Origin of the sequence: Streptomyces hundungensis, from assembly GCF_003627815.1 — a bacterium.
In the GTDB taxonomy this organism is placed as follows: Bacteria; Actinomycetota; Actinomycetes; order Streptomycetales; family Streptomycetaceae; genus Streptomyces; species Streptomyces hundungensis_A.
The window spans coordinates 5,087,636-5,144,623 of sequence record NZ_CP032698.1 but is presented as its reverse complement, the minus strand read 5'-3'; the positions used below and the strand labels follow the sequence as shown (position 1 = coordinate 5,144,623).

At 72.2% G+C, this 56,988-nt stretch carries 47 protein-coding genes, 1 tRNA gene and 1 riboswitch (2 of these 49 only partly in view); of the genes, 21 read left to right on the top strand and 27 right to left on the bottom strand.

Annotated features, from left to right (window positions below):
• Positions 1–291, bottom strand: the 5' portion of a protein-coding gene (locus DWB77_RS22850) for an STAS domain-containing protein (protein ID WP_120728122.1). The gene continues 78 nt to the left of window position 1, outside the view; only the first 291 of its 369 coding nucleotides appear in the window; the start codon lies at positions 289–291; the stop codon falls past the left edge of the window.
• Between the two features lie 247 nt (positions 292–538).
• On the opposite strand from DWB77_RS22850, the gene DWB77_RS22845 reads away from it, so the two are divergent.
• Complete coding sequence (locus tag DWB77_RS22845) at positions 539–1,441, top strand: RNA polymerase sigma factor SigF (RefSeq protein ID WP_246033612.1); 903 nt, start codon at positions 539–541, stop codon at positions 1,439–1,441.
• Positions 1,442–1,630: 189 nt separating this feature from the next.
• The gene (locus DWB77_RS22840) at positions 1,631–1,942 is read left to right on the top strand and encodes a hypothetical protein (RefSeq protein WP_162952593.1); all 312 of its coding nucleotides are present in this window, start codon (positions 1,631–1,633) and stop codon (positions 1,940–1,942) included.
• Between the two features lie 569 nt (positions 1,943–2,511).
• Here DWB77_RS22840 and hutI read toward each other — a convergent pair.
• The 4 genes from hutI to hutU form a co-directional block, all read right to left on the bottom strand.
• Positions 2,512–3,678: an imidazolonepropionase gene (gene hutI / locus DWB77_RS22835; RefSeq protein ID WP_120723023.1), complete on the bottom strand. Its 1,167-nt coding sequence runs from the start codon at positions 3,676–3,678 to the stop codon at positions 2,512–2,514.
• A 216-nt stretch (positions 3,679–3,894) separates the two neighbouring features.
• Positions 3,895–5,235, bottom strand: a complete 1,341-nt coding sequence (locus DWB77_RS22830; RefSeq protein ID WP_120723022.1) for a formimidoylglutamate deiminase — start codon at positions 5,233–5,235, stop codon at positions 3,895–3,897.
• Positions 5,226–6,416, bottom strand: a complete 1,191-nt coding sequence (locus tag DWB77_RS22825; RefSeq protein ID WP_120723021.1) for an allantoate amidohydrolase — start codon at positions 6,414–6,416, stop codon at positions 5,226–5,228. The genes DWB77_RS22830 and DWB77_RS22825 overlap by 10 nt, the downstream gene beginning before the upstream one ends.
• Before the next feature lie 449 nt (positions 6,417–6,865).
• A complete protein-coding gene (gene hutU / locus DWB77_RS22820) occupies positions 6,866–8,524 on the bottom strand; it encodes a urocanate hydratase (protein WP_120723020.1) in 1,659 nt (552 codons plus the stop codon).
• A gap of 115 nt (positions 8,525–8,639) precedes the next feature.
• Between hutU and DWB77_RS22815 the strand changes: the two genes are divergently transcribed.
• The 5 genes from DWB77_RS22815 to DWB77_RS22795 all read left to right on the top strand — a co-directional run bounded on the left by DWB77_RS22815 (position 8,640) and on the right by DWB77_RS22795 (position 12,288).
• Positions 8,640–9,986: a diaminopimelate decarboxylase gene (locus DWB77_RS22815; RefSeq protein ID WP_120723019.1), complete on the top strand. Its 1,347-nt coding sequence runs from the start codon at positions 8,640–8,642 to the stop codon at positions 9,984–9,986.
• A gap of 223 nt (positions 9,987–10,209) precedes the next feature.
• On the top strand, positions 10,210–10,614 hold the full coding sequence (locus tag DWB77_RS22810) for a hypothetical protein (protein WP_120723018.1): 405 nt from the start codon (positions 10,210–10,212) through the stop codon (positions 10,612–10,614).
• A gap of 5 nt (positions 10,615–10,619) precedes the next feature.
• Positions 10,620–11,417, top strand: a complete 798-nt coding sequence (locus DWB77_RS22805) for a transcriptional regulator (protein ID WP_120723017.1) — start codon at positions 10,620–10,622, stop codon at positions 11,415–11,417.
• A gap of 38 nt (positions 11,418–11,455) precedes the next feature.
• Complete coding sequence (locus DWB77_RS22800) at positions 11,456–11,857, top strand: roadblock/LC7 domain-containing protein (protein ID WP_246033611.1); 402 nt, start codon at positions 11,456–11,458, stop codon at positions 11,855–11,857.
• 56 nt (positions 11,858–11,913) lie between these two features.
• On the top strand, positions 11,914–12,288 hold the full coding sequence (locus DWB77_RS22795) for a hypothetical protein (RefSeq protein ID WP_120723015.1): 375 nt from the start codon (positions 11,914–11,916) through the stop codon (positions 12,286–12,288).
• A gap of 30 nt (positions 12,289–12,318) precedes the next feature.
• Here DWB77_RS22795 and DWB77_RS22790 read toward each other — a convergent pair whose 3' ends face one another.
• Positions 12,319–13,158 carry a MurR/RpiR family transcriptional regulator gene (locus DWB77_RS22790; RefSeq protein ID WP_120728118.1) on the bottom strand — a complete coding sequence of 280 codons (840 nt, stop codon included), beginning with the start codon at positions 13,156–13,158 and terminating at the stop codon, positions 12,319–12,321.
• A 340-nt stretch (positions 13,159–13,498) separates the two neighbouring features.
• Here DWB77_RS22790 and DWB77_RS22785 point away from each other — a divergent pair, with 340 nt between their 5' ends.
• Positions 13,499–13,942, top strand: a complete 444-nt coding sequence (locus tag DWB77_RS22785) for a hypothetical protein (RefSeq protein WP_120723014.1) — start codon at positions 13,499–13,501, stop codon at positions 13,940–13,942.
• Positions 13,943–14,359: 417 nt separating this feature from the next.
• Here DWB77_RS22785 and DWB77_RS22780 read toward each other — a convergent pair whose 3' ends face one another.
• Positions 14,360–15,757, bottom strand: a complete 1,398-nt coding sequence (locus tag DWB77_RS22780) for a cystathionine beta-synthase (RefSeq protein ID WP_120723013.1) — start codon at positions 15,755–15,757, stop codon at positions 14,360–14,362.
• A 138-nt stretch (positions 15,758–15,895) separates the two neighbouring features.
• Between DWB77_RS22780 and DWB77_RS22775 the strand changes: the two genes are divergently transcribed.
• The 3 genes from DWB77_RS22775 (at position 15,896) to DWB77_RS22765 (ending at position 19,489) form a co-directional block, all read left to right on the top strand.
• Positions 15,896–16,909 (top strand): SGNH/GDSL hydrolase family protein, encoded by a 1,014-nt coding sequence (locus DWB77_RS22775; RefSeq protein WP_120723012.1) that lies wholly within the window; start codon positions 15,896–15,898, stop codon positions 16,907–16,909.
• Between the two features lie 198 nt (positions 16,910–17,107).
• Positions 17,108–18,328 carry an acetyl-CoA C-acetyltransferase gene (locus tag DWB77_RS22770; protein WP_120723011.1) on the top strand — a complete coding sequence of 407 codons (1,221 nt, stop codon included), beginning with the start codon at positions 17,108–17,110 and terminating at the stop codon, positions 18,326–18,328.
• Between the two features lie 360 nt (positions 18,329–18,688).
• The gene (locus DWB77_RS22765) at positions 18,689–19,489 is read left to right on the top strand and encodes a hypothetical protein (protein ID WP_174248608.1); all 801 of its coding nucleotides are present in this window, start codon (positions 18,689–18,691) and stop codon (positions 19,487–19,489) included.
• Between the two features lie 73 nt (positions 19,490–19,562).
• On the opposite strand, the gene DWB77_RS22760 is transcribed toward DWB77_RS22765, so the two are convergent.
• Complete coding sequence (locus DWB77_RS22760; protein ID WP_120723010.1) at positions 19,563–19,889, bottom strand: hypothetical protein; 327 nt, start codon at positions 19,887–19,889, stop codon at positions 19,563–19,565.
• A gap of 101 nt (positions 19,890–19,990) precedes the next feature.
• Here DWB77_RS22760 and DWB77_RS22755 point away from each other — a divergent pair, with 101 nt between their 5' ends.
• The 3 genes from DWB77_RS22755 (at position 19,991) to DWB77_RS22745 (ending at position 23,098) form a co-directional block, all read left to right on the top strand.
• On the top strand, positions 19,991–20,221 hold the full coding sequence (locus tag DWB77_RS22755) for a DUF4287 domain-containing protein (RefSeq protein ID WP_120723009.1): 231 nt from the start codon (positions 19,991–19,993) through the stop codon (positions 20,219–20,221).
• A gap of 268 nt (positions 20,222–20,489) precedes the next feature.
• Entirely contained in the window at positions 20,490–21,884 is a 1,395-nt protein-coding gene (locus DWB77_RS22750; RefSeq protein ID WP_120723008.1) for a glycoside hydrolase family 16 protein, read from the top strand.
• A gap of 17 nt (positions 21,885–21,901) precedes the next feature.
• The gene (locus DWB77_RS22745) at positions 21,902–23,098 is read left to right on the top strand and encodes a glycoside hydrolase family 64 protein (protein WP_162952592.1); all 1,197 of its coding nucleotides are present in this window, start codon (positions 21,902–21,904) and stop codon (positions 23,096–23,098) included.
• 76 nt (positions 23,099–23,174) lie between these two features.
• Here DWB77_RS22745 and DWB77_RS22740 read toward each other — a convergent pair whose 3' ends face one another.
• Together DWB77_RS22740 and DWB77_RS22735 are read right to left on the bottom strand one after the other, a co-directional pair.
• Positions 23,175–24,050 carry a Bax inhibitor-1/YccA family protein gene (locus tag DWB77_RS22740; RefSeq protein WP_120723006.1) on the bottom strand — a complete coding sequence of 292 codons (876 nt, stop codon included), beginning with the start codon at positions 24,048–24,050 and terminating at the stop codon, positions 23,175–23,177.
• A 155-nt stretch (positions 24,051–24,205) separates the two neighbouring features.
• A tRNA-Leu gene (locus DWB77_RS22735) sits at positions 24,206–24,287 on the bottom strand.
• Between the two features lie 445 nt (positions 24,288–24,732).
• On the opposite strand from DWB77_RS22735, the gene DWB77_RS22730 reads away from it, so the two are divergent.
• Positions 24,733–25,503, top strand: coding sequence for an ABC transporter ATP-binding protein (locus DWB77_RS22730; protein ID WP_120723005.1), 771 nt, complete (start codon positions 24,733–24,735; stop codon positions 25,501–25,503).
• A 362-nt stretch (positions 25,504–25,865) separates the two neighbouring features.
• The gene (locus DWB77_RS22725; RefSeq protein WP_120723004.1) at positions 25,866–28,394 is read left to right on the top strand and encodes an ABC transporter permease; all 2,529 of its coding nucleotides are present in this window, start codon (positions 25,866–25,868) and stop codon (positions 28,392–28,394) included.
• 93 nt (positions 28,395–28,487) lie between these two features.
• Here DWB77_RS22725 and DWB77_RS22720 read toward each other — a convergent pair whose 3' ends face one another.
• The 11 genes from DWB77_RS22720 to DWB77_RS22670 form a co-directional block, all read right to left on the bottom strand.
• Positions 28,488–29,780, bottom strand: coding sequence for a class I SAM-dependent methyltransferase (locus DWB77_RS22720; protein ID WP_120723003.1), 1,293 nt, complete (start codon positions 29,778–29,780; stop codon positions 28,488–28,490).
• Positions 29,781–30,065: 285 nt separating this feature from the next.
• Positions 30,066–31,457, bottom strand: a complete 1,392-nt coding sequence (locus DWB77_RS22715) for an NAD(P)/FAD-dependent oxidoreductase (RefSeq protein WP_120723002.1) — start codon at positions 31,455–31,457, stop codon at positions 30,066–30,068.
• Positions 31,458–31,826: 369 nt separating this feature from the next.
• Positions 31,827–32,765: a Ppx/GppA phosphatase family protein gene (locus tag DWB77_RS22710; protein WP_120723001.1), complete on the bottom strand. Its 939-nt coding sequence runs from the start codon at positions 32,763–32,765 to the stop codon at positions 31,827–31,829.
• A complete protein-coding gene (locus DWB77_RS22705) occupies positions 32,762–33,295 on the bottom strand; it encodes a DUF501 domain-containing protein (RefSeq protein WP_120723000.1) in 534 nt (177 codons plus the stop codon). Before DWB77_RS22705 ends, DWB77_RS22710 begins: the two co-directional genes overlap by 4 nt.
• A gap of 30 nt (positions 33,296–33,325) precedes the next feature.
• The gene (locus tag DWB77_RS22700; RefSeq protein ID WP_120722999.1) at positions 33,326–33,814 is read right to left on the bottom strand and encodes an FtsB family cell division protein; all 489 of its coding nucleotides are present in this window, start codon (positions 33,812–33,814) and stop codon (positions 33,326–33,328) included.
• A gap of 102 nt (positions 33,815–33,916) precedes the next feature.
• On the bottom strand, positions 33,917–35,203 hold the full coding sequence (gene eno, locus DWB77_RS22695; protein WP_120722998.1) for a phosphopyruvate hydratase: 1,287 nt from the start codon (positions 35,201–35,203) through the stop codon (positions 33,917–33,919).
• 258 nt (positions 35,204–35,461) lie between these two features.
• The gene (locus DWB77_RS22690) at positions 35,462–36,139 is read right to left on the bottom strand and encodes a transglycosylase family protein (protein ID WP_120722997.1); all 678 of its coding nucleotides are present in this window, start codon (positions 36,137–36,139) and stop codon (positions 35,462–35,464) included.
• 3 nt (positions 36,140–36,142) lie between these two features.
• Positions 36,143–36,312: riboswitch (cyclic di-AMP (ydaO/yuaA leader) on the bottom strand.
• A gap of 257 nt (positions 36,313–36,569) precedes the next feature.
• Complete coding sequence (locus tag DWB77_RS22685; protein ID WP_120722996.1) at positions 36,570–37,607, bottom strand: transglycosylase family protein; 1,038 nt, start codon at positions 37,605–37,607, stop codon at positions 36,570–36,572.
• Positions 37,608–37,750: 143 nt separating this feature from the next.
• Complete coding sequence (locus DWB77_RS22680) at positions 37,751–39,007, bottom strand: cytochrome P450 family protein (protein WP_120722995.1); 1,257 nt, start codon at positions 39,005–39,007, stop codon at positions 37,751–37,753.
• 205 nt (positions 39,008–39,212) lie between these two features.
• A complete protein-coding gene (locus DWB77_RS22675; RefSeq protein ID WP_120722994.1) occupies positions 39,213–40,169 on the bottom strand; it encodes a nucleoside triphosphate pyrophosphohydrolase in 957 nt (318 codons plus the stop codon).
• A gap of 22 nt (positions 40,170–40,191) precedes the next feature.
• Positions 40,192–40,866, bottom strand: a complete 675-nt coding sequence (locus DWB77_RS22670) for a SurA N-terminal domain-containing protein (protein WP_120722993.1) — start codon at positions 40,864–40,866, stop codon at positions 40,192–40,194.
• A 248-nt stretch (positions 40,867–41,114) separates the two neighbouring features.
• On the opposite strand from DWB77_RS22670, the gene DWB77_RS22665 reads away from it, so the two are divergent.
• On the top strand, positions 41,115–43,634 hold the full coding sequence (locus DWB77_RS22665; RefSeq protein WP_120722992.1) for a YfhO family protein: 2,520 nt from the start codon (positions 41,115–41,117) through the stop codon (positions 43,632–43,634).
• On the opposite strand, the gene DWB77_RS22660 is transcribed toward DWB77_RS22665, so the two are convergent.
• From DWB77_RS22660 to DWB77_RS22650, 3 genes are all read right to left on the bottom strand, one after another.
• Complete coding sequence (locus tag DWB77_RS22660) at positions 43,577–45,127, bottom strand: protein kinase domain-containing protein (RefSeq protein ID WP_428985139.1); 1,551 nt, start codon at positions 45,125–45,127, stop codon at positions 43,577–43,579. The genes DWB77_RS22665 and DWB77_RS22660 overlap by 58 nt on opposite strands.
• On the bottom strand, positions 45,124–45,717 hold the full coding sequence (locus DWB77_RS22655; protein ID WP_120722991.1) for a hypothetical protein: 594 nt from the start codon (positions 45,715–45,717) through the stop codon (positions 45,124–45,126). Before DWB77_RS22655 ends, DWB77_RS22660 begins: the two co-directional genes overlap by 4 nt.
• A gap of 149 nt (positions 45,718–45,866) precedes the next feature.
• Positions 45,867–47,984: an N-6 DNA methylase gene (locus DWB77_RS22650; RefSeq protein ID WP_174248607.1), complete on the bottom strand. Its 2,118-nt coding sequence runs from the start codon at positions 47,982–47,984 to the stop codon at positions 45,867–45,869.
• A 198-nt stretch (positions 47,985–48,182) separates the two neighbouring features.
• Between DWB77_RS22650 and DWB77_RS22645 the strand changes: the two genes are divergently transcribed.
• Positions 48,183–48,890, top strand: a complete 708-nt coding sequence (locus tag DWB77_RS22645; protein WP_120722989.1) for a hypothetical protein — start codon at positions 48,183–48,185, stop codon at positions 48,888–48,890.
• Between the two features lie 28 nt (positions 48,891–48,918).
• On the opposite strand, the gene DWB77_RS22640 is transcribed toward DWB77_RS22645, so the two are convergent.
• Both DWB77_RS22640 and mfd read right to left on the bottom strand, forming a co-directional pair.
• Positions 48,919–49,596, bottom strand: a complete 678-nt coding sequence (locus DWB77_RS22640) for an HNH endonuclease family protein (protein ID WP_120722988.1) — start codon at positions 49,594–49,596, stop codon at positions 48,919–48,921.
• 103 nt (positions 49,597–49,699) lie between these two features.
• On the bottom strand, positions 49,700–53,233 hold the full coding sequence (gene mfd, locus DWB77_RS22635; protein WP_120722987.1) for a transcription-repair coupling factor: 3,534 nt from the start codon (positions 53,231–53,233) through the stop codon (positions 49,700–49,702).
• A gap of 944 nt (positions 53,234–54,177) precedes the next feature.
• On the opposite strand from mfd, the gene DWB77_RS22630 reads away from it, so the two are divergent.
• Genes DWB77_RS22630 through DWB77_RS22620 form a run of 3 tightly spaced genes read left to right on the top strand, consistent with a single transcriptional unit; the run spans position 54,178 to position 56,643 of the window.
• Positions 54,178–54,669, top strand: a complete 492-nt coding sequence (locus tag DWB77_RS22630) for a SigE family RNA polymerase sigma factor (RefSeq protein WP_120722986.1) — start codon at positions 54,178–54,180, stop codon at positions 54,667–54,669.
• Positions 54,662–55,171 carry a hypothetical protein gene (locus DWB77_RS22625; protein ID WP_120722985.1) on the top strand — a complete coding sequence of 170 codons (510 nt, stop codon included), beginning with the start codon at positions 54,662–54,664 and terminating at the stop codon, positions 55,169–55,171. The genes DWB77_RS22630 and DWB77_RS22625 overlap by 8 nt, the downstream gene beginning before the upstream one ends.
• Positions 55,172–55,188: 17 nt before the next feature.
• Positions 55,189–56,643: a DUF2079 domain-containing protein gene (locus DWB77_RS22620; RefSeq protein ID WP_428985138.1), complete on the top strand. Its 1,455-nt coding sequence runs from the start codon at positions 55,189–55,191 to the stop codon at positions 56,641–56,643.
• 240 nt (positions 56,644–56,883) lie between these two features.
• On the opposite strand, the gene DWB77_RS22615 is transcribed toward DWB77_RS22620, so the two are convergent.
• A protein-coding gene (locus tag DWB77_RS22615) for an ABC transporter permease (protein WP_120722984.1) crosses the window boundary here: on the bottom strand, positions 56,884–56,988 show its 3' end. The gene runs 2,472 nt beyond the window's last position; only the last 105 of its 2,577 coding nucleotides appear in the window; the start codon falls outside the window, past its right edge; the stop codon is at positions 56,884–56,886.

Here is a 56,988-nt window from a genome sequence, read left to right as displayed (position 1 = left end):
CACTACGGGCTGCATCGCCACCAGATGGACCGTGCCGCCGACCTCTTCCGCCTTGAGGCGGGCGCCGAGCAGCACGTTGAGTCCGGTGGAGTCGCAGAATTCGAGCTCCGAGCAGTCCACGACCAGTCGGGTACGCCCCTGAGCGATGGCCTCTTCCAGCGGTTCCCTGAGCAGGTCCGCGGTGTGGTGATCGAGCTCACCCGCGGGTGTCAGAACCTCACTGTGGCCAACGGTCCGGACTCCGACCCGGAGCCGGCCCCGATTCGTGCTGCCGACCGTGCCGCGGTCCATGCCGTCCCTCTTCGCCGATTCGTCGTAACTTCCCAAGAACACTACGCCTTCCCTACGTCATCCGGAAGCCGAACATCACACCAAAGCGGACATATACCAACAAAAAAGCCTTGCGGGAGCCTACTTGAAGCGGGTAGGGGTAGTAGTGACAGCTATTTCAACACGACCGGCCATGGAGGCGCCGCACACCGCGGACTACATGTATGGGCATCGGCAGCCATATGCCGAGAACGATGGAGGAGACCCCATGTCACCCCGGCTCGACGAATCGTACGCGGATACGTCGATCAAGCAGGACCCGCAGGACATCCGCCCCCCACACGCACGATCGCACGAAACAGAGGGACTTGAGGGCCTTCCCGAGATCCCGCCCTTCACCGAGGTCGGCCCCGTCGACGCGCGGGCGCTGTCGAAGACGCTGTTCGCCCGTCTCGACACCCTCGAAGAGGGCACCCACGAGCACGCTTACGTGCGCAACACCCTGGTCGAACTGAACCTCGCCCTGGTCAAGTTCGCCGCGTCGCGCTTCCGCTCCCGCAGCGAGCCGATGGAGGACATCATCCAGGTCGGCACCATCGGCCTGATCAAGGCGATCGACCGGTTCGAGTTCGACCGCGGTGTGGAATTCCCCACCTTCGCGATGCCGACCATCGTCGGCGAGATCAAGCGCTTCTTCCGCGACACCTCCTGGTCGGTGCGGGTTCCGCGCAGACTCCAGGAGCTCCGCCTCGACCTCGCCAAGGCGGGCGACGAACTCGCCCAGCAGCTGGATCGCTCGGCCACGGTGGGCGAGCTCGCCGAACGCCTCGGCATCACCAAGGAAGAAGTCGTCGAAGGCATGGCGGCGAGCAACGCGTACACCGCGAGCTCGCTGGACGCGCAGCCCGAGGAGGACGACTCCGAAGGCTCGCTCAACAACCGCATCGGCTACGAGGACCACGACCTCGAAGGCGTCGAGTACATCGAGTCGCTGAAGCCGCTGATCGCGGAACTGCCCGCGCGGGACAAGAAGATCCTGTCGCTGCGCTTCGTCGCCAACATGACGCAGTCCGAGATCGGCGAGGAGCTCGGCATCTCCCAGATGCACGTCTCCCGGCTGCTCTCGCGCACCCTGGGCAAGCTCCGCAAGGGGCTGACGCTCGACGAATGAGCACACGCGTTTGAAGGGTCCGTACCGTCACGGTGCGGACCCTTTCGCGTGGGTGACGCGGCGCGAACGGCTGGGCGCGAGTGCCTCTGCGCACCGTCCGGCCCGGCCGGACGAGTCGGACGGGCCCGGCGTACCGGCGGGTGGGCGCCCGGCGTGAGCTCAGGAGCTCCCCGTGAGCTAATGCAGGGCATGAGCTACTTCATGACCGATCTGTCGGGCACGTCCGTCGAGGAACCCGACGAGGCGACGATGCGCACGATCCTCGACGGCCTCGCCGACGCCGACGACGAGCACCCCGATGTCTCCCTCACCCACGAGAACGGCTGGTCCCTCAGCGCCTTCCCCAGCGGCGAGCTGCTCTGGCTCCTGTGGGAGAACCTCGACGACCCGGACGCGCCCCCGCGCCAGCTCTCGGGTGTGTCCAAGGACGAGGCGCTGCGCCTCTTCGGCCTGCTGGCGAAGGGGGAGACGGAGGAGATCGAGCGCCGCGCCGCCTCGTGAGGGCCCGGTCCCGAGGGGCGCGGGGCGCATATCCGCGGGGCAATCGCGCTCCCGTACGCCTCCCCTCCCCCGCAACCGGCCCCCCGTGCCCCCGGCGTCTCCCAGCAGGTAACCGGAAAGGCGCAGCGGCCCGGGGAGGGCCGTGCGGGCCAAGGGGGGTGCGGCCTGCGGAGAAGAGGCCGTACCGAGTGGAGTTTGTGCGTGACGGTGGGTACGGGGGCAGTGCTGCTCGCCATCGTCGGGGGGCCGGATCCGGCGGTGCCCGAGCGCAGGGTGACCCGGCGGTGGGGGCCGCCGCGGTCGGCTCCGCGCCCCCTGGGTCCACGCCGGGGCCCGGCCCTTCCACGCCACTGGCCGGGCCCCATCACTCCACCTTGGGCCTAGGGCCTGTCCGGCGGATCTTGTCTGGGACGCGGGGGGCCGGCACGCCCATCTGCGGCGTTGTCGTCGGTTGCCGACGCTCCGCGTCGCCGCCCTCCTCCGCCTTGCAGCTGGACGCACCAGCCCCCCGCTCACCAGCACCACAAAGCCAAGGCACCCCGACGGCGACCAGATCCGCCGGACAGGCCCTAGACCCTGCGGCCCGCCCTCCAGACCTCGCTGACTAGCGGGACGCCGGGCCGGTAGGCGAGGTGGACGGGCGAGGGCGCGTCCAGGAACGCCAGGTCGGCGCGGGCCCCCGGGGTGAGGCGGCCGATGTCGGAGCGGCGCAGGGCGGCGGCCCCGCCGGCGGTGGCCGACCAGATCGCCTCGTCGGGGGTCATCTTCATGTCGCGTACGGCGAGCGCGACACAGAACGGCATCGAGGACGTGAAGGACGAGCCCGGATTGCAGTCGGTGGACAGCGCGACGGTGACGCCCGCGTCCAACAGCCGCCTGGCATCCGGCCATTGAGCCCGGGTGGAGAACTCGGCGCCGGGCAGCAGCGTCGCCACCGTGGCACTGTTGGCGAGCGCGTCCACGTCCGCGTCCGTGAGGTGGGTGCAGTGGTCGGCGGACGCGGCCTCCAGCTCCACGGCGAGCTGCACACCGGGCCCGTAGGTGAGCTGGTTGGCGTGGACACGCGGCAGCAGCCCCTTGGCCTTGCCCGCGGTGAGGACGGCCCGCGCCTGGTCCCCGTCGAAGGCGCCCTTCTCGCAGAACACGTCGATCCAACGGGCGTACGGGGCGCAGGCGTCCAGCATCGCGCCGGTCACCAGGTCCACATAGCCGGCCGGGTCGTCGGCGTACTCGGGCGCCACGATGTGCGCGCCGAGGTAGGTGACCTCGTCCGTGTGCTCGGCCGCGACGCGCAGCGCGCGGGCCTCGTCGGCGACGGTCAGGCCGTAGCCGGACTTGGTCTCCAGGGTGGTGGTGCCCTGCCGCAGCGCCTCGGCGAGATAGCGCGCCACATTGGCGCCCAGCGCCTCGTCGCTCGCGGCGCGGGTGGCGGCGACGGTGGTGCGGATGCCGCCGGCCTTGTACGCCTGGCCGCTCATGCGGGCGTTGAACTCCTGCGTTCGGTCGCCCGCGAAGACGAGGTGGGAGTGGGAGTCGACGAAGCCGGGCAGGACGGTTCGGCCCTGCGCGTCGACGGCGTCGTCGGTGGCAGGGGCGTCGGCGGTGCGGCCGGTCCAGGCGATGCGGTCGCCCTCGATGACGAGGGCGGCGTCCTGGATGAGGCCGAGGGGGCTGGGGCCGTGGTCGGGGTCGTTGGTTACGAGGGTGGTGATGTTCCGTACGAGGGTGGTGCGCATGGTGTCCTTTCTATCCCCCACCCCGCCCCTTCCCGAGACCCTCCGGGGGTGGGGCGACGCGGGCCAACTCTCGCCTGCGAGCGTGATCCTTTTCGCGCAGTTCCCCGCGCCCCTTAACTACTCGGTGCCGGCCCGCATCGGCCACCTCAGCCCGTCCGGCGATTGAGGACGAGCGCCGTTCAGGCGCGAGCGGGGTCTGGGGCGGAGCCCCGGGGGTTACGGGTGGTGGAGGGAGGCGATCGCTGAGGCGAGGGACGCGGGGACGTCCGGGAGGAGGACGTGCGCACCGTCGCGGACGATCTGCCGCCCGCCCACCACCACATGCCGCACATCCCCCGCCCCCGCCGCGAACACCACCGTCTCCACCGCCAGCCGCGCCACCGCCCCCGCCGTACGGACGGAGTCGAGCGCCACCGTGGCGAGGTCGGCGAGCGCGCCGGGCTCGATGCGGCCCGCCCCGTCCCAGCCGATCGCGGCGTGCCCGTCGACGGTCGCCGCGCGAAGCAGCGCCGCCGCCGTCCAGTGGCCGCGCGTACGCGTACGGAGCCGCTCGTCGAGCTCCATCGCCCGGGCCTCTTCGAGGAGGTCGATCACCGCGTGGCTGTCGCTGCCCAGCGAGAGCGGCGAGCCGGCCCGCTGGAGGGCGAGCGCGGGGCCGATGCCGTCGGCGAGGTCGCGTTCGGTGGTGGGGCACATGCAGGTGCCGGTGCCGGTGGCGCCGAGCAGCGCGATGTCGTCGTCGGTGAGGTGCGTGTTGTGGACGCCGGTGGTGCGCGGCCCCAGCACCCCGTGCTCGGACAGGAGCCGCGTGGGCGTCATCCCGTACGCGTCGAGGCAGGCGTCGTTCTCGGCGGTCTGCTCGGAGAGGTGGACGTGGAGCGGGGCCCGCCGCTCCTCGGCCCAGCGGGCCACCGTGCCCAACTCCCGCGCGGGGACGGCCCGTACGGAGTGGATGGCCGCCCCGATCTTGGCGTGGTCCCGCTCCTTGAGGGCGGAGCAGCGGTGCGCCCAGGCCTCGGCGGTGCCGTCGGAGAACCGCGTCTGGTGGTGGTTGGGGGCGGCGCCGAAACCGGAGGACAGGTACGCCGTGTCGAGCAGCGTGATGCGGATCCCCGCCTCGGCGGCCGCGGCGATCAGGGCCTCGCCCATCGCGTTGGGGTCGTCGTAGGGGGTGCCGCCCGGCGCGTGGTGCAGATAGTGGAACTCGCCGACGGCGGTGATCCCGGCGAGCGCCATCTCCGCGTACACCGCGCGGGCGAGCGCGTGGTAGGAGTCCGGGGTGAGCCGGGAGGCGACCTGGTACATGGTCTCGCGCCAGGTCCAGAACGTGCCCGAGCCGACCTGGACGGTGGAGCGCAGGGCGCGGTGGAAGGCGTGCGAGTGGGCGTTGGCGAGGCCGGGAATGGTGAACCCGCGCAGCACGACGGCGCCGGGGGGCGGCGCCTCGACTCCCTTGCGGACGGCCGCGATCCGCCCGTCGTCGCCGACCTCCACGGCCACGCCCGGCTCGACGTCGGGGTCGAGCCAGGCGTGTTCCAGCCAGTACGTCACCTGCACGCCAGGCCCTCCAGTACATCGGCGAGTGCGAGGACTCCGGCGACGCAGTCGTCCTCGCCGGCGAACTCGGCCGGCGAGTGCGAGACGCCGGTGGGGTTGCGCACGAACAGCATGGCGGTCGGGATCGAACCCGACAGGATCCCGGCGTCGTGTCCGGCGCCGGTGCCCAGGACGGGGATGCCGCCGCCGAGGATCTTGGCGATCTCGTCCCGCAGGGCGTGCTCGAACTCCACGACGGGCGTGAACGACTCGCGTACGACGCTCAGGTCCACGCCGTCGCGCTCGGCGCGCTCGCGGGCGGCCCGCTCGATCGCGGTGACGACGGTGTCCAGGGTGGACTGGTCGGCGGCGCGCGAGTCCAGCCAGCCGCGCACCATCGACGGGATGGCGTTGACGCCGTTGGGCTCGCACGAGATCTTCCCGAACGTGGCTACGGCGCCCGCGAGTTCGGCCTCGCGGCGGGCGGCGAGGACGGTCTCGGCGTACGTCAGCATCGGGTCGCGCCGGTCGACGAGGCGGGTGGTGCCGGCGTGGTTGGCCTCGCCCGCGAAGTCGAACCGCCAGCGGCCGTGCGGCCAGATCGCCGAGGCGATGCCTACGGCGTCGCCGCTCAGGTCGAGCGCCCTGCCCTGTTCGACGTGCAGCTCGACGAACGCGCCGATGCGGGCGAGGCGTTCGGGGTCGGGGCCGATGGCGTCCGGGTCGTACCCGGCCCGCTCCATGGCCTGCGGCAGGCTCACGCCGTCCGCGTCGCGCAGCCGGTGCGCGGCCTCCACGGTGAGCTGTCCGGCGGTGAGCCGGGAGCCGACGCAGGCGAGGCCGAACCGGGCGCCCTCCTCGTCGCCGAAGTTGGTGATGGCGAGCGGGCGGGTCAACTCGGCGCCCCGGCGCCGGAGTTCGTCGAGTGCGGCGAAGGACGACACGACGCCCAGGGGGCCGTCGAAGGCGCCGCCGTCCGGTACGGAGTCGAGGTGCGAGCCGGTGACGACGGCGTCGCCGGCCTCGGGGTCGCCGGCCCAGGCCCACTGGTTCCCGTTCCGGTCCACCTCGTAGCCGAGTCCGCGGGATTCGGCCTGTGCCCGGAACCAGGCGCGGCAGTCGGCGTCGGCGGGGGTCCAGGCGTGGCGGCGGTAGCCGTGGGTGTCGGCGTCGCGGCCGATGGGGGCCAGCTCACGCCACATCTCCTGGAAGGAGCTCCCCCCACCCCGCCCCTCCCCGAAACCCTCTGGGGGAATCGCCCCGGCCGCGGACCGTGCGTGGTTGCTCGCGCAGTTCCCCGCGCCCCTGGCAGGGTTCGGGGCGGGCGCGTCCGCGGGCCTGGCCGCATCGGTGCTGGGCTCCGCGGGCATACCCAGCCCGTCCGGCGATTGAGGACGAGCGCCCTCAAGGCGCGAACGGGGGTCCGGGGGCAGAGCCCCCGGGGCCTGGACCCGGTCGCCCGCGGACCGTGCGTGGTTGCTCGCGCAGTTCCCCGCGCCCCTGGCAGGGTTCGGGGCGGGCGCGTCCGCGGGCCTGGCCGCATCGGTGCTGGGCTCCGCAGGCATACCCAGCCCGTCCGGCGATTGAGGACGAGCGCCCTCAAGGCGCGAACGGGGGTCCGGGGGCAGAGCCCCCGGGGAGGGGTGGGTGGTCACTCGCCCTCCCGCATGGGGACGCGTACGCCCTTCTCGTCCGCCACCCGCTCCGCGATGTCGTATCCCGCATCGACATGCCGAATGACACCCATCCCGGGGTCATTGGTGAGGACCCGGCGGATCTTCTCGCCCGCCAGCTTCGTGCCGTCCGCCACCGACACCTGCCCCGCGTGGATGGACCGGCCCATGCCGACACCCCCACCGTGGTGGATCGAGACCCAGGACGCCCCGGAGGCGACGTTGACCATCGCGTTCAGGAGCGGCCAGTCGGCGATCGCGTCGGAGCCGTCGAGCATCGCCTCGGTCTCGCGGTACGGGGAGGCCACCGAGCCACAGTCGAGGTGGTCGCGACCGATCGCCAGCGGCGCCGCGAGCGTGCCGTCCGCGACCATGTCGTTGAACATGGAGCCCGCCTTGTCCCGCTCGCCCTGGCCGAGCCAGCAGATGCGCGCGGGCAGACCCTGGAAGTGGACGCGCTCGCCGGCCATCTTGATCCAGCGGTGCAGGGACTCGTTCTCGGGGAAGAGGTCGAGCAGCGCCTTGTCGGTCTTGTGGATGTCGGACGCCTCGCCCGACAGGGCCGCCCAGCGGAAGGGGCCCTTGCCCTCGCAGAACAGCGGCCGGATGTAGGCGGGGACGAAGCCGGGGAAGGCGAACGCCCGCTCGTAGCCCGCCAGTTGAGCCTCGCCGCGGATGGAGTTGCCGTAGTCGAAGACCTCGGCCCCGGCGTCCATGAAGCCGACCATCGCCTCGACGTGCCGGGCCATGGACTCCCGCGCGCGGGTGGTGAAGCCCGCCGGGTCCTTCGCCGCGTACGCCGCCATGTCGTCGAAGGCGACCCCGACGGGGAGGTAGGCGAGCGGGTCGTGGGCCGAGGTCTGGTCGGTCACGATGTCGATCGGGGCGCCCTCGGCGAGCATCCGCGGCAGGAGCTCCGCCGCGTTGCCGAGCAAGCCGATGGAGAGCGGACGGCGGGCGTCGCGCGCCTCGACGGCCAGCTGGAGCGCGTGCTCCAACGAGTCGGCCCGCACGTCCAGGTAGCGGTGTTCGATGCGGCGCTCGATGGCGCGCGGGTCGACGTCGATACAGATCGCGACGCCGTCGTTCATCGTCACGGCGAGCGGCTGGGCGCCGCCCATGCCGCCGAGGCCGGCGGTGAGCGTGATCGTTCCGGCGAGCGTGCCGTTGAACTTCTTGGCGGCGACCGCGGCGAACGTCTCGTACGTGCCCTGGAGGATGCCCTGGGTGCCGATGTAGATCCAGGAGCCGGCCGTCATCTGGCCGTACATGGTCAGACCCAGCGCCTCCAGGCGGCGGAACTCCTCCCAGTTGGCCCAGTCGCCGACCAGGTTGGAGTTGGCGATCAGGACGCGCGGCGCCCACTCGTGGGTCTGCATGACGCCGACGGGGCGCCCGGACTGGACGAGCATCGTCTCGTCCTGCTTGAGGGTCCGCAGCGTACGCACCATGGCGTCGAAGGAGCGCCAGTCGCGGGCGGCCTTGCCGGTGCCGCCGTAGACGACGAGCTGGTCGGGGTGTTCGGCGACCTCGGGGTCGAGGTTGTTCTGGAGCATGCGCAGCGCGGCTTCCTGCTGCCATCCCAGGGCGCTCAGTTCCGTACCGCGCGGTGCCCGTACGGGGCGGGGTCCTGACATGGCGCTGCCTCCTCGTGACCTGATCCAGATATTCACATCCTGGGTCACTGAATAGAACTAGTCAATACCGCCCGAGGGTCTGCGCCCGGGCCCGCCCGGTGATTGGCTTGATCGCATGACCACCCAGGCAACGTCCCCCTCGGTCGGGACCGCTGCGGCGCGGCGCCGCGAACAGGCCGTGCGGGCCGCGGTGGAGCAGGGCCTGGCCGGGCCCGACGCCCCCATCGTCGCCCTCCTCGACACCACCGGCATCCGCGCGGCCGCCGCCGCCCTGCGCGCCGCCTTCGCCGCCGTCACCGACGCCCCCGTCCTGCACGCCTTCGCCGTGAAGGCCTGCCCCCTGGTGCCGGTCCTGCGCCTCCTGCGCGCCGAGGGCCTGGGCGCCGAAGTGGCGAGTCCGGGCGAGCTCGCGCTCGCCAGGGCCGCGGGCGTCGGCCCCGCCGACACCGTGCTCGACTCGCCCGCCAAAACCCCCGCCGACCTGCGCGAAGCGCTCGACCTCGGCATCGCCGTCAACGCGGACAACCCCCAGGAGCTGGCCCGCCTGGACGCGCTGATCGAGGCGTCCCCGATCGCCTCGCCGATCGGCCTGCGGGTCAATCCGCAGCTCGGCGCGGGCTCCATCGACGCGCTGTCCACGGCGACGGCCACCTCCAAGTTCGGGGTGGCCCTGCTCGACGACGGCGCCCGGGAGTGGGTGGTGCGGGCGTACGCGGAGCGCCCCTGGCTGACCCGGCTGCACACCCACTCCGGCTCCCAGGGCGTGGCGCTCTCCCTGATGGCGCGGGGCGTCCGGGTGGCCTACGAGCTCGCCGAGGAGATCAACGCGGCGGTCGGACACCGTCAGGTCGACACCCTCGACATCGGCGGCGGGCTCCCGGTCAACTTCGGCTCCGACGAGGAGACGCCGACGTACGCCGCCTACGCCCATCTGCTGAAGGAGGAGGTGCCGGGTCTGTTCGACGGGAGGTACGGCCTGGTGACGGAATTCGGCCGCTCACTGCTGGCGAAGCACGGGCTGGTCGTCGCCCGGGTGGAGTACGCGAAGCGTTCGGGCGGCCGCCCCATCGCGGTCACCCACGCCGGGGTGCAGATCGCCGCCCGGACCGTGTACGCGCCCGCCTCCTGGCCGCTGCGGATCGAGGCGTACGACGCGAAGGGCCGGCTCAAGCAGGGCCCGGCCGTCGCCCAGGACATCGCGGGGCCCGCCTGCTTCGCGGGCGACCTGCTCGCCGAGAACCGCCCGCTGCCCCTGCTCGAACAGGGCGACTACACGGCGGTCCTGGACACCGGGGCGTACTACTTCGCGCATCACTACTCCTACAACTCCCTTGCCAGGCCCGGTATTTACGGCTTCGCCGAGACCCCGGAAGGCATCCGGTTCGCGCCCGTGCGTACCCCGCAGCCGATCGAGGACCTGGTCGTGGAGGCGGGCGGCGCGCACGCCGAGGCCCTGCTGTGACCACCCGCATGTAATCGGCCATCGCCTCGAACTCCCGCCCCGGCACCCGGAGTTCGGCTCTGCCCAAAGGGCCGCGCACCCTAGCCAAGCCGGGCATGCGCCGCTGGAAAATGCCAGAACTCCCACCAGCACATGCAACCGTGCGTAACGTCTTCGTCGCTGCCGCACGTCCGTTCGGCAGCGCCGAAGACCATCCATGCGCCGCGCCGGGAGGGAGTTCCGCGTGCCCGGAATCGACGAGTGCCTGCTCGAGGCGATGCTGCTGCCGGGAGCGCTCGGGGCGGGCGTGGCCGACTGGACCAGCGGGCTCGCCCTCGGCGCCATCGGGCAGGCCCCCGGCGGCGACCACGAGGCCACCGCCGCCGAGACCGCGGAGCTTGCCCGGATGGCCGCCGAGCACCCGGGCTTCGGCGTGGCCCCCTCCCTCGGCACACCGGACCTGTCGGCCACCGGCCCACCCGTCGAGGACCTGATCATCACCACCCGTACCGCCTACCACCTGCTCTGTTTCGTCGAGACGGCCTTCGACAGCAGCGTCTTTCTGCACCTGTGGCTCGACCGCGGCGAAGGCAATCTCGCCCTCGCCCGGCTGCGCCTGCGCGATCTGGCCGAACGGCTGGTGCTGTGAGAGCCATGGCGATGGAGAGACCCGCCCCCGAGACGCGCACGGCCGTCTCGCCCATGCTCGTTCGTCTCGTCGCCGAGCGGGCGACCGGCGCCCTGCTGCGCGACCGGGGCACCCTCTACCTCTGCGAAGGCCAGGTGGTGCACGCGGAGAGCCCCGCGGCGCCCGGCATCGACGTGCTGCTCACCGCGGCCGGGCGGCTGCGGCCCGAGGGCTGGCGCGAGGCCGTCGACCGGGCGGGCCCGCGCGGCCGGGTCGGCCGCTACCTGGTGGAGAGCGGCCAGGTCGGCGACGGCGAACTGGAGCTCTGCCATCTGGGCGCCCTGCACGACGCGGCGTTCTTCGCCCTCGCCCCCAGCAGCGGGCCCACCCGGTTCCGGTACGGGGTGGGCCACTGGATGGGTCCCATACGCCCCGTACCCGCCGAGACGGTGGAGCGGGAAGCGGCCCGCCGCAGGGAGCTCCTCGACCGGATCTGGCCCTGCCCGGACCTTGACACCGCCCCCCTGGTGCGCGGCCGGCGCCCACCGGACACCCCGCTCACCGTGGGCCAGCGGGCGGTGTTGAGCCGAATCGACGGGACGCGCACCCCCCAGGACATCGCTCGGGAGATCGGCCGGCCCGCCTTCCACACCCTGATCGACGTGCGCAGGCTGGCGGCCCTCGGGGCCGTCGAGACCCCGCGCACCACCCCGCCGGAGCCGCCGGAAGGCCTCGCCTGGGCCGCCCGGCTGGCCGCGGAGACGACCGCCCCCGATGTCGCGCTGCTGCAACGGCTGCGCGACGCGCTGGAGGCCACGCTGTGATACGCGCACTGCGGCAGCGCGCCGAGAGGAGACAGCTGATGGCGGCGGAGGCGGAAGTCGCTGAAGTCCTGGAAGAACTACGGAGGTTGAGGGCGCGGCTGCCTCAGCTCACCGGTGTGCTCGCGGCGAGCTCGGACGGTTTCGTGCTCGCCCAGGACGGCGCCGCACAGGCCGTCGAGAGCGTCGCAGCCCTCACCGCCGCGGCGCTCGGCGTCGCCCAGCGGCTGGCCGAGTCCACCGGACAGGGCGCCTTCCGCGAGCTGTTGGTGCGCGGCGAGTCGGGTTACGTCGCCACCTACGCGGCGGGCTCCACCGCCGTGCTGACCCTCCTCGCCGAGCCGCGCGTCAACGTCGGCCGGCTCCATCTCGAAGCGCGCCGCTCCAGCACGCGCGTCGGCGAGCTGATCGACGGCGCCCTCGACCGGCAGGAGACCCCATGAACGGCCCCGGCACACCGAGCCGGAACAGCCCCCGAAGGAAAGGGAGTACGACCCCGATGAGCAACACCGAAACCACGCTCAAGGAAGCGATGACCTCGATCGAGGGCGCCCTGGGCGCGGCCCTCGTCGACTACAGCAGCGGCATGGCCCTGGGCACCCTGGGCGGCGGCAAGGACCTCGACCTGACGGTGGCCGCCGCCGGGAACACCGATGTGGTGCGCGCCAAGCTGCGGACCATGGAGATGCTCGGCCTCAAGGAGGAGATCGAGGACATCCTGATCACGCTCGACGGCCAGTACCACCTGATCCGGCTGCTCAAGGGCCGGGGCAACACCGGTCTGTTCCTCTATCTCGCGCTGGACAAGAAGCGCGCCAATCTCGCGATGGCCCGCCACCAGCTGAAGAAGATCGAGAACGAACTGGAAGTGTGAACCGGGGCCGGGTGCTCCGCGCGCGGCAAGCTACTCCACGAAGAGGCCGCGCGCGGCGGCTCCCGCGTCGAACTCCTCCAGGCGCGCCTGCGCGTCCGGCAGGTCGTCGCACATGGCTTCCAGGAGCACCCGGCCGAGCAGCATCGGCGCGCACGCCGTGTCGAACGCGAGCCCGGTGCCCACGGCCGCCGGGATCAGCAGGTCGCTGTGTTTGGCGACCGGCGCGAACGCGGAGTCGGCGACGGTGACCACGGTCAGCCCGGCGGAGCGCGCGTGGGCGAGCGCCTCCACGACCTCCCTGGGGTGGCGCGGCAGCGCGAAGCACAGCAGCGCCGAGGCCCCGGCCCGCACGGCCGCGTCGATGCGGTCGGCCAGCATGGTGCCGCCCTCGTCGAGCAGCCGCACATCGGGGTGGACCTTGGCCGCGAAGTAGGCGAAGCCGCGGGCCTGCGAGGACGCCGCGCGCAGACCGAGCACGGGCAGCGGCCGGGACGCGGCGAGCAGCCGGCCCGCGTTCTCGACGGGTCCGGGGTCCGCGAGCAGCCCGGCGAGGTGCTGGAGGTTCTCGATCTCGGCCCGGACGGCCTGCTGGTACTCGTTGTACGAGGTCTCGGCGGGTTCGTCGGCCGCGACCGGCGCCACCTCGCGCAGATGGCGGCGGAGCGCCGGGTAGCCGTCGAAGCCGAGGGCGACCGCGAACCGGGTCACCGAGGGCTGGCTGACCCCGGCGAGTTCGGCGAGCTCGACGCTGGACAGGAACGGCACGTCGGCGGCCTGGCGCACCATGCAGTGCGCGATGCGCCGCTGGGTCGGGGTCAGCCGGTGCCCCTCGAAGAGCTGTTGCAGCCGTGCGGCCGGGCCCTCGCTCATGCCGTCCCCCTTCATGCGCATCGCCCCAACTCCCTTGCCGAGACGCCCGGTTCGTACCCCATCACGGACCGCCGGGGCGCGGCGCCGGCGGGGCCGCGCGCGGGGCGGAACGGGCCGGAGCCCGGACGCCCCGAGAGAGTACAGCGCGGCCGGGCGGCCATCGGCGCTTTATTCAGTCACCCAGAACTCTGCATGACGATATACAGCCGGGCAAGCCCGGGCGCCTCCAGGCCTGGAACGAGCACACCCGCGCCGCCGCTTTCCGCTCGTGCCGTCACGAGTACGGATACGGGGGTTAGCCCCCCTGTGGAACGGGCCGCCGCTGCGTACCGTGACAACCATGGACGCCCGTGACACCGAGCCCCGGCCCAGCCTCGTGAAGGACGCCGAGCTCAAGAAGGAACTCGACGCCACCCTGCACGCCCGCAGGGAGCTCGGCCCCGAGTACGAGCCCGCCCTCGTCGACTCCTTTCTGGAGAAGGTCGAGCAGCGGGTCGACGCCTCGGTGGACCGGCGCGTGCGGCGGCAGCTGGCGGAGCAGCAGATAGTCGTGGCCCGGGGCGGGCAGCCCGCGCGGAGCGGCACGGAGAGCCATTTCGGCGAGCGGTTCGGCTTCGCCATGGTCTCGCTGATCCTCGCGGTGCCGCTCTCCGCGATCGGCGGGGTCAACGCCGGCTTCAAGGGCCTCCTGGTGACCTGGTTCGGCATCGTCGCCGTCAACGCCGTCCACGCGGCGCACCGCTGGCCCTGGCCGCGCCCCGGGCGCTTCGACCGGGACGACTGAGCCCCAACTCGCTTGAGCCAACGCCTGGTTGATCCGCGCCACAGCGGAAGGTGATCGCGGGGACCGCCGCACCCCCGGTTGCCCGAGGGGCGGGACGACGGCGGTCCCCGCGAGGGACACGGGCCGGGTCAGGCCGGGCCTCCGCGTCCTGGGCGCCGAAGTCCGGGAGCCGCTCCGGAGGTTTCTGACGCCGCTGGTGGCGCCGGCCCGGTCCCCCTGCCAGGGTCCCTCGGCCGACATCCACCACTGTGCACGAGCCGTGTTAAGCCGGTGCTGCGCGCACATGTCACGCGCGTACCGGTTGTGCGACGGGCGCGGCGCCGCGACTGTGTCCGCCGCGCCTCCCGCCCCACCCGCCACGGGCCCCGACTCCCTTCCCCCGCAAGGGAGTTGGGGGAGCCGGGGCGGGCGTGGACGCTACGGAACCTGCTGCGGGGTGCGGGCCAGGAAGGCCAGCAGGTCCTGGCGGCTGACCACACCGGTCGGCTTGCCCTCGACCAGCACGATCGCCGCGTCCGCCTTGCCGAGCACGGACATCAGGTCGCCGACCGGCTCGCCCGAGCCGACCTGCGGCAGCGGCGAGCTCATGTGCTTCTCCAGCGGGTCGTCGAGCAGGGCGCGCTGGGTGAACAGGGCGTCGAGCAGCTCGCGTTCGACGACCGAGCCGATGACCTCGGCGGCCATCACATCGGGGTGTCCCGCGCCCGGCTTGACGATGGGCATCTGCGAGACGCCGTACTCGCGCAGCACCTCGATGGCCTGGCCGACCGTCTCCTCGGGGTGCATGTGCACCAGCGAGGGCAGGTGTCCGTGCTCCTTGAAGCCGAGCACGTCGGAGACGCGCGCCGAGGGGCCGGCCTCCTCAAGGAAGCCGTAGTCCGCCATCCACTCGTCGTTGAAGATCTTCGAGAGGTAGCCGCGGCCGGAGTCCGGCAGGAGCACCACGACCACGTCGTCGGGGCCGAGCCCCTCGGCGACCCTGAGCGCGGCCACCACGGCCATGCCGCAGGAGCCGCCGACCAGAAGGCCCTCCTCCTTGGCCAGACGACGGGTCATCTGGAAGGAGTCCTTGTCGGACACGGCGACGATCTCGTCGGTCACGCTCTGGTCGTAGGCGGTCGGCCAGAAGTCCTCGCCGACGCCCTCGACCAGGTACGGCCGGCCGGAGCCGCCGCTGTAGACGGAGCCCTCCGGGTCCGCGCCGACGATCCGCACCTTCCCGTCGCTGGCCTCCTTGAGGTAGCGGCCGGTGCCGGTGATGGTGCCGCCGGTGCCGACGCCCGCGACGAAGTGGGTGATCTTCCCCTCGGTCTGCTCCCACAGTTCGGGACCGGTGGTCTCGTAGTGCGAACGGGGGTTGTTCGGGTTGCTGTACTGGTCCGGCTTCCAGGCGCCGGGCGTCTCGCGCACCAGGCGGTCGGAGACGTTGTAGTACGAGTCCGGGTGCTCCGGGTCGACGGCGGTCGGGCAGACCACGACCTCGGCACCGTACGCGCGCAGCACGTTGATCTTGTCCGTCGACACCTTGTCAGGGCAGACGAAGATGCACTTGTAGCCCTTCTGCTGGGCCACGATGGCCAGGCCGACACCCGTGTTGCCGCTGGTCGGCTCGACGATGGTGCCGCCGGGCTTGAGCGCGCCGGACTGCTCGGCCGCCTCGATCATGCGGACGGCGATCCGGTCCTTCACCGAGCCGCCCGGGTTGAAGTACTCGACCTTGGCCAGGACTGTCGCCTGAATGCCCTGGGTCACACTGTTGAGCCTCACCAGCGGGGTGTTGCCTACGAGGCTGATCATCGAGTCGTGGAATCGCACCGTTGTCTCCGGGTCTCCGATTAGGTACCGCCAGCGTATGCGGACCCCGACGGGGTGTTCACCTTTGCACGGGATTGAGCGACACCCGCTACCGGGCAGTTAGCTCTTGTACGACTGCACGTTCCATGGAGGTGGCGGGTGGCGGGGACCGGTTCGAGGGCGAGGGCGGCACGGCGGATCGCGACGGGCGCGGCGTTCGGCGGCGGTGGCATCGGGCTGATCGCGGGGGCCGCGGTCGGCGTCGTCCTGGCCGAGGTGGCGCTCGCGAAGCGCTCGGTGGGGAGCGGGTCCCCGCAGGCGCCGAACGCGGACGGGCTGTACGGGACGGCCTTCGCGGACGGCACGCCGCCCCTCAGGCTCGGCATGCTGGGCGACTCGACGGCGGCCGGCCAGGGGGTACGCAGAGCCGGTCAGACCCCGGCGGCGCTGCTGGCCTCCGGTCTCGCGGCGGTCGCCGAGCGCATGGTGACGCTGCGGAACGTGGCGCTGCCCGGCGCCCGCTCGGACGACCTCGAACGCCAGGTGTCCCTGCTGCTCGCGGACCCCGACCGCCTCCCCGACGTCTGCGTGATCATGATCGGCGCGAACGACGTCACCACCCGGATGGCACCCACCACCTCGGTGCGCTACCTCTCCACCGCGGTCCGCAGACTGCGCACCGCGGGGGCCGAGGTGGTCGTCGGCACCTGTCCGGACCTCGGCACCATCGAACCCGTCTACCAGCCGCTGCGCTGGCTGGCCCGCCGGGTCTCGCGCCAGCTCGCGGCCGCGCAGACGATCGTGGTGGTCGAGCAGGGCGGCCGTACGGTCTCGCTCGGCCATCTGCTCGGACCCGAGTTCGCGGCGAACCCCCGGGAGCTGTTCGGGCCGGACAACTACCACCCCTCGGCCGAGGGGTATGCGACGGCGGCGATGGCGGTGCTGCCCACGCTCTGTGCGGCGCTCGGCCTGTGGCCGGAGTCCGACCACCCCGACGCCTCGCGCAACGAGGACATCCTGCCGGTGGCGAAGGCGGCCTCGGCCGCGGCGGCCCAGGCGGGCACCGAGGTCACGGGCGTGCGTGCGCCCTGGGCGCTGCTCAAGTACCGCCGCAGGCGGCGCCTTCCGGCCCCGGTGGAGCCCACCCCCAACGGCTCGCGCACGGGGCCCTGAGGGAGGTGGTCCGGCCGGGAGGGCCGCGGACGGCCCGGCACGGCAGGGGCGGGTCGCGCACGACCGACCCGCCGACCGGGCCGCTCCTGAGCAACCGCTTAGAAAAGAGTCCGGCATCACACGCCACCCCGGATGACCAATCCAGTACGTACGGGTAACTTCCCAGAGAGTCCTGCCTTCCCATCCCTTGGAGCCGTGATGCCCGAAGCCGTGATCGTCTCTGCCGCCCGTTCCCCCATCGGCCGCGCCTTCAAGGGTTCCCTCAAGGACCTGCGCCCGGACGACCTGACCGCCACGATCATCGAGGCCGCCCTCGCCAAGGTGCCCGGCCTCGACCCGCGCGACATCGACGACCTGATGCTCGGCTGCGGCCTGCCCGGCGGCGAGCAGGGCCACAACCTCGGCCGCATCGTGGCCGTACAGATGGGCATGGACCACCTGCCGGGCTGCACCATCACCCGGTACTGCTCGTCCTCGCTCCAGACCTCGCGCATGGCGCTGCACGCCATCAAGGCGGGCGAGGGCGACGTGTTCATCTCGGCCGGCGTCGAGATGGTGTCCCGCTCCGTCAAGGGCTCCTCCGACGGCCTGCCCGACACCCACAACCCGTTCTTCGCGGACGCCGAGGCGCGCACCGCCGCCGTCGCGCAGTCCGAGGGCTCCGACTGGCACGACCCGCGCGAGGACGGCCTGGTGCCGGACGCGTACATCGCGATGGGCCAGACCGCCGAGAACCTCGCCCGCCTCAAGGGGATCTCGCGGCGCGAGATGGACGAGTTCGGCGTGCGGTCGCAGAACCTCGCCGAGGAAGCCATCAAGAACGGCTTCTGGGAGCGCGAGATCACGCCCGTGACGACCCCGGACGGCACCGTGGTCAGCAAGGACGACGGCCCCCGCGCGGGCGTCACCCTGGAAGGCGTCGAGGGCCTCAAGCCCGTCTTCCGCCCGGACGGACTGGTCACCGCCGGCAACTGCTGTCCGCTGAACGACGGCGCCGCCGCCCTCGTCATCATGAGCGACACCAAGGCGCGCGAGCTGGGTCTGACCCCGCTGGCCCGCATCGTCTCCACCGGCGTGACCGGCCTGTCGCCCGAGATCATGGGCCTCGGCCCGGTCGAGGCGTCCCGCCAGGCCCTGAAGCGGGCCGGCCTGACCGTCGACGACATCGACCTCTTCGAGATCAACGAGGCGTTCGCCGCCCAGGTGATCCCGTCCTACCAGGACCTCGGCATCCCGCTGGACAAGCTGAACGTCAACGGCGGCGCCATCGCGGTCGGCCACCCCTTCGGCATGACCGGCGCCCGCCTCACCGGCACGCTGATCAACAGCCTCCAGTTCCACGACAAGCAGTTCGGTCTGGAGACCATGTGCGTCGGCGGTGGCCAGGGCATGGCGATGGTCATCGAGCGTCTCAGCTGACGCCAACGAGGCGGCCGGAGCGCTGCGTTGACCCCTGGTCGACGCAGCGTTGACGCCCGGTCCGCCCCCGTCGCCTCCCGGAACGCCACGCCTGGCCCCCTGACCAGGCCACTCGCCTCCCACGGGGTACCCAGGGCCAACCCTTCCGCGTCCTAACCGTGACCGAATCTCCCCCAGGATGTGACGTATCTCCTGCGGAAACAGAGTTTCCGCAGGTCAGATGCGGTGCAGGGGTAAACGCGAGGCCGAAAGACCTGTCCATTTCGTGACGTAATGCACTGACAGCACGAGCGGGCTCACGACAAGCTGATGTAGGAAGTCGGGGAATCGTTTGAATCCGGGAGTACGTCAGTGAGCGCCATGCCTCTTGCCCTACTGCTGACCACGGCCGCTGCCACGGCCGTGGGCGCCGCTGCCCTGCACGCTGCCCACGGGCTGCGCAGGCAGGTCGTGGCCCTGCGCGAAGACCTGGCAGCCGCCCGTGCCGAACACCGCGCCGACACCGCCGTGACCCTGCCCCAGCAGGCCCGCTCCGCCGCGACCCCGGCCGCCGAAATACGCGCCGCCGTCGCCGAGGCCCTCGCCGAGGAGCGGGAGCGCGAGCTGGCCGAGGCGCGCGCCTTCTGGGCCGCCCAGGAGGCCAGGGACGCCGCCGACGCGCCCTCCCCGATGCTGGGCGGGCTCGCGGGGCTCGGTGAGGACGCCGCGTTCTTCCTGCCCCGCCAGGCGGACTTCGTGGGCCTGGAGGCCGAGGCCCTGGAGCTGGCCGAGGAGTTCCCCGAGGACTCCCCCGAGCTCGCCGCGGCCCGCCGCCGCCACCCCTCGCACCCCGACTTCGTGCCGGTCCAGACGCCCGTCGTCGCCGACCACGAGGCCACCGTCTCGCGCCTGGAGGAGCTCGCCGAGTCCCGCACCGCGCTCGCGGACGTGCGCCCGGGGCCGCTCGGCACGCTCGACGTGTACGTCTTCGCCGACGGCACCACGCTCTGCATGACCCCGGGCCACCGCGAGACCGCGGAGCGCCTCTCGGACGCCCTGCGCGACGGCGAGGCGCCGGTGCTGCTCGGCGGCTCCGGGGTCTCCGGGGCATACGCGCTGACCTTCTCCTGCGGCGAGGAGAGCGTCTACATCCTCGCGGACCGGGTCATCGCCTCGCTCTGAATCCTCGCGCCTCGCGGGCCGGGTCATCGCCCCGCTCCGAGGCAGTGCCCGACGCCCGCCAGGGGCGCCGCCGCTAACCGAAGGCCCGTTCCTCCGCGGCTTCCACCCGCTTCACGGCCCCGTCCGGCTCCCCGCCGGGCGGGGTCTTCGCGTGGTGCAGGGCCTGCGCCAGATCCCGTCCGGCGACCATGACCTGATCCGCGACCGCGAAGACCCCCGCGTCCGGCATGGCCAGCGGCTCGCGCGCCGGGTCCTCGACGCGCTGCGCGAGGAGCGCCAACTCCCGTGCGAGCGCGAGCGCTTCGGCGGCGGCGCCACGGCGAAGGCGGCTCTCGGGGGCGGCCCGCAACCGGTCGGCGAAGCGGTCCACGGCCAAGATCAGGGGGTTCACATCGAGCACGCCGCGACCCTACGCGCCTCCCCCGCACTGTTGCCAATACGCGCACCCTCAGGCACGGTGCAGTGAAGGCCAGTTCGCGCGCAATGCCCCCGGAGGCGCCGATGTCCCAAGTCTTCTCCGATGAGACCCACCGCAACCTGCTCTCCCGCATCCCCCATTGCACCGGTCGTGAAGTGTCCGACTGGCTCCGCACCGTCGAGGAAGGCCCCTCCCTCTGCCGCTTCGAGGAGAAGGTGCGCTGGCTCCGGAGCGAGCACGATCTCGCCTATGGACACGCCAAGGCGATCATCCATGAGTACGACCTGAGGCGAGCCGCCCGCCGGCTGCTCTAGTTCCGGGAGGAACCTCCGGCTTCCCGCACCCCCGAGGGAAGCGCACCGCCCCTTCGCCCCGTCGACGACCCGTCGGCGGGGCGAAGCGCTGCCCCCGCCCCTCTCGCAAAAGCGTCCCGGTCCGCCTTCAGTAGGTGAACTCCCTTGCCCCGCAAGGCCTTTCACCGCTTTACCTCTTGACGCTCCCGGCGACGGGGAGCACAGTGACCGCGCAGCCCGTCGCTGAGAGCGCTCTCAGAGCGCTCTCTTTCCGAGAGAGGCCCCCCACATGCGCCCCACACCCCACAGACGCGGCCCGGCCCGACGAGCCCTGGTCGCCGTCCTGTCCACCCTCGGCCTCGCCGCCGCCTCGGCCGCGGTCGTCGCCCTGCCCGCGAGCGCCTCCGCCCCGCCGCCGCCCGCGGGCTGGTCCACCGTGTTCAGCGACGACTTCAACGGCCCCGCCGGGTCGGGAGTGGACACCGCCAACTGGCAGTACACGACCGGCACCAGCTACCCCGGCGGACCCGCCAACTTCGGCACCGGCGAGGTCGAGACGATGACCTCGTCCACCAACAACGTGGCGCTCGACGGCGCCGGAAACCTGCGCATCACCCCGCAGCGCGACGCCTCCGGCCACTGGACCTCGGGCCGCGTCGAGACCCGCCGCTCCGACTTCCAGCCCCCGGCCGGCGGCAAGCTCCGCATCGAGTCGCGCCTGCGGATGCCCGATGTGACGGGCGCCGCCGCCAAGGGCTACTGGCCGGCGTTCTGGGCGCTGGGCGCGCCCTTCCGCGGCAACTGGTGGAACTGGCCCGGCATCGGCGAGCTCGACATCATGGAGAACGTCCAGGGCCTGAACAACAACTGGTCCACGATGCACTGCGGCACCAGCCCCGGCGGCCCCTGCAACGAGACCACCGGCATCGGCGGCCAGAAGGCCTGCGACGGATCCACCTGTCAGGGCGGCTTCCACACCTACGCCGTCGAGTGGGACCGCTCGGGTTCGGTCGAGCAGATGCGCTTCTACTTGGACGGCGTCAACTTCCACACCGTGAACCAGAACCAGGTCTCCGCGGCGACCTGGACCAACGCCACCAACCACGGGTATTTCGTCATCCTGAACGTCGCCATGGGCGGCGGCTTCCCCGACGCGTTCGGCGGCGGCCCCGACGCGGGCACCCAGCCGGGCCACTCCCTGGTCGTCGACTACGTCACCGTGCTCCAGGCCGGCTCCGGCACGACGCCGCCCACCACCCCGCCCACCGGCAACCGCGACGCCTACGGCACCCTCCAGGCCGAGTCGTACGACCAGCAGTCGGGCGTGGTCAAGGAGGCCACCACCGACAGCGGCGGCGGTCAGGACATCGGCTCCCTCGCCAACGGCGACTGGGCGCTCTACAAGGGCGTCGCCTTCGGCTCGACGCCGGCCCGGCAGTTCTCCGCGAGGGTGGCGAGCGGGGCGGCCGGCGGGGTCAGCGGTCTGGTGGAGGTACGCCTGGACAGCCCGAGCAGCGCGCCCGTCGGCAGCTTCGCCCTCGCCAACACGGGCGGCTGGCAGAGCTGGCGCACCGTCCCCGCCAACATCAGCGGCGTCACCGGCACCCATGACGTGTATCTGACCTTCACCAGCGGCCAGGGCGCGGACTTCGTGAACGTCAACTGGTTCACCTTCGGCCACTGATGAGGGGAGGCACAGCCATGAAGACCGTACGGCTGCTCCTCGCGGCCGCGACCACGAGCGCCCTGCTCCTCCTCGGCGCGGGCACCACCACGGCGACGGCGTCCGACGCCCCGGGGACGGCCGCGGCCGGCTTCCCGATCGTGTTCCAGAACAACACCCATGGCGCGTACGCCGACGCACAGATCCACATCACCGTGCTCGGCCAGATCACCCCCGGCCAGTGGTCGTATCTGAAGCCCGACGGCACGACGGCCCACATCAACCACCTCGACGCGAACGCGCCCGGCCACCTCACCAAGCACGGCGTGAACTACCCGAACATGTCCTTCACCCTGGCCCAGGTGGGCGGCCGGGTGCCGTCCCCGTCCTCGATCCGCGGCGGCCGGATCTACCTCTCGCTCGGCTCGCCGCTCTACATCCCCGTATCGCCGGACGACCAGGGCTGGGGCGGCCCCGACCCCAACAACCCCTCCGACCCCAACAACGACGTCTACTACGACTGGTACGAGTACACCTTCGTCAACGGCCAGGCGGCGTACGGCGGCAACACCACCCAGGTAGACCAGTTCGGCTTCCCGATGACCGCGCGGCTGCGCCAGACCTCCAGCGGCTACGACACGACGCGGGGCATCAGCCGATCCCGCGCCGAGGTCATGTCGGCGTACGCGTCGAGCGTCGGGGCGGCGTTCCAGCCGTTGCGGTCCGCCTACCGGATCGTGGCCCCGCGCTCGGCCGCCGCCTTCCCCGCGGACTACCTGACGGCCACGGTGAACGACACCTGGAGCTACTACGCCTCGCATCCGTTCACGCTGAGCCTGCCGGGCGAGACGCTCTCCGGGCGGGTCGCGGGCGACACCCTGACCTTCACCAGGAACGGGGCCGGCCCCTACACCCTGCGCAGGCCGACCTCGCGCGAGGTCATGGCCTGCTCGGGGGCGCTCGCCTCGGGCAGCGACGTGGAGAAGCGGCTCGGCGCGGAGTTCTGCGCCGCGTTCAACCGGGGCGTGGCCCAGAACACCGCGCTGTGGCACACCCCGTCCGCGTACTACCCGGGCACGACCCCGAAGAACGACTACGCGGCCTTCTTCCACACGGTCGGCCTGGCGGGCCGGGCGTACGGGTTCCCGTACGACGACATCAATGACCAGTCCTCGGTGCAGATCCTGGGCAACGCCGCCCCGCCGACGGAGCTGACGCTCTCGATCGGCTGGTGAGGACCGGGCCCGACGACGAGGGGCCCCGCCCGGCAGTGCGCCGGGCGGGGCCCCTCGTCGTGTTCGCTCCCGCGGGTCAGTCGTTGCCCTGGAGGATGGAGATCAGCCGCAGCGCCTCCAGGTAGATCCACACCAGGGTCATGGTGAGGCCGAAGGCCGCGAGCCAGGACTCCTCACGCGGGGCGCCGTAGGTGATCCCGTCCTCGACCTGCTTGAAGTCCAGGGCGAGGAAGCACGCACCGAGGACGATGCCGATGATCCCGAAGAGGATGCCGAGGCCACCGCTGCGGAAGCCGAGGCCGTCGCCGCCGCCGATCGCCGAGAACAGCAGGTTGACCAGCATCAGCAGCATGAAGCCGATGGCCGCGGCCATGACGAAACCGGTGAAGCGGCGGTTGACCCGGATCAGCCGGGTCTTGTAGGCGATGAGCACGCCGGCGAAGACGGCCATCGTGCCGAGCACCGCCTGCGGCACCGCGCCCGCCGACACATACGTCGTGACGACCGAGCTGATCACGCCGAGGAAGACGCCCTCGAAGGCCGCGTACCCGAGGATCAGCGCCGGCGTGGGCCTGCGCTTGAAGGACTGGACCATGGCGAGGACGAACGCGATCAGCGCGGCGCCGATGGCGATGCCGTAGGACTTGTTGACGTTCGCCGCGTCGACCGGGAGCGCCAGCCAGGCGACGACCGCACCCGCGACGACCGTGCCGAGCGTGATCGCGGTGCGCGAGACCACGTCGTCGATCGTCATCGCGCCGGAACGGGCCGGCGCCTGCGGGACGCCCTGCTGCGTGTCCTGCTGGGCGTACGGATTCGTCGCGTACGGGTTCGTGGGCGCCTGCGCGTACGGGTTGCCCCCGGCCTGCGGCTGCTGCGCGGTGTTGAAACCGGCGTAGCCGTTGTCGCGGCTGAACCCCCGTCGCGAGAAGACCGGGTTGCTGCTCCTCATCTCACTCCTCCATGGCCACCGTGCGCGGCCTTGCCGTCAAGGGTAATGGGCATGCAAAGAAACCACGTACTGCCTAGGGAGGATCTTCACGCGGGGAGGAGGGGTGTGCAAGGGTCCGACACCCCGACGCGCGGGGAGACCGGAGCCTGCGTGAGTGCCCGGAGCCGGACTCGAACCGGCACGGCCCGAAGGCCAGCGAGGTTTAAGCTCGCCGTGTCTGCGTTCCACCATCCGGGCAAGGGCGCGCGGCTCCGCGTTTCGCGGGACGAGCCTAGCTGGGCGCATCCCTCGAACAGCGGAACAGTCATCCGATGTTGTCTTATTTTATTGGCGCTTGAGGGGGCGTCAGCACAGCTCGGAGCGGTGTTGGCACATGCCGGAGGCGGTTGGCGGGGCGTCCGGGCCGTCCCGGAATACGGACTGGGAATGACGGAAAGTCGATGCCCCGTCACATCTTTCCCGCAGACGGTGACAGGGCCCGCCGGAGTCCCCCTCGAGCGGCGCTCGCGGGCGCCCGGAGCCCGCGCACGTCTCGGGGACGCCGTCATACCTCAGGAGGACGGGGGCGGCTGTGCCGTCCGACTCAAGACGGCCCCCGAACGGGCACAGGGACTGACGATCCGGCGCCGGCCGACGGCAAGGATGGAGAAGTCCCCGAAAGCCGTTCGACAGGAGCACCTCCGTGACCACCATCCCCACCGCACACCGCGCGACCGCGGTGGCCGCCCGCGCCATCGAGCTGTCGAAGGTCTACGGCACGGGCGAGACCCAGGTGGTCGCCCTCGACCAGGTCACGGTCGACTTCCGGCAGGGCGAGTTCACCGCGATCATGGGCCCGTCCGGCTCCGGCAAGTCCACCCTGATGCACTGCGTCGCGGGGCTCGACTCCTTCAGCTCCGGCGCCGTCCGCATCGGCGAGACCGAGCTGGGCTCCCTCAAGGACAAGCAGCTCACCCAGTTGCGCCGGGACAAGATCGGCTTCATCTTCCAGGCGTTCAACCTGCTGCCCACGCTGACCGCCCTGGAGAACATCACGCTGCCGATGGACATCGCGGGCCGCAAGCCGAACAAGCAGTGGCTCGACCAGGTCATCTCCATGGTGGGTCTGGCCGACCGCCTCTCCCACCGGCCCACCCAGCTCTCCGGCGGCCAGCAGCAGCGCGTCGCGGTGGCCCGGGCGCTCGCCTCCCAGCCGGAGATCATCTTCGGTGACGAGCCGACCGGAAACCTGGACTCGCGCTCCGGTGCGGAGGTTCTCGGCTTCCTGCGCAACTCCGTGCGTGAGCTCGGGCAGACGGTCGTCATGGTGACGCACGACCCGGTCGCCGCGTCCTATGCGGACCGGGTCATATTCCTCGCCGACGGGCGGATCGTGGACGAGATGCTGCGGCCCAGTGCGGATGGGGTGCTGGATCGGATGAAGGCGTTCGAGGCGAAGGGCCGCACCAGCTAGCCCAAGCCGTCATGGGCTCCGCCCCCGAACCCCCTTGGGCAACCGCGGGGGCGCTGCCCCCGCACCCCCGTTCGCGCCTGAACGGCGCTCGTCCTCAATCTCCCCCAAGGCCTTAAGTAAGGGCCAGGGGGGACCCCCATGACAGGCTGAGGTGCTGGCCAGCACCGATCAGTTAGGGGCGCGGGGAACTGCGCGAGAAGCGACCACGGCCCGCACCCGAAAGCGGGTTTAGGGGCGCGAGGAACTGCGCGAGAGGCCCGGACGGCCCGCACCCATCCAGCACCCCCCTCCCCGGAGGGGCCCGCACCGCACCCTCCCCGGAGGGCCCGGCTTCAGAGAACTCACCAGGACTGAGACAACCCATGTTCAAGACCGCCCTGCGCAACGTGCTCGCGCACAAGGCCCGGCTGCTGATGACGGTGCTAGCCGTCATGCTCGGCGTCGCCTTCGTCTCCGGCACGCTCATCTTCACCGACACCCTCGGCAGCGCCTTCCGCAACCAGTCGTCCAAGAGCTACGACAAGGTGGCCGTGGCCGTCAGCTCGTACGGCAGCGCCGAGGACACCGAGCGGGAGCCCGGCGTCAGCGCGCGGACGCTTCAGAAGATGGCGGCGCTCGACGGTGTCGCCTCCGCCACCGGTCGGGTGGACGGCTTCGCCGGGGTGGCCGGCACCGACGGCAAGCTGATCGGGCAGGGCTGGGCCAACAAGGGCGGCAACTTCGCCCCCGGCAAGGACGGCAAGGACCCCTCGTACACCTTCGTCCAGGGCTCGGGCCCGGTGCGGGACGACCAGATCGCCCTGGACAAGGAGAGCGCCGACAAGGGCGAGTACGCGGTGGGCGACAGCGTCCGCGTCGCCACCAACGGCCCGGTCAGGACGTACCGGCTCGCGGGCGTCTTCACCACCGAGGACGGCCAGGTCAACGCGGGCGGCAGCCTCGTCCTCTTCGACACCGCCGTCGCCCAGCGCCTCTACCTCAAGCCGGGCTACTTCCAGAACGTGAACCTCGCCGCCACCCCCGGCGCGGACGCGCAGAAGATCCTCGACGAGGTCCGGCCGCTGCTGCCGAAGGACGCCGACGCCAAGACCGGCCAGGTGCTCGCCGACCAGGAGGCCAGGAGCATCAAGGAGGCCCTCAGCGGCCTCAACCAGATGCTGCTCGGCTTCGCCGGCATCGCCCTGTTCGTCGGCATCTTCCTGATCTCCAACACCTTCACCATGCTGGTGGCCCAGCGCACCCGTGAGCTCGCCCTGATGCGCGCCGTCGGCGCCTCGCGCGGCCAGGTCCGCCGCTCGGTGCTCGCCGAGGCGCTGGTGGTCGGCGCCCTCGCCTCCGTCATCGGCTTCGGCCTCGGCCTCGGGCTCGCGTCCGGGCTGCGGTCCGTGATCGACATGTTCGGCGCCAAGATGCCCGCGGGACCGCTGATCGTCACGGCCACCCCGGTGATCGCCTCGCTCGCGGTCGGCATCCTCGTCACCGTGGTCGCCGCCCTGCTGCCCGCCTGGCGCGCCGCGAAGATCCCGCCGGTCGCCGCCATGAACAGCGTGCACGGCGTGGCCACCACCAAGTCCCTGGTCGTGCGGAACTCCATCGGCGGCGTCATCACGCTCGCCGGCGCCGCCGCCATCGTGGCCGGTGCCGCCACGGGCAAGGACGGCAAGTACATCATCGGTGCCGGTGCCTTCTTCGCCCTGATCGGCATCATCATCCTGATCCCGCTGCTGTCCCGCCCGGTCATCGCCCTCGTACGCCCCGGCCTGAGCAAGGTCTTCGGCGTCTCGGGCAAGCTCGCCAGCCAGAACGCGGTGCGCAACCCGCGCCGCACCGGTGCCACCGCCTCCGCGCTCGCCATCGGTCTGACCCTGGTCACCGGCCTCTCGGTGCTCGGCATCACGGTCGGCACCGCCATCGACAAGATGACCACCGACAACCTCAAGGCCGACTACCTCGTCCAGATGGCGGCCGGCGGCTCCGGGCTCGACCCGGAGGTCGTCTCCTCCCTGCGCAAGGCGCCCGGCGTCTCGGCGGTCTCGCCCAAGCAGCCCTCGTACCTGAAGATCGGTGACTCCGAGCAGTCGGTGGCCGGCGTCACGCCCGACATCGACAAGCTCATCAAGGTCGAGCCGGTGTCCGGTTCGCTGGCCGCCCTCGGCCGGGGGCAGCTCGCCGTCGACGACGAGACGGCCGCCAAGCACGGCTGGAAGGCGGGCTCCAAGCTCCCCGTCGAGTTCGCGGACAAGAAGAAGGGCGAGCTGACGATCGGCGCGACGTACAAGAAGAGCGAGCTCATCGACTCGGTCCTCGTCCCGACCTCCGTGCTCGACGCGCACCAGAACAAGCCGTACATCCCCGAGGTCTACGTCAAGGTGGACGGCGGCGCCTCCAGCGCCCATGAGAAGGCCCTGGTCGACGCGTTGGGGCAGAACCCGGCGATCAAGTTCATGGACCGCCAGGACATCCGCAACGAGGCCGGCGGCATGATCAACACGATGCTCAACGTCATGTACGGCCTGCTCGCGATGGCTCTGATCATCGCGGTCCTCGGTGTGATCAACACCCTCGCGATGTCGGTGTACGAGCGCCAGCAGGAGATCGGCATGCTGCGGGCGATCGGCCTGGACCGCCGCAGGGTCAAGACCATGATCCGTCTGGAGGCCGTGGTCATCTCGCTGTTCGGCGCGGTGATCGGCATAGGCCTCGGCTCCTTCCTCGCCTGGGCCATCGGCCAGACCATCAAGGAGTCGATCCCGGGCTACGTCCTGGTCATGCCGTGGGACCGGATCGCCGTCTTCCTGCTGCTCGCCGGTCTGGTGGGCGTGCTCGCCGCGATGTGGCCGGCCCGCAGCGCCGCGAAGCTGAACATGCTCACCGCGATCAAGACCGAGTAGCCGTCAACCCCGTTGCTCCGTACGGCAGTTGAAGGGCCCCGGAAGGCAGGTCTCCCGGGGCCCTTCGGCGTCGGCGCGCGATGCCGCAGCGGGTCAGTTCCAGGTGCGGGCCCGCAACGACATCCCCGAGGCGCCGCTCACCGGGGTCTTCACCGCGAGGATCTGGTTGACGCCGATCCGGTTGCGCTCGAAGGAGAGCGCGCAGGCCGCCATGTAGAGCCGCCAGATCCTGGCCCGGCCGGGGCTGGTGTGGCGCACGGCGCGCGGCCAGTCGGACTCCAGGTTGGCCACCCACTGACGGAGCGTCAGTGCGTAGTGCTCCCGGATGGGTTCGACGTCCCGCGCCTCGAACCCGGCCTCCTCCAAGGTGGAGACCGTCCGCCCGACCGGGGCGAGCTCGCCGTCGGGGAAGACGTACGCATCGATGAACTCGTCGATGTGGTACGCCGATTCGTCCCGCTCGGGGCGCCGGGCGATCTGGTGGTTGAGCAGCCGCCCGCCGTCCCTGAGCAGCCCGTACAGGATGTCCGCGTACTCCGCGTAGCGCACCGAGCCGACGTGCTCGGCCATCCCGATGGAGGAAATCGCGTCGTACGGGCCGTCCTTGACGTCCCGGTAGTCCTGTACGCGGATCTCTATCCGGTCGGTCAGCCCCTCCTCGGCGATGCGCTTGCGGGCGTACGCCGCCTGCTCGCGCGAGAGGGTGATGCCGACGACGTGCGCGCCGTACTCGCGGGCCGCGTGGATGGCCATCGAGCCCCAGCCGCAGCCGACGTCCAGGAGCCGGTCGCCCTCCTTGAGGGCCAACTTGCGGCAGACCAGGTCGAGTTTGTCGCGCTGGGCCTCTTCGAGGGTGGACTCGGGGCTCTCCCAGTAGGCGCACGAGTAGACCATCGAGGGGCCGAGCACCAGCGCGTAGAAGTCGTTTCCGACGTCGTAGTGGTGGCTGATCGCCTCCTTGTCGCGGCGCCTGGTGTGCAGCCGTCCGGTGCGCCGGTGCACCTCCTCGGCGGGCGGGGCCGGCGGGGGCAGCGCGCCGCCCAGTTTCACCAGCTCCCTCGCGGCGGCCCGCAGGCGCGGATCGCGCACCGGGTGCACGCGCTTGCCGGGCTCCTCCTCGCGCTCCCAGATCAGCCCGGACAACCGGTCGAGCAGGGCGTACAGATCGCCCTCGACGTCGAGTTCGCCGGCCACCCAGGCGCGGGCCAGGCCGAGTTCGCCCGGCTTCCACAGCAGTCGGCGCAGCGCGCGCCGATGGCGTACGACCAGGACCGGGGCGCCGGGCGGGCCCGCCTCGCTGCCGTCCCACGCCCTGATCCGTATCGGCAGGGCCTCCCCCAGCACTTCCTCGGCAAGAGCGGTCAGCCGCAGCGCCGCGTCGGCCATCGCGCACACCTCCGTACCTCGCAGAAATGTCACAGCACCCTGCACAACACTGCCCGGGCGCGCGGCAATCCCGCTAGGCGCAGGGGGGTGACAGGGTGGCTGCATACGGCATCTTCGGTGGCCGGAAACCGGCGTCGCGCGCGAGGCCGCGGGGGTCGGCGGCACGCCGCGGGGGCGGGGTGCGCCCGAAGGGGGGCAGGGTACGCCGAAGGGGCCGCCCGCACCACGGATGGCGGGCGACCCCTTCGGGAGGGAGCGGGTGGAGCCAGGAGGCCTTGGCCCGAGCTAGGAGGCCTTGGCCTTCTGCTCCTTCTTGTCCTCGACCTTGGCCGCAGGAGCCGGAGCGGGCTTCGCCGCCTCGTAGAACTCCTCGCGCGGGGTCTCCATCGCGCCGAGGGAGACGACCTCGCGCTTGAGGAACATCGCGAGCGTCCAGTCGGCGATCACGCGGATCTTGCGGTTCCAGGTCGGCACGGCCAGACCGTGGTAGCCACGGTGCATGTACCAGGCGAGACGGCCCTTGAGCTTGATCTTCATCTTGCCCATGACGATCATCGCGACGCCCTTGTGGAGGCCGAGACCGGCCACCGCGCCCTTGTTGGCGTGCGAGTACTCCTTCTGCGGGAAGCCCCGCATACCGGAGACCACGTTGTCGCCGAGGACCTTGGCCTGGCGCAGCGCGTGCTGGGCGTTCGGCGGGCACCAGGCGTTCTCCACACCGGCCTTGCGCGAGGCGAGGTCCGGGACCTGGGCGTTGTCGCCCGCGGCCCAGATGTAGTCGGTGCCGGTGACCTGGAGGGTCGGCTGGGCGTCCACGTGACCGCGCGGGCCGAGCGGCAGGCCGAAGCGGGAGAGCGCCGGGTTGGGCTTGACGCCGGCGGTCCACACGATGGTGTTGGAGTCGACCTCGAGGCCGTTCTTCAGCACGACGTGGCCGTCGACGCAGGAGTCCATGGAGGTCGAGAGGTAGATCTCGACGCCACGGCCCTCGAGGTGCTCCTTGCCCCAGCGGCCGAGCTCCGGGCCGACCTCGGGAAGGATCTTGTCGGCGGCGTCGACCAGGATGAAGCGCATGTCCTCGCGCTTGACGTTGGTGTAGTACTTGGCCGCGTCGCGGGCCATGTCCTCCACCTCGCCGATGGTCTCCGCGCCGGCGAAGCCGCCACCCACGAAGACGAAGGTCAGCGCCTTGCGGCGGACGTCCTCGTCCGTGGTGGAGTCGGCCTTGTCGAGCTGCTCCAGGACGTGGTTGCGCAGGCCGATGGCCTCCTCCACGCCCTTCATGCCGATGCCCTGCTCGGCGAGGCCGGGGATCGGGAAGGTGCGGGAGACCGCACCCATCGCGATCACCAGGTAGTCGAAGGGCAGCTCGTAGGCCTCGCCGACGAGCGGCGCGACCGTGGCGACCTTGCGGTCCTGGTCGATGCTGGTGACCCGGCCGGTGAGCACCTCAGCTCCACGCACGACGCGTCGCAGCGGGACGACGACGTGACGCGGCGAGATGCTGCCTGCGGCGGCTTCGGGGAGGAAGGGCTGGTACGTCATGTACGAGCGCGGGTCGACGACCGTGACGGTCGCTTCCGCGTAACGCATCTTCTTGAGAATGCGTCGCGCTGCGTACAGGCCTACGTACCCGCCACCTACTACGAGGATCCTGGGACGCTCCGTGGTGCTCATGCCATCGAGTATCCACCCGCTCGTGGACCCCTGCTCGTGCGCCCCTTCACAAGGATCGCAAGGGCCTCTGCTACACTGCGCGGCCCACGTGACCGAGGTCATGGTCACGGGAGGGAACCACGGGGTGCGGGGGAACGTTGTCCACCCCTCCTGAACTGGCCTCCCCCGCCCAGGGCGTGGTGGACCACCGCTCCGGGAAACGTAGGCGCAACACGGTCGCCACCGTAGGGAATCGCCACAGAAGACGCCCTCGGGCCTCAGAAAGCGGTACTCGCACCACTTTCCTCGGCCCGAGGGCCCCAATTCCTTGTGAAGAACTTCACGAACTTTCTCGCGAAGCGCGCCCGAACGGCCCGCCAAGGACCGCGATCAGGCGATCGACCAGGCGATTCCGTCCAGAATGTCGTGCTCGCTGACCACGACCTCACGGGCCCCGGTCCGCTCCATGACGGCCAGCAGGACCAGCGCACCGGCCGCGATCACGTCGATCCGGCCCGGATGCAGCACGGGGATGGCGGTGCGCTCCTCGTGGGTGGAGGCGAGCAGGCGCCCGGTGATCGCGGCGACCTCCTCGTGAGAGATCCGTGAATGATGGATGGCCGCCGAGTCGTACCCGGTCAGACCGAGCGAGATCGCGGCGATGGTGGTGACGGAGCCCGCGAGACCCACCAGGGTGCGCGGCTCGCGCAGCGGCACGGTCGCCTCGGCGAGGTCGAGGGCCGCCTCGATGTCGGCCCGGATCGCGGCGATCTGCTCGGGCGTCGCCGGGTCGCCGGGATGGTGACGCTCCGTCATCCGCACACAGCCGATGTCGACCGAGCGGGCGGCCTCGACGCCCGAGGAGCCGACCACGAACTCGGTGGAGCCGCCGCCGATGTCGACGACGAGATAGTCCCCGTCGCCGGGCAGCTCCTTGGTGGCGCCCGTGAAGGAGAACTCGGCCTCCTGGTCGCCCGAGATCACCTCGGGTTCGACGCCCAGGATGTCCAGGACCCCGCGCGTGAACTCCTCGCGGTTCTCGGCGTCGCGCGACGCGGAGGTCGCCACGAAGCGGACGCGCTCCGCACCGAGCTCCTTGATCACGGCGGCGTACTCGCGGCACGCCGCGAACGTCCGCTCCAGTGCCTCGGGGGCCAGCCGGCCGGTGCGGTCCACGCCCTGGCCGAGCCGCACGATGGTCATGCGCCGGTCCAGGTCGGTGATGTGCCCGGTGGTCCCCGCGCCGGAGGCGCTGTCGGACACAGTGGCGTCGGCGACGAGGAGGCGGATCGAGTTGGTGCCGCAGTCGATCGCGGCGACCCGCGTCACTTCTCGTCCCCCTCGCCGCACGGCGTCACGCACGGGCCCTTGGCCCACCACTCGGGCAGCAGCGCGATGGCCTCGTCGCCGAGCGGGTTGACGCCCGGGCCGGCCGCCAGCGAGTGACCGACCAGGACGTGCAGGCACTTGACCCGGTCCGGCATGCCGCCGGCGCTCGGGAAGCCCTCCAGGACCTCGATGGCGTCACGGCGCGCGATGTAGTCCTCGTGCGCCGCCCGGTAGGCCGCGGCGAGTTCGGGGTCGCTCGCGAGGCGCTCCGTCATGTCCTTCATGACGCCGTTGGCCTCGAGGGTGCCGATCGCGGAGGCGGCACGCGGGCACGTCAGGTAGTACGTCGTCGGGAAGGGCGTGCCGTCCTCCAGGCGCGGGGCCGTCTCGACGACGTCCGGGTTGCCGCAGGGGCAGCGGTGCGCGATCGCCCGCAGACCGCGCGGGGGGCGGCCCAACTGCTGCTTGAAGGCGGCGATGTCCGCATCGGTGGGCTCGGTGCGTTCGGTCTGGGGCGGGGGCGTTTCCATGACTGGGTCGGTCTCTATCGCTAGCGGTGGTCAGTTGGCGGAACGGTCGGCCTTGTCGACGCCGTCCCAGAGGTTGGAGTGCCAGGCGCGGCCGGTGGCGCCCTTGTCCTCGCGGTGCTTGTTCGCCGCGCCCGGGTCGACGACGGTGAAGCCGCTCTCCCCGGGGAACTGCATGTGCAGGTGCTCGCGGGCCAGCTTCTCGATGTACGCGTCGTCCTGGAGCCGCGCCTTCTCGTCCCGCAGCCGCTCGACGGCCTGCTGGGCGTCGGCGGCCTTGCGCTGCTGGTCGGCGATGTCGCCGCGCTGCGACACGTACTGCCGCATGGGGTAGGCGAGCGCCACGATCAGGGAGCAGAGCACCAGGGCCAGCAGCGCCGCCCGGCCGGTGAGGCGCGAGCGGCGGGCCTGGCGTTTGTTCTGCGAGCGGTAGACGCGGGCCGCGGTCTGCTCGCCGAGCACCTTGAGCCGGGCCGCGGTGGAGAACCGGTCACGGTCCTTGACCTTGGCTTCCTTGCCCATCGCTCTCCCGCCTCCCCATCACACACGTACGTCCCCGGACACGGTACGGGACCGCGGCCGGGGACGTACGGACGACTGGCTAGGGCGTCAGCCCTTCACACGTCAGCCCTTGAAGCGGGGGAACGCGCTGCGGCCCGCGTACACCGCGGCGTCGTCGAGGATCTCCTCGATGCGCAGCAGCTGGTTGTACTTGGCGACGCGGTCCGAGCGGGCCGGGGCGCCGGTCTTGATCTGGCCGCAGTTCACCGCGACGGCGAGGTCGGCGATGGTGACGTCCTCGGTCTCGCCGGAGCGGTGGGACATCATGCACTTGAAGCCGTTGCGCTGGGCCATCTCGACGGCGTCCAGGGTCTCGGTCAGCGAGCCGATCTGGTTGACCTTGACGAGCAGGGCGTTGGCGGAGCCCTCCTCGATGCCGCGGGCGAGGCGCTCGGGGTTGGTGACGAACAGGTCGTCGCCGACGATCTGCACCTTGGAGCCGAGGCGCGAGGTGATGGTGTTCCAGCCGGCCCAGTCGTCCTCGAACAGCGGGTCCTCGATGGAGACCAGCGGGTACGCGGCGACGAGCTCCTCGTAGTACTCGGTCATCTCGGCGGCCGAGCGGGACTTGCCCTCGAACTCGTACTTGCCGTCCTTGTAGAACTCGGACGCGGCGACGTCGAGCGCCAGCGCGACGTCCTTGCCCGGGGCGTAACCGGCCTCCTTGATGGCCTCGACGATGAGGTCGAGGGCGGCGCGGTTGGACTCCAGGTTCGGCGCGAAGCCGCCCTCGTCGCCGAGGCCGGTGGAGAGGCCCTTGCGCTTCAGGACGCCCTTGAGCGTGTGGTAGACCTCGGCACCCCAGCGAAGGGCCTCGGAGAAGGACTCCGCGCCGATCGGGGCGATCATGAACTCCTGGATGTCGACGTTGGAGTCCGCGTGGGAGCCACCGTTGAGGATGTTCATCATCGGGACGGGCAGCAGGTGCGCGTTGGGTCCGCCGAGGTAGCGGAAGAGCGGCAGGTCGCTGGCCTCGGAGGCGGCGTGCGCGACGGCGAGCGAGACGCCGAGGATGGCGTTGGCGCCGAGCGAGCCCTTGTTGTCGGTGGCGTCCAGGTCGAACATGGCCTGGTCGATCAGGCGCTGCTCGGTGGCGTCGTAGCCGACGAGCTCCGGGCCGATCTGCTCGATGACGGCGAGGACGGCCTTCTCGACACCCTTGCCGCCGTAGCGGTTGGGGTCGCCGTCACGAAGCTCGATGGCCTCGAAGGCACCGGTGGAGGCGCCGGACGGAACGGCAGCACGGCCGGTGCTGCCGTCGTCGAGGCCGACCTCGACCTCGACCGTGGGGTTGCCTCGGGAGTCCAGGATTTCCCGGGCTACGACGACGTCGATGGACGGCACGAGCATCTCCTTCTGGGATGTGACGCTAGATGTGACGCAAGCAGTGCAAGGGCCGGGCGGGGTCGCTTCGCCTTGCGACAAGAGCCTAACCGGCTCCGGGGCTCCGGTCGGCCCGTGCCCGCCTCCTGGGACGAAAAAGGGCCCAAGAGCCTGCGTTCCGGGGCAAAGGACCACAACCCTACTGCCCGGTAATAGCGAAAACCCCGGCCCGGCGCGTACGGGGGAATGCGCGCCGGGCCGGGGCGACCTGGGGGTGGGCCGGACTCAGCCGAGGTGCAGCTTCTGACCCGGGAAGATCAGGTTCGCGTCCTTGACGATGTCCTTGTTCAGCTCGAACAGGTGCTGCCAGCCGCCCTTGGTGCTGTTGGCGGTCGCGATGGTGCCGAGGGTGTCGCCGGACTTGACGGTGTACTCACCGTCGCCCTGCTTCACCGGCTCGCTGCGCTGCTCGCTGCGGCTGGCCTTCGGCGCGGACTCGACGCGCTGCGACTTCTGCTGCGGGGCGGCCTTCGGCTTCGAGGGCTTGGCGGCCGAGGAGCCGGAGGTGTCGACGTCGGCCTTGCTGCCGCCGGACGTCAGGTTGCCGGCGCCGGCGCAGGACCAGGCACCCGGGCCCTGGATCGCGAGCAGCTTCTCGGCGGCGGCTATCTGCTGACCCTTGGTGGCGAGGTCGGCGCGCGAGGCGTACTGGGTGCCGCCGGCGGCGGCCCAGGAGGACTGCGAGAACTGGAGGCCACCGTAGTAACCGTTGCCGGTGTTGATGGACCAGTTGCCGCCGGACTCGCACTGGGCGACGGCGTCCCAGGTCGAGACGGAGGCGGCGGAAGCGTTGCCGGCCGCCATCAGCGGAGCGGCGACGGCGACACCGGTGACGCCGGCGAGCGTGGCGACACGGACGGCCTTGGACGGGCGGCGGTGCTTGCCCTTGCCGGAAAGCAGCATGGAAATTCTCCTCACCGACGCCTGCGAGGTGAGCTGTCGGGTTCGGGCGTGAGCTGCCCGGCCGAGCGCCGAAGCGCCCGTCTTCACCCCAAGCCGTTGGCGGCAGTCCTGTGAACTGCCGGGCCCGGCACTTACCTTGGGTCCCCCGCTCCTGCCTACGGCGCATAAGCGTCGACTGTTCCCATCGGCCGACGGCAGGATTCGGCGTGCTCGGTCGACGGGGCTCGCGGTGACGAGCGAGTCCGACGAAAACACACGCCCCGCCAATGTTCAAAGAGGCACATCGGGGAGAAAACCCCCCTACTTGCCTCCACAGAACGGTTGTTTTCGCAGGTGAGGGGCGGGGCGGACGGACCGGTCGGACGAGACACGCCAGTTGGGGCTAAGAGACCCATGTCTCACTTGCACACAACGGACATACACCCTCGAACTAGCCCTGCTTCGGGGCCGAGTTCGGGGCCGGGGCCGCAGTCGTCGGCGCGCCCTTCACCTCCGTCAGAGCCAGGCTCTGGCCGGGCAGGATGAGGTTCGGGTCGGTGCCGATGAGCTGCTCGTTGGCGTGGTAGAGCGCGGGCCAGCCGCCCTGCACCTTGTTCGCTTCGGCGATGGCCGACAGATTGTCGCCGGGGCGGACCGTGTAGTCGCCGCTCGCCGCAGGGGCGTTGCCGGCCTCACGTGAGGCACCGTCACCCCGCGAGGCGTGCTGTCCGGAGTCACGGTTCGGGGCGGCGTCACCCGCGGCGCCCGAACCCGAACCGGCCGACCCCGTCGACCCGGCCGAACCCGCCGGAGCCGTGGAGCCGCTCGAACCGGCCGGGGCGTCCGTGCCGGTGCCCCGGGACGTGGCGCCGGCGCTCTCCTCCGGCGCGGGCGTGCCGCGGTGCTTGCCGGCCCCCTCCGGCGTGGACCCGGACGGCGCCGGGGACTTGACGGGGCCGCTCGGCGGGAGCGCGTCCGGGGAGGTCTTGGCGGGGGTCGAACCGCCCGGCGCCGGGGTGGTGTCGGGCGCCTTGGTGGCGGGGGCGGTCGGGACGGGCGAGGCCGTGCCGGTGGGGGCGCTGGGCACGCCCGGGTCGACGTCCGCCGCGCCGCCGCCCTTGGCGAGCCCGGCGCCGGTACCGCAGTTGGCGAAGGCCTGGGCACCCTTGGCCGCGAGCACCTTCTCGGCGACGGCTATCTGCTGGGCACGGCTGGCGAGGTCGGCACGCTGGGCGTACTCGTTGCCTCCGTACGCCTCCCAGGTGGCCTGCGAGAACTGGAGGCCGCCGTACAGGCCGTTGCCGAAGTCGGCGCTCCACAGCCCGCCGGACTCACAGGCGGCCACCTCGTTCCAGGTGTTCGCGTCCGCGGCGTTCGCACCGGTCGCGGCGAGCAGCGGAAGCGCGAGAGCGGATCCGGTCACTCCTGCCGCGACGACGAGGGCGGGTGCCTGGCGGGGTCGACGATGCCGTCCATTCCCGGAGCGCATGCGAAAAGCCTTCCGTGTGACTGCTGAGCCGAATGAACGGTGAAGGTAGCCGCACTCGAACGTTTGTCACAAGTCGATGCCCCCGCGATCACATAAAAGTCACAGTCTTGACGGTCCGTCAGATATCGCGGGGGTACGGGGCTTCAGCGCGGCGGCGTGAACGCGACCGGCAGGGTGCGCAGACCTCGCATGATGAGCCCGCCGCGCCAGCGCATGTCCTCGGGTTCCACCGCCAGCCGCAGATCGGGAAGGCGCCGCAACAGGGTCGCCAGCGCGGTCTGCCCTTCCAGCCGGGCGAGCGGGGCGCCGAGGCAGTAGTGGATGCCGTGCCCGTACCCGAGGTGCTGGTTGTCGCGGCGGCCGAGGTCGAGGGTGTCGGGGTCGTCGAAGCGGTCCGGGTCGCGGTCGGCCGCGGCCAGCACCACGAGGACGGGGTCGCCGGCCGCGATGTCCTGCCCGCCGAGCGTCAGCGGCTCGACGGCGAACCGCCAGGTCGCGAGCTCCACCGGCCCGTCGAAGCGCAGGAGCTCCTCGACACCGGTCTCCAGGAGGTCGCTCTCCCCCGCGGCGAGCGAGGCCTGGAGGCGCTCGCGCTGCCCCGGGTCGCGCAGCAGGGCGTACATGCCGTTCCCGATGAGGTTGACCGTCGTCTCGAACCCGGCGAACAACAGGATGAAGGCCATGGCGGCGGCCTCGTTCTCCGTCAGGTGCTCGCCGTGGTCGCTGGCCTCGATGAGCCGCGAGATGAGGTCGTCGCCGGGGTTCTCGCGCTTCTTGTGGATGAGCTCGGCGAGATAGTCGCGCATCTTCTTCACCGACCGCGCGACGCCGCCGCGGGGGCCGCCGCCATGGCGGATCATCATGCCCGCCCAGTCGCGGAAGTCGTCCTGGTCCTCGCGCGGTACGCCCAGCAGGTCGCAGATGGCGTAGATGGGCAGCGGGAAGGCGAACTCGTGGATGAGGTCGGCCTCCCCCTCCGCCGCGAACGCGTCGATGAGCTGGTCGGTCAACTCCTGTACGCGGGGCGCGAATTGGGCGACCGTACGGGGCGTGAACGCCTTCGACACGAGGCGGCGGAGGCGGGTGTGGTCCGGGGGGTCGATGTTGAGCAGATGCGTCATCAGCTCGGCCTTGCGCTCGCCCGGGATGCCCGTCTTGCCCTTGGCGTGGGCGGGCTCGTCGTGGTGCGCCGGATTCTTGGAGAGCCGCTGGTCGGCGAGGGCCTGCTTGGCGTCCCCGTACCGCGTCACCAGCCACGCCTCGACGCCGCTCGGCAGCCGGGTGCGGTGCACGGGGGCGTGCGTTCTGAGCCAGGCGTAGGCGGGGTAGGGGTTGGTGGCGAACTCCCAGGTGAAGAGTTCCGGGGCGGGGGGAAGGGGGGCATCGGCCTCATGCTGCACCCCCCGACGCTATCCCGCCCCCTCCGGGGCTCCGCCCCAGACCCCGATCGCGCCTGAACGGCGCTCGTCCTCAAACGCCGGACAGGCTGAGGTGCGGGCCAGCACCGGGGCCGCTGAGGGGCGCGGGGAACTGCGCGCCCAGCCACCCACGACCCGCAGGGAACCGGGAGCCCCCGGAGGGTTTCGGGGAGGGGCGGGGTGGGGGCTACTCCGCCGAGCGGATGGCGTCCCGGTACGCCCGCGCAGCCGCCCGCAACGCCCCCTCCGGATCCACCCCACCCCGCTCCGCCTCCACGGCCATCGCCAACAGCCGATACCCCACACCCTCCCCGGAGGGAAGCGGCACCGACAGGTCCGCCGTGTGGGCCCGCGCGGACAGCTTGGCCGCGAGGGCCAGCGCCGGCTGCCCCAGCGGCACCCCGTCCGTCACCGACGCCCGCCGCTTCTCGACCCCCTTCATCCGCAGCCAGTGCTCCTTGACCTCCTCCGGCGTCTCGGCCGTCTCGGAGCCGAACACATGCGGATGCCGGTGGATGAGCTTCTCCACGATCCCGGCCGCGACGTCGTCTACGGAGAACGGCTCCTCCTCGTCCTCCTCGGCGATCCGCGCGTGGAAGACGACTTGGAGCAGCACGTCGCCGAGCTCCTCGCGCAGCTCGTCGCGGTCCCCCTCCTCCACCGCCTCGACGAGTTCGTACGCCTCTTCCAGCGCGTACTTGGCGAGGCCCTGGTGGGTCTGGCGCGAGGACCAGGGGCAGGAGCGCCGGATGCGGTCCATGACCTGGACCAGGTCGAGCAGGCGCGCGCCCGGCAGGTCGTAGGAGCCGGGGAGCAGTTCGAGGTTCGGCATGGAGACCCGGCCGGAGCCGGCGAGCCGGGCGAGGCCGTCGGTCAGGTCACGGTCGCCCTCACCGGAGGGCAGGACGACCACGGTGCGGCCGCCCGCGCACGCCTCGACCAGGTCGGACGCCACCGGCACCGAGATCTCCACCGCGACGCCGGCCTCGCGCAGATACGGAAGCTGCGGGTGCCCGGCGTCGGGGCACAGGACGAGGTCGGCGGCGCGCAGGGTCTCCCACGCGGGCCAGGACAACAGGCCGGGGGCGACCCGGTGGCTCGCGGTGAGCAGAACGATTCGGCCGGGTTCTTGAGCAGCGGTCACCCTCCGAACCTACCCCGGCGGCTCAGCCGGTCGACGCGGAGTCCTCGGGGTCGACCTGCTGGTCGTCGGCGGCGCCCTGGAGAGGCGCGACCTTGGTCTTGGCGATCCAGGGTGCCTGGTAGTCGGCGAGCTGGATCTGGCTCGCGTTCCAGCTGCCGTAGCGCGGGTTCACGTCGACCTTCAGCTCCTTGGACGCCTTGACCAGGGCGGGCAGCAGATCCTGCTGGGTGCGGGCGCCGATCGCGCCGGCCAGCTTCTGCTCGGTGACCTGGCGCCGGACATAGGTGTCGATCTGGTCGGGGGCGAGCCCGCCCTGGCCCAGCGCCTGCTCGCGCAGCTGGTCCTCACCGCCGGCCTGCCGCACCATCGCGGCCCGCGCGTCCTGGACCTCCTTGGGGCTCACGCTCACCCCGGCCTGCTCGGCGGCGCGCGCAAGGACCCGGTCGAAGATCATGTTGCTGAGCTTCACCTTGCCGAGCTGCCCCGAGTCCTTGATCAACTGGGCGGACTGCGGGGACTTCTGCTGAGCCGTCCGTACGTCCTTGACCTCGGCCTGGAGCGCGGAGACCTCGATCCGTTCGCCCCCGACGACGGCGGCGGCCCCCGGATGGGCCGTACTCCCGCAGGCCGCGAGGAGCGGGCCCGCGGCGAGCAGGGCGACGGAGACGGAGAGCGCGGTACGACGGCGGCGGTGCAAAGGAGCCTCCCGGCGGAGCAGATACGTGCGGCGTGGCGACGGACCTTGCTAAGACCTTGCGATGATCGATGGTAGGCAGTCGAGGTGGCCGGGGCCACTGATTCGCCCAACGATTCGGGGCCCCCATCGGTCGCGGGGGTGAAGCCGGGTGAAGCGGCGCCGTCCATCGCGTGAACGGACGCCCGGGCCCGCTGTGTTGCCCCCGCGGGTCCGGCATATTCGACGGCAGCGCACAGCAAAGGACCTCGATGCCGACCCTCGAAGCCGCCCACGCCCCGCCGGTGGCCCCGGTACGCGGCCCCGCCGCCCGCCGCCCCGGCGCCCGGGCCGCCGCCCTCTCCGCACTGATCAGCCTGGTCTCGGTGTGCGGCGCGGACGCCGTCGCCGGGGTGATCCCGCTGGGCCCGCTCCAGCGCCACACCCGCGCCATCAACGACCTGGGCAACCAGTTCGTCCCCTTCCACGCCCACCTGTGGGACCTGCTGCACGGTCGCGCCGAGGGCGGGCTGCTCCTCAACTGGCAGTCGGGGTACGGGACTTCGTTCCTGCCCGACCTCGGTACGTATCTGGGCAGCCCGTTCGCCCCGCTCGTCGCGCTCTTCCCGCGCGACCGCATCGACCTCGCGGTGTACGCGATCACCGTCCTGAAGATGGCCGCCGCGGCCGCCGCGATGACGGTGCTGCTGCTCGCGCTGCGCCCGGTGGTCCGCCACCGCTGGGCGGCGGGGGTGCTCGGCGCCGCGTACGCGCTGTGCGGCTGGTCGGTCCTGGAGTCCATCTACAACCCGATGTGGCTGGACGGCCTGATCGCCTTCCCGCTGCTCTGCCTGGTCGGCCACTGGGCCAGGAGCGGCCGGCGGCCGGTCCTCGGCCCGCTGATCGTGGCGCTCGCCTGGATCGCCAACTTCTACACCGCGTACATGGCGACGATCGGAGCCGGGCTCGTCCTGCTCCTCCTCCTGTACGTGGACCGCGCGACGGACATGCGGTCGACGTACAGCAGGATCCGGACGGCGCTGGTGGCCGCGCGGTCGGTGGCGATCGGCGTCGGGCTCGCGGCGCCGATCCTGTTCACCGTCTACCTGGGCACCCGGCACGCGCACCCGGGCTGGGTGCGGGAGTTCGCGCCGGTGTCCTGGCCGGACTATCTGGCCCGCACCCTGCCCGGCACCTACTCCTTCTCCTCCCCCGCCGTCTTCCTCGGCACCGGCGCGCTCTTCCTCGCCTGCACCCTCGGCTTCCACCGCGCGGTTCCGCGCCGCGAACGGTTCGCGTGGAGCGGGCTCGCCCTCGCCGTCGCGCTCTCCTTCCAGTGGAAGCCGACCCATCTGGCCTGGCACGCCTTCGTCACCCCCAACGGCAGCCCTTACCGCCAGACGTTCGTCCTGTGCGGGCTGCTGGTGATCGCCGCCTGGGTCTCCCTGTCGTACGGCATACCCGGGCGGCGCGCGCTGCTCGGCGGGGGCGGTGTGCTCGCCCTGATCGCGGCGGGCGCCGCCTTCAGCGAACTGGTCTCCGCGTGGACGTATCCGCTGCTCGCGGCGGGCCTGGCGGCCACCGTGGGCGGCCTGTTCCTGGCCCGGCGCGGCCGGCGCGGGCCGACGCTCGTCGCGCTCGCCCTGCTGGCCGGGGCACAGATCGCCCAGGCGGGGGTGACGGTGGCGTACGGGGACCAGGAGCGGGCGGCCCGCATGGACGGCTATCCCGCCTGGAGTGCCCGGCACACGGCGCGCGCCGCACGGGAGTCGGAGGCTTCCGGCTGGCCCGCCTACCGCACCGACCCGGGCCGGCTCCAGATCACCAACAACGATCCGCTGCTGCTCGGCGGCGAGGGCGCTGCCTACTACTCCAGTCTCACCCCGGAGGTCTTGAACCGTACGCTGACCGCGCTCGGCGGCGGCTGGACCTCGCGGGGGCGGGCGGTGCAGACCCTGGACAACCCGGTGACCGACGCGATCTTCTCGGTGGGCGCGCGGATCCGCGTCGCGGGCAAGGACGGCGAGCCGGTACTGGTCCGGGCCGCCGCGACGCCGCCGCTGGTCACCCTCCGCCCGCCCGGGCCCCAACCGGCGTACGGCGACGACCCGTTCGGCAACCAGGAGCTTCTGCTCGGCGCCCGCGTCTATATGCGGCGCACCCTCGCCCAGGGCTGTCCCGCCGGGACCGACATCTTCCTGTGGGCGCCGGAACACTTCGGCAGCGCCCGCCTCGGGTCGGGGCCCGCCGTCGAGATGCGCGGCGGAGCACCCAGCCGCCGGGCTCCGATGTTGCCGTTCGGCACGTCGGCGGGCCCGGGCGCCGCCTCGCGCATCACCCTGAGCCCCGTCGACCGGCGTGCCGAACTGGGCTGCCTGGACCGGGTGGCGCTTGACCGGGCGGTCGCCGCCCTGCGGGCGAAGGGCGCCGCGAAGGTCTCGGTCGCGGACAGCTCGATCCGCGCCGAACTCCCCGCCGGGGCCACCGGAACGGCGGTGTTCGCGATGCCCCGCATCGCGGGCTGGAGCTGCCGCGTCGACGGCGCGGCGGCGGCCCCCGCGGGCGACTACCTGGGCCTGACCGCCGTCGCCCTGCCGTCCGGCGCCCGCGCGGTGGAGTGCTCCTTCCGCCCGCCGGGCCTGCGTTCGGGCTCGCTGGTGGGCGGCGCGGCACTGCTCGCGCTGCTAAGCGTGGCGGGGTGGGGCCGATACCGCCGGACGTCCCGGGCGGGCGGTTACGCCCCCCGGACTTCCCGCTGGTGGGCAAGGGCGCGGCGCAGCTCGGCGGGGTAGGGGTGCTGCGGGCCGTACACCCGTTCCGCGTCCCACAGCAGGGACTGGAGCTGCTGGTGGCCCGCCGCGTGGTCCCCGACCGCGAGGAGCAGATGCCCGATCCGGTGGCGGACGCCGAACGGGCGGGCCGGGTCGGTCGCGGCGTACAGCGCCTCGAAGCCGGGCAGCACCGACCGGTACTCGGCGAGCGCCGCGCCCGCCTCACCGAGCTGTTCGAGGCAGTGCGCCGCGTCGTGGCGGAAGTCCAGGGCGCCCGGGTCGGCAGGGCCCGCCTCGGCCGACCGGTCGGCGGCGAGCCGGCGCAGTTCGGGCAGGGCGCGCCGGTACTGGCCGTCGTCCATCAGCGTCGCCGCGTACTGCTTGCGCAGGATGCGTACCACCGGCGAGCGTTCGCCGTGCTCGGCCGCCGCGGCGGGCAGGATCGAGCCGAGGATGTCGACGGCCTGGGTGATGCGGCCCTCGCCGAGCAGCCGCTTGACCTCGTCGACGGCGCCCGCCACATCGGGCCGCGGCGGGACGGCGGGCAGCGGCGGCGCGCCGGCGGGCGGGCCGGGCGCGGGCCCCGGCCGGTCGGGCCAGGGCGCGTGCGGGCGCAGGAACGGCCGGGTCGGGTCGAGCGGGCCCGTGGGGCCGGGGCCGCCGCGCGCGGGAAGCAGCGGCGCCAGGTGCTCGTACACCTCCTGCGCACAACTCGGCCTGTCCTGAGGGTCCTTGGCGAGCAGCCGCAGCACCAGCGCTTCGAGGGACTCGGGCACTTCGGGCCGCACTCTGCGCACCGGAACCGGCGGCTCGTACAGATGGCGGTGCAGGACGCCGAGCGCGGTGGACCCCGCGAACGGGACGTCCCCGCTGAGCAGTTCGTGCAGCAGCACACCGAGCGCGTACAGATCGGTGCCCGGGCCGACGGCGCCGCCCATCGCCTGCTCGGGCGCCATGTAGGCGGGCGAGCCGATGGGGGAGCCGGTGTGGGTGAGGCGCGTCGTGTCGGTGTCCAGGACGGAGGCGACGCCCAGGTCGAGGACGGTCACCGTGCCGTCGGGGCGCACCATCACATTGCGCGGCTTGAGGTCGCGGTGGACGATCGGCACGGCGTGCACCGCCGAGAGCACCGCGCACAGCTGGGCGGCGACGGCCACCGTCCACGGCCAGGGGTAGGGCTCGTGCTCGGCGAGGTGGTCGGCGAGGTCCGCGCCCTCGACGTACTGCATGACGAGGTACAGGTCGTCGCCGTCGCCGCCCGCGTCGTGCACGGTGACGAGGCCGGGGTGGTCGACCTGCGCGGTCACCCGGCATTCGCGCACGAACCGGCGCCGCAGCTCGTCGACGTCCCCGCCCGCGCCGTGGCCGCCGGCGACCCGGTCGGGCCGCAGGAGTTTCACCGCGACCCGGCGGTCCAGACGCCGGTCGTACGCCGTCCACACCTGACCCATGCCGCCCTGGCCGAGGATCGCCGCCAGCTCGTAGCGGTCGGCGACGACCCGCCCCGCGGTCACCTGTCCCCGCCTCCGGTTCCCTTGCGCAGATACTGCGACAGCTCGTCGAGCTCGGCCCTGACCTGGTCGATGCGGGGCGCGCCCGCGGCGCTGGGCGGCGCGGGCGTCGGGGCGACGGGCGACGGGGGCGCGGCCGGCATGGGCGTCTCGGCGTACGGGTTCGCGTAAGGACCGAACCGGGGGGCCGTGGTGGCGGGTATGTGCGGCGGCCCGTATCCGGCGGGGGCGTACCGGCCGAAGGGGCCCGGCGTGAGCGGCGGACGGGAGGCGTGCCGGATGTCGGCGTACAGATAGAACCCCGTGCCGGCCACGGCGAGGCCGAGCAGACCGATCATGCCGACGTCCATCCGCCAGTCGTTCTCGTCGGGCGCGCGCATGATGAAGCCGAACGCGACCTGACACAGGGCCAGTTGGACCCAGAAAAGGACCCAGTGCGCGCGGCGCCGGGTCACGATCGCGAGCCTCAGCAGCGCCGCCCAGGACAGCATGCCGATGCTGACCAGCGGCACCAGCGCGAACAGCACGCGCAGCACGATCTGGCCCGCCCCCGAGGGGCGTGGCTGCGGCGGTCCATAGCCGGGGCCGTGCATTGCTGCTCCTGGAACTGGGACGGGTCAGGGAGATGAGCGTATACACCGCCACTGACATCGTCCCGGGTGATCCCCCCGCCGGTATCCAACTGTCATCAGGGACCGTCCGCGCCCCGGGCCACGGTCCTCGGCGGGGCCGCGCCGCGGCGTCACTCCGGCTCGACCGTGCCGTCCGTCAGACCGTCGTGCAGGCCCTGGACGAGCTGCTCGCCGAGGCGTCCCGCGAGCCGCAGCGCGTCCTCGAATGCGGCGAGCGCCCGGAACCGTTCCCCGTAGCGGCGCTGTTCGGCCAGCGCCAGCCGGGGCAGGTGCAGTCGGCGCACGTCGAGCCGGGAGGCGGTGGTGGCATAGCTGCTGGCCTGGCGGTTGTTGGCGGTGCCGCGCAGGAATCCGGCGAGGAACCACGGGTCCAGGGCGTCCGGTTCGGGCCGCAGCAGTTGGAGGTTGCGGCCGAGGGCCGCGCCCGCGTCGGCCTCGCTCACGACCCGGGCGACCGTGCCGCCGCCGAGCACGGGCACCACGACGTCGCCCGCCCGGGTCAGCACCGGCTCCTCGGCGGGCCCTTCGGGCAGGGCCCCCGAGGGCGCGGTGCCGGCCAGGACGTCGTGTTCGGTGAGGACGGGGGGACCGTCGGGGCCGGCGCCCGCGCCGCCCGGCCGCAGCACCAGGGCGCCCGCGCGGGCGAGTTCGCCGACGGTGGTGAGCCGGCGGTGGGCGGCCGGGCCGGAGGGGGGCGCGGGCGCGGCGGGCGGCGGGGTCAGCTCGGTGGTGCGCCGCAGGGCGGCGTCGAGACGTTCGCGTATGGCGTCGAGGGCGGCGGCGCCCTCGGCGGCGGGCGGCGGCAGATGGCGGGCCGGGGAGAGGTCGACGTCGTCGTCGAGGAGGTCGATGACCGGCACCGACCGGCTGAGCCCGGCCCGTTCGGCGACCGTGCCGTCCCGGTCGAAGGGCGTCCAGGCGTCGAGCACCGCCGAGCGCAGGGCGGGCCAGGGCAGCCGGTCGCGGCCGCCGTCGACCGCGACGCCCTCGATGCCCGCGGTGTCGACGAGGAGCAGCTCGGGCGCACCGCCCGCGGTGGCGGCGCCCGGCCGGCGCAGCACCCACAGGTGCAGGGGGATGCCGTACGGGGGCGCGGCCCCGGCGGGCAGCGCGACGACCGCGCGCAGCGCGCCGCGGCGCAGCAGGTCGGCGCGGACGCGGCGCCCCGAGCGGCGGGAGGCGGCCGCGGGCGGCATCAGGAGCACGGCGGTGCCGCCCTCGCGCAGCCGGGCCAACGCGTGCTGCACCCAGGCGAGTTCGGACTCGGTGCGGGCGGGCAGGCCGTACTCCCAGCGCGGGTCGTAGGCGAGTTCGTCATGGCCCCAGGACCGCTCGTTGAACGGCGGGTGGCACAGCACGGCGTCGGCGGCGAGGTGCTCGAAGGCGTCCGCGCGCAGCGAGTCGGCGGCCGCGGCGCGCACGTCGGCGGTGCCGGCCAGGGCGAGCCGGAGTCCGGTGAGGGCGGCGAGGTCGGGGTCGGCGTCCTGGGCATGCAGGGCGCCGGCATCGGGCAGCGCGCACAACAGGGTGCCGGTGCCGCAGGCCGGGTCGAGGACGGTGGCCGCGGGTCCGGCGAGGGCGGCCATCAGCTCGGCGGGGCCCCGCGGAGTGAGCGTGTACTGGCGGGGGTTGGCGTCGAGGTGGCGTCCGAGCAGGAACTCGAAGGCCTCCCGGGCGCCCACCTCCCCGGCGAGTTCGGCAGCGCCGCGCACCAGGGGGACGGAGGGGGCGAGATCGGCGACGCCGGGAGTGTTCACAGAGCGACTGTGAACACCGCGATCCCCCGGTGGGCGGCCCTGTCCCCGCCCTCCCCGATGCGGCGCGGGGCCCGCCTGCCCGAACCGCTCCCCGAGCACCTCTTCGATCAGCGCCGGCAGCCGCGCGGTGAGTTCCGTGTCGTCGAGGGCCGCCAACTCCCGCCAGGCGGTGGGTCGTTCGCGTACGACGAGGAGGGCGCAGCCCGCGTGTACCAGGGCGGTGAGGGCGCCCGCGGGGTGGGCGGAGAGCTGTTGCCAGATCCGTTCGCGCAGCGGGACCTCGGCCACCTTGCCCTGCTCGCGCAGCCATCGCTCGACGTCATGGAGGGCGAAGGAGGGGCTGGTCTCGGTGCCGCCGACGGGCTTGGGGAAGTCGGCATGTCTGCGGCGCCAGTTGCTGACGGCCGCGCGGCCCACCCCCGCGAGCCGGGCGATGGCGGCGGCGGTCACCTCTACTGCTTGGTCCGGCACCTGTACTGCTCCCCTCGTGCGCTGGAGGCCGACCCTATCGAACCCGGGCCGGAGCGCCCTATTCACGTCGTGAACAAGGAGATTCACGTGAACGAGGTTGACTCGGTTCACAGGCGTCTGCTCTGATGTGCCCGGGCTCGCCACCTGCCGGCGCGCCCGCCCCACCCCGCTCTACCGCCCCCAGGGGGAGTTCACGCCATGCGCCGCCGCACCACAGCCACCGCCAGCGTCCTGTTCGTCTGCGCCACCACGGCCCTGACGGCCTGTTCGAGCTCGGGCTCCCCCACGGCGTCGGCCAAGAACTCGCCCGCCGCCTCCAGCCCGGCCGCTCCCGCCAAGCCGAAGGGCCCCTTCGCCGACCGCACCGCCGGCCAGGTGTTCACGGACGCGGTGAAGGCGAACCGTCAGGCCTCCTCGCTGCGGCTCAAGGCGGACATAGCCGACGCCACCGACGGCCCCACCAAGCTCGATCTGCTGATGGACACCAAGGGCGACTGCACCGGCACCATCGGGTCGGGCAAGGACGCCGTCAGCCTCATCAAGACCGGCAAGACGGTCTATATGCACCAGGCCAACACCCACACCTGGAGCAAGTCGGACACGACGTCCGCCAACGGCAAGGACCTCGCCTCGGTCTGCGACCTGAACGACTACCTGACCGATCCCGGCCAGGACAACGCGGCCACCAAGGGCGCGACCACCACCGTCGACGGGCGGCCCGCACTCGTGCTCACCGAGAAGGACGGCAACGAGAGCTACACCATCGACGTGGCGACCACGGGCAAGCCCTACCTCCTGAAGATGGTCACCGTGGGCGGCGACAGCCCCGGCACCCTCGCCTTCTCCGACTTCGACAAGCCCGTCCACGCGGTCGCCCCGCCGAAGTCCGCCATCACCGCCGGCTGAGCCGGCCACCCTTCGGCTCCCCGGCGGCTCAGCCCGCCGGGAGCTTCTGGTCGGGACAGCCGTCAAGGACCGTCTTCATGGCGGCCTTCTCGGCATCGGTCAGCCACACGCCGTACTTCTTCTTCACCGCCACCTGATCCGCCACATACGTACAGCGGTACGCCTTGTACGGCGGCAGCCAGGTCGCCGCGTCGCCGTCGCTCTTGCGGCGGTTGGCGCTCGCGTCGACGGCGATCAGGTTCAGCGGATCGTTGGCGAACGCGGCCCGCTTCTGCCTGTCCCACTGCTGGGCGCCCTTCTGCCACGCGTCCGACAGCGCCACCACATGATCGATGTCGATCTTGCTGGCACCCCGGGTGAACGTGATGGACTCCCCGGTGTACGGGTCGTGGACGAGCCGGCCGGACGCGATGTCGCACTTGTCCTTCAGCTTCACGTCCACCAGGTCCCGCTTGAGTATGTCCTCGCGGGTCTCACAGCCGTTGTGATCGGTGTCCGTCCAGCCCTTGCCGAACTGGTCCCGGCTGTACCCGGTCTTCGGCGCCCGCCCCTTGACGGGCAGCGCGTCCACCGCGGACAGCGCGGACCCGGCCGCGCCCTTCGGCCCGGGCGCACCGCCCTTCCCGGCGCCGTCACCCCCGCAGCCGGTGAGCACGAGCGAGGCCGCGAGGGCGGTCGCGGGCAGGGCAGTTCGATAGATACGCATCAAAGCGGGCCGTCCTGGCAGCAGTTGGCGGAACCTCGCAATCCTAGGTACTCCTACCCGGCCCACCGCCGGACAAAAAGCCCCCGAGACAGACCGCCACGCTTCAGGACCCCAGGATCGTGGTGAGGAACTCACCCGTCCAGGCCAGCAGTTCCCGCCCGACCACCGGCTTGCCGCCGATCTTCCCCGCGGTCGGGCGCGGCACCAGGATCTGCCGGGTGGCCGCCTTGATGACCGTACGGGGGTGCAGGCGCTTGAGACGCAGCTCCTGCGACTCCCTCAACTCCACCGGAGCGAACCGGATGTTGGGCCCCTGGAGCACGATCTCCCCGACCCCGCAGGCCCGGGCCAGCATCCTCAGGCCCGCGACCAGGAGCAGGTTCTCGACCGGCTCGGGCAGCTTGCCGTACCGGTCGGTGAGCTCCTCGCGCACCGCCTTGACGTCCTCCTCGGAGTTGGCCGCGGCGATCGCCCGATAGGCCTGGAGGCGCAGCCGCTCGCCCGGCGCGTAGTCGTGCGGGACGTGCGCGTCGACCGGCAGCTCGATCTTGACCTCCAGCGGCGCCTCCTCCTGCTCGCCGCCCTCCATCTGCGCCCGGTAGTCGGCGACCGCCTCGCCGACCATGCGGACGTACAGGTCGAAACCGACGCCCGCGATGTGCCCCGACTGCTCGCCGCCGAGGAGGTTGCCCGCGCCCCGGATCTCCAGGTCCTTCATCGCCACATACATGCCCGCGCCCATCTCGGTGTGCTGGGCGATCGTGGCGAGCCGCTCGTGCGCCGTCTCGGTCAGCGGCTTCTCCGGCGGATACAGGAAGTAGGCGTAACCGCGGTCGCGGCCCCGGCCCACCCGGCCGCGCAACTGGTGCAGCTGGGAGAGGCCGAAGTTGTCGCCGCGCTCCACGATGAGGGTGTTGGCGTTGGAGATGTCGATGCCCGACTCGACGATCGTCGTGGAGACCAGCACGTCGAACTTCTTCTCCCAGAAGTCGACGACGACCTGCTCCAGCTGGCTCTCGCCCATCTGCCCGTGCGCGATCTGGATGCGCGCCTCGGGCACGATCTCGCGCAGCCGGGCCGCGGCCCGGTCGATGGACTCGACCCGGTTGTGGATGTAGAAGACCTGACCCTCGCGCAGCAGCTCACGCCGGACGGCGGCGCCGATCTGCTTCTCCTCGTACGGCCCGACGAAGGTCAGGACGGGGTGGCGCTCCTCCGGCGGGGTGGTGATCGTCGACATCTCGCGAATGCCCGTCACGGCCATTTCGAGCGTACGGGGAATGGGCGTCGCGGACATCGTCAGGACGTCCACGTTGGCGCGCAGCTTCTTCAGCTGCTCCTTGTGCTCGACGCCGAAACGCTGCTCCTCGTCGACGATGACCAGGCCCAGGTCCTTGAACTTGGTCTCCGAGGAGAACAGCCGGTGCGTGCCGATGACGAGGTCGACCGACCCGTCCTTCAAGCCCTCAAGGGTCGCCTTCGCCTCGGTGTCGCTCTGGAAGCGGCTCAACGCCCGCACCACGACCGGGAATTGGGCGTAGCGCTCGGTGAAGGTGCCGAAGTGCTGCTGCACCAGGAGTGTCGTCGGCACCAGAACGGCGACCTGCTTGCCGTCCTGTACGGCCTTGAACGCGGCGCGCACCGCGATCTCGGTCTTTCCGTAGCCCACGTCGCCACAGATCAGCCGGTCCATCGGGACCGTCTTCTCCATGTCCTCCTTGACCTCGGCGATCGTGGACAGCTGATCGGGGGTCTCCGTGTACGGGAAGGCGTCCTCCAGCTCGCGCTGCCAGGGCGTGTCGGCGCCGAACGCGTGGCCGGGCGCCGCCATGCGGGCGCTGTAGAGCCGGATCAGGTCGGCGGCGATCTCCTTGACGGCCTTCTTCGCGCGCGCCTTGGTCTTGGTCCAGTCGGCGCCACCGAGCCGGTGCAGCGTCGGGGCCTCGCCGCCGACGTACTTGGTCACCTGCTCCAGCTGGTCGGTGGGGATGTAGAGCCGGTCGCCGGGCTGCCCGCGCTTGGCGGGCGCGTACTCGACCAGCAGGTACTCGCGGGTCGCGTTCTGCACGGTGCGCTGCACCATCTCGATGTAGCGGCCCACACCGTGCTGCTCGTGCACGATGTAGTCGCCCACCTCCAGGGTGAGCGGGTCGATGGTCTTGCGGCGGCGGGCCGGCATCCGGCCCAGGTCCTTGGTGGCGGAGCGCTGGCCGGTGAGGTCGGTCTCGGTCAGGACCGCGAGCCCCAGCGCGGGATCCACGAAGCCGAAGTCGATGGCGCCGCACGTCACCTGGACCACCGAAGGGGTCAGCTCGTCGATCTCCGCGTCGAGCCGGGCCGCGATGCCCTCGCCGCCGAGCACCTCGACGGTGCGCGACGCCGGGCCGTGACCGGCCGTCACATACACCGTGCGCCAGCCGTCGGCCAGCCACTGCTTGGTGTCGGCGAGCGCCCGCTGGATGTCACCGCGGTAGGCCTCGGGGGCGTGCATGCCCAGCTTGAGGGTTTCGTCATCCAGGTCGGCGTCATCGGCGGCGAACGGCGACACCGACCACCACATCATGTTCAGCTCACGGGCCCGGTCGCGTACGTCGGCGATGCCCCACAGGGAGGCCGCGTCCACGTCGATGGGCGCCTCTCCCCCGCCCGCGCTCGCCGCCCAGGACGCCTGGAGGAACTCCTGGCTGGTGGCGACCAGGTCCGCGGCTCGCGTCCGCACCCGCTCCGGGTCGCACACCACGGCCATCGAACCCTGCGGCAGCACGTCGATGAGCAGCTCCATCTCGTCGACGAGGACCGGCGCGAGGGACTCCATGCCCTCCACCGCGATCCCCTCGGCGATCTTGCCGAGGAGCTCGCCGAGCTCGGGGTGCTGCTCGGCGAGGGCCGCCGCGCGGGTGCGCACCTCGTCGGTGAGCAGCAGCTCACGGCAGGGCGGCGCCCACAGTCCGTGCTCGGCGACCTCCAGGGAACGCTGGTCGGCGACCTTGAAGTACCGGATCTCCTCGACGTCGTCGCCCCAGAACTCCACCCGCAGCGGGTGCTCCTCGGTGGGCGGGAACACATCGAGGATCCCGCCCCGGACCGCGAACTCCCCTCGCTTCTCGACGAGTTCGACCCGGGCGTACGCGGCGGCGGCGAGCCCCTCCACGATCTCGTTCAGATCCGCGGACTGCCCGGTCCGCAGCGAGACGGGCTCCAGATCCCCGAGCCCCTTGACCTGCGGTTGCAGTACGGAGCGGATGGGCGCGACGACGACGCTCACGGGCCCGGCGGACGGGTCGTCCTTGCTGGGGTGGGACAGCCGGCGCAGCACGGCGAGGCGCCGGCCCACGGTGTCGCTGCGCGGCGAGAGGCGTTCGTGCGGCAGCGTCTCCCAGGACGGGTACTCCACGATCTCCTCGGCCGGCAGCATCGAGCGCAGGGCGGCCGCCAGGTCCTCGGCCTCGCGGCCGGTGGCGGTCACCGCGAGCACGGAGCGGCCCGCGTCACGCGCCAGCGCGGCGATCGCGAAGGGGCGGGCGGCGGGGGGGCCGACCAGGTCGAGGTGCATCCGGTGGCCGTCGGTGGCGGCCCTCACCGCTTCGGCGAGCGCGGGGTCTCGTACGACGGCATCCAGCAGACCGTGCAGGCTCATGAAGGGCATCCATCCCGGGGAGTGGGCAACGCGAAGCGCCCGACACGTCGTACGGGCCGGGGCTCCCAGCGTACGACGCCCCACCCCCACCCGCCTCCGCATCCCCACCCCCTCCCCCGCACCGGGGGTGCCCTCCCCCTCACCGGGGGTGCCCGCACGCGGGGCCCCCGCCCCCAACCCCTCCTCGCCCCTCGCACCGGGGCGCCCGCCCGCGGGGTTCCCCGCGCCCCTGAAAACCCGTCTCCGCCCGCGGACCGTGCGTGGCTGGTCGCGCAGTTCCCCGCGCCCCCAATACCCGTCTTCGTCCGCGGACCGTGCCCACGTCTCGCGCAGTTCCCCGCGCCCCTAAACCCTCGGTCATGTGCGGACCGTGCCCGCGTCTCGCGCAGTTCCTCGCGCGCCCAAAACCCTCTCGGATCTGCGGACCGTGCTCGCTTCTCGCGCAGTTCCCCGCGCCCCTGAACCCTCGGTCGTGTGCGGACCGTGGTCGCTACTCGCGCAGTTCCTCGCGCCCCTTCAAACCCGTTTTCGTCTGCGAGCCGTGCGTGGCTGGGCGCGCAGTTCCCCGCGCCCCTAGCTACTCGGTGCTGGGCCGCATCGGCCACCTCAGCCTGTCATGGGGGTCCCCCCTGGCCCTTAAGGCCTTGGGGGAGATTGAGGACGAGCGCCGTTCAGGCGCGAACGGGGTCTGGGGCGGAGCCCCAGGAGGGCCGGGCCGTCCAACCCTGCGCCTACGGGCGGGTGGGTGGGCGAACGCGTTGGGGTCTGGGGCGGAGCCCCAGGAGGCCCGGGCCATCCAACCCCGTCACGGGTGGGTGGGCAAAAGGGCCGGGGGCTGGGGCGGAGCCCCAGGGGGCCGGGGGAGAAAGTTGGGGGGTGGTGTCAACCGGGGGGAGGGTTCGGGGCGTATACCCCGTGAAGACCGTTCAGCCACAGGAGCCGCATTGACCGACGCCGAGTTCGAGGAGTTCTACACGCACTCCGTGAAACCGCTGGTCGGCCAGGTGTACCTGATGACCGGCGACCTCCACGAGGCCCAGGACGTAGTCCAGGAGGCCTTCGTGAGGGCCTGGACCCGCCGCGCGAGGCTGGACGCGGGCGCGGGCCCGGACGCCTGGGTGCGCACCACCGCCTGGCGACTCGCCGTGAGCCGCTGGCGCAGGGGCCGCCGCGCCACGGAGGCCTGGCGCCGCCACAGCCGGGCCCACACCACCGAGGCCCCCGCCCCGGACCCCGGCACCGTCGCCCTGATCGACGCCCTGCGAGAGCTCTCCGACCGCCAGCGCCGGGTCGCCGTACTGCACTACGTGTGCGACCTGAGCGTGGACCAGGTCGCCCACGAGACCGGCATCTCCGCCGGCACCGTCAAGACGCACCTGTCGCGCGCCCGGGCCGCCCTCGCGCCCCGTCTCCTGGAGGAGGAACACGGTGTCTGACCCCCACCGGGACGACCGGGACGACCGGAACGGCCGGGCCGAGGAGTCCCTGGCCCGCGCCCTGAAGCGGGCCGCCGACACGGCCGCCCGCGCCGCCGCGCCCGAGCCCGCCGGCCACGTGACCGCCCGCGGACTGCGGCGCCGGCGGCGCAACCTGGCCGCGCTCGCCGCCTGCGCGGTGTGTCTGCTCGCGGGATCCGGCGCCGCGCTCGGCCTGCGGCTCCAGCAGGGCGACCCGGTGCCGCCCGCCTCCGTGCCGACCAACGGCTCGCCGTCGCCGGGGGACGGCTCGGGCCCGCCGTCGCTGCGCCCCAGCCCCTCCTTCCCCAGCTCGTCAGGGTCGGGGTCGGGGTCGGGGTCGGCACCGGCGTCGGCGTCCTCGTCGGGGTCCTCGTCGGCGTCGGCATCCGCGGACAGCATCACCGCGACCCCCTCCGGCCTTCCCCCCTCCTTCTCTCCCCGCTCCGGCTCCTCCGTCACCCCGACCACCCCCGCCCGCTGAACCAAGGAGCACCGCCCGTGTCCGGAGTTCTCCTCGCCCTGCCCGACACCGCCGCCCGTACGGGTGGCGAGGGGCCGCGGGCGGACGGGGGCCGTGCGGCGCCCCCACACATACGGTCGCGGCCGGCCGCCGACCCGTATCTGCTCGCCGCCGCACTCTTCGCCGCGTACACCACCCTCAGCGTCCTGCGGTACCGCCGGATGGAGACGCGCTCCTGGGACCTGGGGATCTTCGAGCAGGTGGTCCGCGCCTACGCCCATCTCCAGGCGCCGGTCGCCGATCTGAAGGGGCCGGGCGCCAACGTCCTCGGGGACCACTTCAGCCCGGTGACCGCCCTGCTCGCCCCGGCCTACCGGCTGTTCCCGACGCCGGTGACCCTGCTCGTCGCCCAGGCCGCCCTGTTCGCCCTGGCCGCGATCCCGGTGACCCGCGCCGCGGCGCGGCTGCTCGGGCGTGGGCCCGGGCTCGCGATCGGCGCCGCGTTCGGACTCTCCTGGGGCATCCAGCGCGCCGTCGACTTCGACTTCCACGAGATCTGCTTCGCCGTCCCGCTGATCGCCTTCGGCCTGGAGGCCGTGGTGCGCGGGCGGTGGCGGGCGGCCCTGCTGTACGCGCTGCCGCTGACCCTGGTGAAGGAGGACCTCGGTCTCACGACGGCCGCGCTCGCCGTCGTGGTCGCGGTGCGCGCCCGCCGGACCTCCCCCGGGGCGGTGCGCCGGGCGATGCTCGTGGCGGCGTTCGGCACGGTGGCCACGCTGATCACCCTCACCGTGGTGATACCCGCGTTCAACTCCGGGGTCGGCTACGACTACTGGAGCAAGATGGGCGGCGGCGGGGGCCCGCTGGCCGCCTGGGACGTCAAGGTCCGCACCCTGCTGTGGACGCTCGTCCCCACCACCGGCCTCCTCGCGCTGCGCTCCCCGCTGCTGCTCGTCGCGCTGCCCACCCTCGGCTGGCGCTTCCTCTCCTTCGACGACCACTACTGGTCGACGGATTGGCACTACAGCGCGGTCCTGATGCCGGTCCTCGCGCTGGCCCTGGCCGACGCGGTGGCCACCGCGCGCACCAGCCCCCGCCCGTGGTTGCGCTCGTACGCCCGGGCTCTGCCCGCCTGCGCCGCCGCGGCCGCCCTCGCCCTGACGCCCTCGCTGCCATTGGCCGCCCTGACCGAGCACGACACGTACCGCAAGAGCCCTCAAGTGGCCGCCGTGGAGGGGCTGTTGGCTCGGATTCCGGACGGGGCGACCGTGGAGGCGGACATCGGGCCCATCGCCCGCCTCACCTCCCGCTGCCGGGTCTTCTGGGTGGGCGCCGCCCGCCCGGTGCTCCCGCGCTACATCGCCATCGACAACTCCGACGGCTGGGCCGGCGATCCCGTCCAGTACGCGACGACCCTGCACCCCGGCGCCGTCTACACGGTCACCGGGGTGGCAGGGGGTTACGTCCTGCTCGAACTCGGGCCCCACCCCTGACGGCCCCAGCTCTGAGGGCCCCAGCTCCGGCGGCCCTCAGCTCTGGCGGCTCTAGGGCCTGTCCGGCGGATCTTGTCTAGGACGCGGGGGGCTGGCACGCCCATCTGCGGCGTTGTCGTCGGTTGCCGACGCTCCGCGTCGCCGCCCTCCTCCGCCTTGCAGCTGGACGCACCAGCCCCCCGCTCACCAGCACCACAAGGCCAAGGCACCCCGACGGCGACCAGATCCGCCGGACAGACCCTAGTCCGTGGCGATCGCGTTCAGGACGTTCATCCGGCCCGCCCGGAACGCCGGTATCAGCGCCGCGAACAGTCCCACGAACGCGGAGGCCACGAACACCGTGCC

Excerpts from the sequence above, each read along its gene's own strand:
- DWB77_RS22640 (WP_120722988.1), bottom strand. The coding sequence starts at position 49,596 with ATGCGTATCTATCGAACTGCCCTGCCCGCGACCGCCCTCGCGGCCTCG.
- DWB77_RS22845 (WP_246033612.1), top strand. The coding sequence starts at position 539 with ATGTCACCCCGGCTCGACGAATCGTACGCGGATACGTCGATCAAGCAG.
- DWB77_RS22645 (WP_120722989.1), top strand. The coding sequence starts at position 48,183 with ATGCGCCGCCGCACCACAGCCACCGCCAGCGTCCTGTTCGTCTGCGCC.
- DWB77_RS22795 (WP_120723015.1), top strand. The coding sequence starts at position 11,914 with ATGAGCAACACCGAAACCACGCTCAAGGAAGCGATGACCTCGATCGAG.
- DWB77_RS22815 (WP_120723019.1), top strand. The coding sequence starts at position 8,640 with ATGACCACCCAGGCAACGTCCCCCTCGGTCGGGACCGCTGCGGCGCGG.
- DWB77_RS22740 (WP_120723006.1), bottom strand. The coding sequence starts at position 24,050 with ATGAGGAGCAGCAACCCGGTCTTCTCGCGACGGGGGTTCAGCCGCGAC.
- DWB77_RS22690 (WP_120722997.1), bottom strand. The coding sequence starts at position 36,139 with ATGCTGCTTTCCGGCAAGGGCAAGCACCGCCGCCCGTCCAAGGCCGTC.
- DWB77_RS22800 (WP_246033611.1), top strand. The coding sequence starts at position 11,456 with ATGGCGGCGGAGGCGGAAGTCGCTGAAGTCCTGGAAGAACTACGGAGG.
- DWB77_RS22770 (WP_120723011.1), top strand. The coding sequence starts at position 17,108 with ATGCCCGAAGCCGTGATCGTCTCTGCCGCCCGTTCCCCCATCGGCCGC.
- DWB77_RS22715 (WP_120723002.1), bottom strand. The coding sequence starts at position 31,457 with ATGAGCACCACGGAGCGTCCCAGGATCCTCGTAGTAGGTGGCGGGTAC.
- DWB77_RS22705 (WP_120723000.1), bottom strand. The coding sequence starts at position 33,295 with ATGGAAACGCCCCCGCCCCAGACCGAACGCACCGAGCCCACCGATGCG.
- eno (WP_120722998.1), bottom strand. The coding sequence starts at position 35,203 with ATGCTCGTGCCGTCCATCGACGTCGTCGTAGCCCGGGAAATCCTGGAC.
- DWB77_RS22665 (WP_120722992.1), top strand. The coding sequence starts at position 41,115 with ATGCCGACCCTCGAAGCCGCCCACGCCCCGCCGGTGGCCCCGGTACGC.
- DWB77_RS22790 (WP_120728118.1), bottom strand. The coding sequence starts at position 13,158 with ATGAGCGAGGGCCCGGCCGCACGGCTGCAACAGCTCTTCGAGGGGCAC.
- DWB77_RS22655 (WP_120722991.1), bottom strand. The coding sequence starts at position 45,717 with ATGCACGGCCCCGGCTATGGACCGCCGCAGCCACGCCCCTCGGGGGCG.
- DWB77_RS22825 (WP_120723021.1), bottom strand. The coding sequence starts at position 6,416 with ATGTGGCGTGAGCTGGCCCCCATCGGCCGCGACGCCGACACCCACGGC.
- DWB77_RS22725 (WP_120723004.1), top strand. The coding sequence starts at position 25,866 with ATGTTCAAGACCGCCCTGCGCAACGTGCTCGCGCACAAGGCCCGGCTG.
- DWB77_RS22840 (WP_162952593.1), top strand. The coding sequence starts at position 1,631 with ATGAGCTACTTCATGACCGATCTGTCGGGCACGTCCGTCGAGGAACCC.
- mfd (WP_120722987.1), bottom strand. The coding sequence starts at position 53,233 with ATGAGCCTGCACGGTCTGCTGGATGCCGTCGTACGAGACCCCGCGCTC.
- DWB77_RS22720 (WP_120723003.1), bottom strand. The coding sequence starts at position 29,780 with ATGGCCGACGCGGCGCTGCGGCTGACCGCTCTTGCCGAGGAAGTGCTG.
- DWB77_RS22805 (WP_120723017.1), top strand. The coding sequence starts at position 10,620 with ATGGCGATGGAGAGACCCGCCCCCGAGACGCGCACGGCCGTCTCGCCC.
- DWB77_RS22785 (WP_120723014.1), top strand. The coding sequence starts at position 13,499 with ATGGACGCCCGTGACACCGAGCCCCGGCCCAGCCTCGTGAAGGACGCC.
- DWB77_RS22700 (WP_120722999.1), bottom strand. The coding sequence starts at position 33,814 with ATGGGCAAGGAAGCCAAGGTCAAGGACCGTGACCGGTTCTCCACCGCG.
- hutU (WP_120723020.1), bottom strand. The coding sequence starts at position 8,524 with ATGTCAGGACCCCGCCCCGTACGGGCACCGCGCGGTACGGAACTGAGC.
- DWB77_RS22745 (WP_162952592.1), top strand. The coding sequence starts at position 21,902 with ATGAAGACCGTACGGCTGCTCCTCGCGGCCGCGACCACGAGCGCCCTG.
- DWB77_RS22755 (WP_120723009.1), top strand. The coding sequence starts at position 19,991 with ATGTCCCAAGTCTTCTCCGATGAGACCCACCGCAACCTGCTCTCCCGC.
- DWB77_RS22750 (WP_120723008.1), top strand. The coding sequence starts at position 20,490 with ATGCGCCCCACACCCCACAGACGCGGCCCGGCCCGACGAGCCCTGGTC.
- DWB77_RS22685 (WP_120722996.1), bottom strand. The coding sequence starts at position 37,607 with ATGCGCTCCGGGAATGGACGGCATCGTCGACCCCGCCAGGCACCCGCC.
- DWB77_RS22765 (WP_174248608.1), top strand. The coding sequence starts at position 18,689 with ATGCCTCTTGCCCTACTGCTGACCACGGCCGCTGCCACGGCCGTGGGC.
- hutI (WP_120723023.1), bottom strand. The coding sequence starts at position 3,678 with ATGCGCACCACCCTCGTACGGAACATCACCACCCTCGTAACCAACGAC.